Raw genomic sequence first — 49,115 nt, forward strand, 5'->3', positions numbered from 1 at the left:
TTTTCGATGAGTTTTCCGTCATCATAGAGCTTCTTAAAGAAGTCGCTGGCCAGCTTGTTGTGTGTTTTGCTGGTTGTACGGCTGTAGATATCGAAGCTGATACCAAACTCTTTGAACGAGTCTTTGATGAGTTGATGGTAGCGGTCGCACACGTCTTGCGGCGTGATACCCTCTTTCTTGGCCCGCAAGGTGATGGGAACACCGTGCTCATCGCTGCCGCCGATGAAGACAACCTCCTGTTTTTTGAGTCGCAGATAGCGCACGTAGATGTCGGCAGGCACGTAGACTCCCGCCAAATGACCAATGTGAACACCCCCGTTGGCATAGGGCAATGCCGCCGTAACTGTGGTGCGTTTGAACTTCTTTTCTTCCATTGATTCGTTATTTTCCTTTTCTTTGCATGCAAAATTACAATAAATCAGTCGGAATGCAAAGGAAAAGGGGAAATAATATGACAGTTTCGCGCCTATGTTAAAGGGGAGATGGAGAGGGAACCGGGCCTGCCCCTGCCTGTTATCTCGGTAACAATACTTCGCAGACAGGCCGTCTTATCGAATAAGGACGAGGCTTCGCATAGCCCAATCGGATGAGGATGGTGGGCGTTTCGCCATGGAGATGCAGGCTCTCGGCCATCTTTTCGGCGAGTCCGCCGACCTCGTTGGGCTGATTGAGGAACGCATTCCGAATTCCGAACGCAGTGGCATGAAGCAGCAAGCGTTCGAGGGTTCGGCCCAAATTCACCCACTCTTGAGGCGTATTGTGACGTGTGGTGAAGAGCAAAAAGTGGCTCGATGAGGCGATACATTGGCTGTCGTTCTTGTTCTGCGACTTAGCATTAATCGACTTAGAGATGATGGTTTTTGCGATGAAACGCGGGAGATTGGGCGCCCCGAACACGGCGTAACTGAGTCCGTCGCGGCTTCGCTGACTGTCTTTCTTGTTGTAACGCATCCATTGTTTCAGTTCGTTCATAAAGGCAGTGTCATTCATTTGCACGTCATTTCCCTTGTAAACATACTGCGCAATGGTGTCGAATTCGGCCGTTCCCCGCTGAAAGAAATGCACACCGACAGCCGGATCGCAGTCCGTAGACTGCAAGATGGCGATTGTTTCCGGCGCAATCAGCTGTCCGTTATAGCGCCCACGTGTGGTTTGTCTGACGGGTATTTGTGCCGCTAAGGGGTCGGAAACGAGGGCTGTTTGCTTCTCCAAGCGAATGGAAATCACACCTTCTGCCGTCACAGAGGCATGGGATTGATAGCCTTTCTCTGTTGCTGCGAGGCACAGATTCTCTGCAGCACAGCCCAGACTCACGAACATTTCGCGCTCATCGGGGTCGACCACCGGCAGTCGATAGCGGAGATTGGGCCTGATGATGACTTCGTTTTCTTTGATCTCAAACAGCCATGGCTGCGTGTTATGCCCCGATGGAGCTTTTGTTGCCTGCGCAATCATGTAGTGATAATCCGCATCTTGGGCTTGTACATTGCTGTAAACCATATTTTGTAAGATTGACAATAAACGATTTTCTTATCCATGTCTTCATGTTTCAAGACCGTCTTAGTCTTGTAGGTCGGCCTCGACATGTGTCGTACATATACCTTATGATATAAGAGGATAGGCTATATTGTTATTTGACCAACCTGAATTTTCCCTTTGAAAAAACGTAGTTCTTGCTGTCCACCGGTATATCCTTGTTGGGCATGGCAATCATTTTCTTGAGGAGAATCCCCTGATGACCAATGGTATAATGCAGATAACAGTTCGCGGTTCGGCCTTTCCAATAGACGTTCTTGGCAGTGTATACGAGCAACCTATCTGTCAGTTTGTGCGTTTTGTCTAAGGAACAAAGGAAGAAACGGCCCTCGCCGACCCGGTCTGTGCCGCAAATCAAAAGCAATTCATAGCCATCAAGCGACGGAAGTCGGGCGATATGGCAGTTCGATAAATCCGTTTCTGTGTCTACGAATGTCTTAAGAAGCGGTACGAGCGCCTTACTTGGCGCGACTGTTCCGGGCAAGTCGATGATGAAATCATAGGAATATTCAAATGGAAAATGAATGAGAGGAAGCCGCTCGTCAAGCGTTTCAAGGCCTTCAGGCTTGGCCGTCGGTGCCTTTTCCAAGCAAACTGCTACGTAGTCCTTATATTTTTCCTTGTCATAGTTGAGGATAACGGGTGCATCAGGGTCATAGGTTATGTCTTTGAGTAAGCGTTTTTCGGTGTCAAGAACAATCCAACCTTGCGTGCTTGTGCTGTTTTCTCCATCTGAATATGCAAACAATCGAATGACGTAAACCCCGTTCTCGCGTTCCTCTTCAACCTCTGCGTGTATGCTTTTCCTATCAAAAGGCGTCTTGAAATTCGTGCACGACAGCACGAGCTGCCTTAGTTTTTCTTCGCAAGACACGCTGGGTCGCCTGCTTTTCTGGGGCGAAATGACAGCAGACATGGCCGCCTTTCTTGCACTACTTGCGCAAGGTGGCAACATGAAAAGCAGTGAAAAGAGGAATATCCGTACCATGATTCGCTCACTTATACCCCGCCTTCAATTGTCTGACAGGCGGGTGTTGAACGTTACAAATATACGTATCCTATTTCAATTCCGCAAGTTTTTCAACGGTTTTCCTGCGTTAAAATCAGAATGTCCCCACGTATCACGGCCGCTAAATAGTTGCCCCGATATCAGCATTACTGCCGATATCGGGGCCTATTACAAGTCTTGAAGGTCGCTTTCCCTCCCTTTGGGAGGGCCGGGGCGGGTATTTACTTTTTTATTTTCCCCAGCGTTACCTCCTTGCCTACTTTTCCTTCGAGGATCTTTCGGCTCAAATCATTGAGCACATAGTCTTGAATTGCGCGCTTCACAGGGCGTGCTCCGAACTCAGGATTATAGCCCAAGTCAGCCAAATCGTCGATGGTTTGCTGCGTCCAATGGAGCATGAAGCCTTGTTGTTCGAGCATCTTTTGCACGCGTTTCAGCTGCAGTTCGACCACCTTTCCTATCTCTTCCTTCGTCAACGGGTGGAAGGTTATAATGTCATCGATGCGATTCAGGAACTCAGGACGCATCAAATGGGTGAGCTGTTCGCGTGTGGCATTGCTCGTCATAATGATGATTGTGTTCTTAAAATTCACCAAACGGCCTTTGTTATCGGTCAATCTTCCATCGTCAAGTACCTGCAATAGCGTGTTAAAAACATCGGGATGGGCCTTCTCAATCTCGTCGAACAGCACCACACTATAGGGCTTTCTGCGCACCGCTTCGGTCAATTGTCCGCCCTCATCGTAGCCAACATACCCCGGAGGAGCACCAATTAAGCGCGTCACACTGAACTTTTCCTGATACTCACTCATGTCGATACGCGTCATCATGTTCTCGTCGTTGAAGAGGTATTCGGCCAATGCTTTCGCCAATTCCGTCTTTCCCACGCCCGTTGTTCCAAGAAAAATGAACGACGCTATCGGTCGTTTCGGGTCTTGAAGTCCGGCCCGACTGCGGCGAACGGCATTGCAAACGGCATCTATGGCCTCGTTTTGTCCGATGACACGCTTATGGAGTTCCTCCTCCAAATGGAGCAGTTTGTCGCGCTCGCTCTGCAACATTCGACTCACAGGAATGCCGGTCCAGCGGCTAACGACCTCGGCGATGTCGTCTGCAGTGACCTCTTCTCGGATCAAGGACTCACCTTCTTGCTTGCTGATTTCATTGCGATGGCGCTCTATTTCGTCGTCGATTTGCTTCATTTCACCGTAGCGAATCTCGGCCACACGCTGGTAATTGCCCTCGCGTTCGGCCTGTTCGGCCTCGCGTTTCAGGTTTTCCTTTTGTTCTTTCAGTTGCGAAATCTTGTCCACTTCGCCCTTCTGTGCTTCCCAACGTGCCCGGAACGTCTTCACTTTATCCTTGAGCTCGGCGATTTCCTTCTCCAAGAAAGCAATCTTCTCCGTGTCGTTTTCGCGCAGAATAGCCTGTCGTTCGATTTCTTTCTGCTTCAACGTTCGCTCCAGTTCATCAAGCTCTTCGGGTACAGAATCGCGTTCCATGCGCAGCTTTGCAGCCGCTTCATCCATCAAATCAATGGCCTTGTCGGGCAGGAAACGGTCGGAAATGTAACGCTCGGAGAGCTTTACGGCCGCTATACAAGCATCATCTTGTATCCTTACCTTATGGTGGTTCTCATACCGTTCCTTCAATCCTCGCAGGATACTGATGGCATCTAACTCGTCAGGTTCATTGACCATGACCATCTGAAAGCGGCGTTCAAGCGCCTTATCTTTCTCGAAGTATTTTTGATATTCCGTCAAGGTTGTGGCCCCGATTGCCCGAAGTTCGCCACGAGCCAAGGCCGGTTTGAGAATGTTGGCAGCGTCCATTGCACCCTCACCTCCGCCAGCTCCGACGAGCGTATGTATCTCATCGATGAACAAAATGACGTTTTGTGCATTGGTAACTTCCTTGATGACGCCTTTCAAACGCTCTTCGAACTCACCTTTATACTTGGCTCCTGCCACGAGTTGTCCCATGTCAAGCGAGTAAAGTTGCTTGTTTTTGAGGTTCTCCGGCACGTCTCCTTTCATGATTCGCTCGGCTAAACCCTCCACAATTGCAGTCTTTCCGGTTCCCGGTTCACCTATTAATATAGGGTTGTTCTTGGTTCTTCGGCTCAGAATTTGGAGCACCCGGCGTATCTCTTCGTCCCTTCCAATGACAGGATCCAGCTTACCTTGGCGCGCACGTTCAACCAAATTGATGGCATATTTGCCCAAGGCTTGATAGTTTTCATCGCCACTTTGCGACTGCACTTTCTGCCCTTGTCGCAACTCTTCTATGGCTTTTTGCATCGCATCTTCAGTGCAACCGGCATCCTTTAAGATGCGTCCTGCGGTGTTGTTTCCCTTCATCAAGGCCAACAATAGCGGCTCGATGGAAACGAATTCATCGCCCCATTGCCCCGAAATCTTCTCGGCCTCACTGAACACTCCGGCTGTTTCATTACTGAAATAAGGCTGACCGCCGTCCACTTTCGGCAGGTGTTGCAACTCCTGTTGCAGTGCCATGGCAATGCTTTGTGCGTTGACACCGAGCTTTTGGAACACGAAATTAACGATGTCCTTGCCCTTGTCAACGATGCCGACCAGCAGATGCACGGGCTCAACACTCTGTTGACGGCCCTGCTGTGCGGCTTGCACTGCGGCCTGAACGGCCTCTTGTGCTTTGATAGTGTACTTGTCAAATGTCATTTATTTTCCTCCGATTATGTTTTTGTTCAGCCTTGCACAAAACGCGTGCCCCATACTTTTGCATGACAACATGGCGCAAGTTAGCGTCAAAATGACGTTGTTTCTAATTGAAGAAAAGGGCTTTACCGGTTCAATTTCCATGTGACACCGTCCTTGGTGTCTTTCACTTCGAAGCCGGCCGCAGCCAAAGCGTTACGTATTTTGTCGCCGGTGGCCCAGTCCTTCTCGGCTTTTGCCTTGGCACGCAGGTCAAGTACCATGTCAACCACCTTTCCGTAGGCCTCTTCGCGGGCTGCATTGTTGGCCGCCTTCTCGCTTTTCAGACCGAGAAGGTCGAAAGCAAAGAGCCGCATCACGTCACTTAACTCCTTTAAGCAGGCGGAACAGATTTCAGCCTTATGGTCGAGGAGCGCATGAACGAGGTGGCAAGCCTCGAAAAGATAGCTGATGACGAGCGGTGTTTGCAGGTCGTCGTTCATGGCATCATAGCAACGGCGACGCAATGACTGCACGAATTTGTCGGTTTCTGCGTCACATTGCTTGCTCACGGGCACGCGGTCGAGGTCGGAAATGGCGTCCATCAGCCGTTCATATCCTTTTCCGGCCGCCTGTAATGCCTCGTTGGAGAAGTCGACCGTGCCGCGGTAATGCGCCGAAAGAATGAAGAAGCGGATTGTCATCGGCGAATAGGCCTGTGAAAGACTCTCGTGTGTGCCGTTGAAGAACTGCTCCAAGGTGATGAAGTTGCCGAGGCTCTTCCCCATTTTCTGCCCATTGATGGTGATCATGTTGTTATGCATCCAGTAGCGCACCATCTGATCGCCTTGGCTGGCCACGGCTTGTGCAATCTCACATTCATGGTGTGGGAAGACAAGGTCCATGCCGCCGCCGTGAATGTCGAAGTGGTTGCCGAGGTATTTCCGTCCCATAGCCGTGCATTCGCAGTGCCAACCGGGAAAACCAACGCTCCATGGGCTCGGCCAACGCATGATATGCTCGGGCTGGGCCTTCTTCCAAAGGGCGAAATCTGCCTGATTCTTCTTCTCGCCCACGCCGTTCAGCGCGCGACTGTTGTTGACGATGTCCGTCAGGTTGCGCCCCGAAAGGATGCCATATTTGTGTTCTTGGTCGTATTTCTCCACGTCGAAGTAGACGCTTCCGTTGCTTTCGTAGGCATAACCATTGTGGAGAATCTCCTTAACCAGCTCTTCCTGCTCGATGATATGGCCCGTGGCATGAGGCTCAATCGATGGAGGAAGCACGTTGAGTGCCTCCATTGCCGCATGATAACGGTTGGTATAGTGCTGCGCAATCTCCATCGGCTCCAACTGTTCCAGCCGTGCTTTCTTCTCAATCTTGTCATCTCCCTCGTCGGCGTCGTGTTCCAAGTGGCCCACGTCGGTGATGTTGCGCACGTAGCGCACCTTGTAGCCCAAGTGTTTCAGGTAGCGGAACACCACATCGAAGGTGATTGCGGGCCGCGCATGCCCCAGATGTGGGTCGCCATAGACGGTAGGTCCGCAGACATACATGCCCACATTGGGCGCATGCAGCGGCTTGAACAACTCCTTACGGCGTGTGAGTGTATTGTAAATCAAGAAATCCTGTTCCATGTTTTGCGTCTTTTTGAATATGAATGCAAAGTTAATGGAAAAAAGACGAAACGCAAAATAATCTTTTTTATTTATTGGAATGGCCTGCTTTCTCGGCCTTGTTGCTGCGCCAAATGACCGACGTTTGAATGTAGGGACCTTGACTTTGCCCTTTGAACATTGACCTTTGACCTTTAGAATTGGCAGACTTTGAAGTTTGAAGTTTGAACATTGAACCTTAGGATTAGCAAAATGATAAGATGAATTGTTGACAAGAGGCATGTAGGGACGCACGGTTCGTGCGTCCGTCCCGGGGGAATGCCCGGCAAATGCACATGTTTGGTTAAGCGGACGCACGAACCGTTCGGCCCTACACTCGCTCAAACGGTTTTGCGTGTCGACCATGTTGATAATCAACGACTTGCGCCTTGTATTTCAATCCCAGCCATATTGCGCGCTAATTTCAGCCATATTAGCGTGCAATCTCAGCCATTTTGCCGCGCAATATGACTCATATGGCACGGTAATTGCAGGGAGATGATAACTGAACATTGCATGACCGTTCTGCAGCATCACCCATTCATAAAATCATCACCTATGAGAACAACCTTTCTTGCATGCCTTTTTTTAGCGTTGTCAACATTTACCTATGCCGCATCAGAGGTGAATCCCGAACTGCAACAGAAGCGATGGCGCGCCTATTGGATTGCCGCTCCCAGCGCATCGCCCCAAAGATACGGTGTTTATCACTTCCGTAAGCAACTCCATTTGGCCGAGAAGCCCGGACATTATCGCGTACATGTCTCGGCAGACAACCGCTATCAGCTGTTTGTCAACGGCACGATGGTGTCCTTGGGACCGGCACAGAGCGACCTGCTTCACTGGAACTATGAGACCGTAGACATTGCCCCTTGGCTGCAAAATGGCGATAATACGATAGCTGCCACGGTGTGGAACTACGGTACAGACGGTCCGTTGGCCCAGATTTCACTGCGCACGGCATTCATTCTTCAGGGCGACACCCAAGAAGAGGCTGCCGTGAACACCAATCCTTCGTGGCTTGTGACTGAAGATAAAGGCTGCCAAGCACTGAAACCCACCGTGCTGGGCTACTTCGTTGCGCCTTATGGCGAGGTCATCGACATGACCAAGGCCGAGAAAGGTTGGCAGTTGAATGGCTATGATGCCACGGGTTGGAAGCCGGCGGAACCCCTCATGGCCGGCTCTCCCAAGGGTTTCATGGCTACCGATGGCACAGGTTGGATGCTTGTTTCCTCGCCGTTGCCACAGATGGAACGCTCGTTGCAACGCTTGTCGGCCGTGAGGAAAGCCGAAGGTGTGAGAGTGACGAAGGCATTCCTCTTGGGAAAGGCGCCCATTACCATTCCGCCGCACACACGTGCCGTCATTCTTTTCGACAACGGACAGAATACCAACGCCTATGTTCATTTGGATTTCAGCAAAGGAAAGCTGGCCACGATGGCACTTACCTATGCCGAGTCGCTCTATGATAGGAAGACAATGGAGAAAGGCGACCGCAATGCCGTTGAAGGGAAAGTCATTTTCGGCGTGAAAGACAGCATCATTGCGGCCGGAGATGAGCAGGCTTCGTATGCATCGCTCAATTGGAAGACCTTCCGCTACCTGCAATTGAGCATCGAGACCCAAGAAGAGCCTCTCGTTCTCAACGACCTTTACGGCATATATACGGGCTTTCCGTTTCAAAGGAGGGCCACCTTCGCTTCTTCCGACCCTGCATTGGCGAAGATGTTTGATATCGGTTGGCACACAGCAAGGCTCTGTGCGATGGAGACCTACATGGATTGTCCCTATTATGAACGGCTGCAATACCTCGGAGACACGCGCTTGCAGATGCTCGTTTCTTATTATAATACGGGCAATGACACGCTTGCCCGCAAGGCTATCTGCGACATCGACAACTCCCGTCTTGCTGAAGGTGTAACCGAAGGACGCTACCCTGCGCGAGGAACGAACGTCATTTCGCCCTTCTCGCTCATGTGGATTGGTATGCTGCATGACTATTATATGTATCGTCCCGACAGTGATTTTGTCCGCCAACATTTGCCGGGAATGCGCCAAGTACTCTCGTTCTTCATGCAATACACTGGGGAAGACGGCTCTCTGAAAGACCTTCCATATTGGAATTTCATGGATTGGGTGGAGCGTCAACGCCAATGGAAGATGGGTGTTCCGCCTAAAGGGAAAGACGGTTGCTCGGCCATTCTCGACCTGCTTCTGCTACGTGCCTATCAATGGGCAACCGATTTAGAGGCTCATCTCGGCAATCAGGGTATGGCTGATGGCTACCGACAGCGTGCCGATATGCTGGCAAATACGATTCAACGCAAGTATTGGGATACCGACAAACAGTGTTATGCGGACGTTAGCAACAAGAAATACTTCTCGCAACACGCGCAGGCACTCGCCATTCTCTGCGGTTTGGTGAAAGGAAAGCAGGCAGAACAATTGGCCGAATGTATGCTGCGCGACTCCACCATGGCCGAAGCAAGCATCTATTTCAAGTATTATGTCAACCGCGCCCTCGTCAAAGCAGGACTTGGCGGTGCCTATCTTGACGGGCTTGGTATATGGAACGACTACATGAAACTCGGCATGACAACATGGGGAGAAGACTCAAAATTGATGAATACCCGCAGCGATTGTCATGCATGGAGTGCCAGTCCGAACATCGAACTGCTGCGCACGGTGCTCGGTATTGATACCGATGCGCCCGGTTTCGCCAAGGTTCGCATCGAGCCCCACCTCGGTCGTCTCACGCAAGCCTCGGGGTCGGTTCCCCATCCCTTGGGCATGATATGCGTTGCCTATCAGAAGAAGGGGAAAGAGTGGAGTATACGCATCACATTGCCTAAAGGCCTCCATGGCAAGTTCATCTGGAAAGGACGCGAAAATGAACTGACGCCCGGTGAAAACGAATTGAAATGAAAAGATGAGAAAAGTAATCTTCTTATGTTTTTTCCTGCAGTGGTGTTCTTCAGTAATTGGAAATAGCAGCTGTTTGGTATCATTCTGATGATGAAAAAATAATAAATAACGACCACATATGTATAACAGACTTTTTTTAACTTTAATGGTTTTAGTACAAGCATTAGGCATAAGCGCTCAAAACAACGTTAAAGTTAAGGTGGAAGAGGGCATCTTAGTTGGTACAGATGCTTCGGGTATCAAGATTTTCAAAGGTATTCCTTTCGCTGCTCCTCCCATAGGAGACCTACGTTGGCGTGAGCCGCAGCCTGTCACAGCTTGGAAGGGAGAAAGACAGGCTATAGACTTTGGACCTAATCCCATGCAGGAGGCGATTTTTGGTGATATGAATTTTGGAACGAAATCCATGAGCGAAGACTGCCTCTACTTGAATGTGTGGACACCTGCTAAGACTATGAAAGAGCGACTGCCCGTATTGATTTACTTCAATGGAGGCGGATTGATGGCTGGTAGTGGTAGCGAGCCCCGGTATGCAGGTGAGAAGATGGCACGCATGGGCATTGTCTCTGTGACAGCCAATTATCGGGAAGGCATCTTTGGCTTCTTTTCATTACCAGAATTATCGAAAGAAAATCAATGGCATGGCAGTGGCAACTATGGGCTCATGGATCAAGCTGCCGCCATACGATGGGTTAAGCGCAATATTGCAGCTTTCGGTGGCGACCCAAATCGAATTACCATTGCAGGCGAGTCTGCCGGTTCTATCTCTGTAAGCGCATTGATGGCATCGCCCATGAGTAAAAAGCTTTTTGCGCAGGCCATAGGATCCAGTGGCTCAATCTTAGGCTTCCGACCACTGCCCACTTTACAAGAAGCTGAGGAGGATGGGACTAAACTGATGAAGAAAATAGGCTGCCGTTTGCTTAGCGAATTACGTGCAATGCCCGCAGAAGAGCTGATGAAAAAAGCCCATATTCGGAAAATGCCCACACCTTGTATTGATGGAATGTTCTTTACCGAGCAGCCCGAGAAGACCTTTGCCAAGGGAAGTCAGGCACAAGTGCCCTTACTTTTAGGTGGAAACAATCAGGAAATGACACTTTTTATCAGCAACATAGAGCAGGCCAAAGAATTTGCACGACGTACCTTCGGTGACGCAACAGATGAAATTTTCCCACGCTATGGTATTAAGACAGAGGCCGACCTGAAAGGTCGTCAGGGTACAGACTTAGCTTCCGATCTCTTTCTCGACTTTTCAACTTGGCGCTGGGGGCACATGCATGCCAAAACGGGTGGCCGGCCTGTTTACCGGTACCGTTACTGTCATCCGCGTCCAGCCATGAAAGATAAAGGAAAAGTGGCAGGTCTGGCTGGTGGGGTGCAGAATGTAGCCGAAGGACAGGCAGAAAGTCAACGTGATAAGGGAGCGGTACATTCAGCCGACATTGAATATGCTATGGGAACCCTACCCACCAATCTCGTCTACAATTGGCAACCAGAAGATTATATAATGTCTGATATCTTCAATGGCTACTACGTCAATTATATTAAGACAGGGAATCCCAATGGTCTTGGTCTTCCTGAGTGGCCTTTGGTCGACGGAAAGGTGCCAGAACCAATCCTTCAGCTTGATATCAATGTCTCTGTGGAGCAGGATATGCAACGTGAGAATCGCTATAAAACAATACTGCAACACGTGTGTAAAGAAGAGATTCCAAAGTAACAGCTATGCGAAAAATAATAATATCCTTATTGTTGTCCATCTGCCTGTATGCCGTAGGACAATCGAAATTGTCAAATTATAACGGGCAAGCAGAAGCTTTGTGCCGACAGTTGACGTTGTCTGAGAAAGTCTCTCTCTTATTAGACGATTCGCCCGCTATTCCCCGGCTGAATATCCCAGCCTTTCAATGGTGGAACGAAGCTTTGCACGGCGTAGCTCGCAATGGAGTGGCAACCGTTTTCCCACAGACCATCGGTATGGCGGCAGCCTTCGATGACGAACTGCTGCAGCAAGTATTCACGGCCGTGAGCGATGAGGCTCGGGCAAAAGCTGAACGGGCCAAGGCCTTAGGACATGTACGTCGATACCAAGGATTGTCATTTTGGACTCCCAATATCAACATTTTCCGTGATCCGCGTTGGGGAAGAGGGCAGGAAACCTATGGCGAAGACCCTTACCTTACAGGACGTATGGGGTTGGCTGTTGTCAGAGGATTGCAAGGACCAGATACTGCCTGCTACTATAAGACTTTAGCATGTGCAAAACACTTTGCCGTTCATAGCGGACCTGAAAGCTTACGACATGAAATGGATATCGAAAACCTAAGTCCGAGAGACCTTTGGGAGACCTATCTCCCTGCTTTCAAGTCGTTGGTTACCAAGGGACAAGTGGCAGAAGTGATGTGCGCTTATCAGCGTTTTGATGGGCAGCCTTGCTGTGGTAATAGCCGTTTGCTCCAGCATATTTTGCGTGATGAGTGGAATTTCAAGGGGCTGGTGGTGAGTGACTGCGGTGCCATCAGTGATTTCTGGATACCTGGCCGGCATGGTGTGGCAAAAGATGCTGTAGAGGCATCTGCCCAAGCACAGAGAGCTGGTACCGATGTTGAATGTGGCAGCAATTATCACAGTCTGGGAGAGGCCGTAAAAGCAGGAGTTCTCAAAGAGAGTGATATTGATCGCAGTGTGATCAGGGTCTTAGAGGCACGTCTTGCGCTGGGCGATATCTCTCCCTCGGCTGTTGTGCCGTGGAAAACCATTCCTTATGCTGTGGTCGACTGTCCTGCCCACCGCCAACTTGCATTGCGTATGGCCCGCGAGTCGATGGTGCTATTGCAGAACAAGCACCATACATTACCCTTGTCTACGCATGACAAAATCCTTGTCGTAGGTGAAAATGCTGTGGATTCCATGATGCTGTGGGCAAACTACAACGGAATTCCAAGCCATACAGTGACTATACTTGATGGTATTCGGCAGTTGGCAGAGCATGTAGAGTTTATGCCTGGTTGTGGACTGTTAACCAATGAAGTTTCTGAAAGCCGTATGAATCAGTTCTGTCACGGGGAAGGAGAGCAAGGTATGCAGGCTTCTTATTGGAATAACGAAGACCAAGAGGGCGAGGCTGTGGCACAAGCTGTTTTTATGCATTCTATCAATCAAGACAATGGAGGTGCAACAACCTTTGCCCCGGGGGTTAACCTTACGCATTTCAGTGCGCGCTATGCAGGTATATTAAAGGTGCATCAGACCGAAGAGCTTCTGATTAAGGTAAGCGGAGATGATATGTTCCGAGTTTCTGTCAATGGAAAGAAGGTCATCAACAAATGGCGCAGTCGTGATAGCAATCAGATGGCCGAATATACGTTGCATGCAGAGGCCGGGAAGAACTATGATGTCGTTGTGGAATATGTCCAATACAAAGGCAATGCAACATTTCATTTCGATGTAGTACATAAACAACCATTCGACTTACATCAGCTGATAGAGAAAGCACGACAGGCAGACGCTGTTGTCTTTGTCGGTGGACTGTCACCTCGACTGGAAGGTGAGGAGATGAAAGTCGATTTCCCTGGGTTCTCGGGTGGTGACAGGACATCGATAGAACTGCCTGTTGCCCAGAGAGAAGCTATCCAAGCATTGAGTGTCGCAAAAAAGCCTATCGTTATGGTCAACTGCTCGGGCAGTGCGATAGCCTTAGAGCCTGAGACTAAAAATTGTGATGCCATCTTGCAGGCTTGGTATCCCGGCGAAGAGGGAGGCAGGGCTGTTGCTGACGTGCTTTTTGGTAAGGTAAATCCTTCAGGAAAACTACCTGTAACGTTTTATCGTCATGATGATCAGCTACCACCATTTAATGACTATAATATGCGTGGTCGCACCTATCGTTATTTCACCGGCAAGCCCCTTTTTCCCCTTTGGATACGGACTAAGTTATACTACATTCCGCATTGGGCAACCTGTGTGTAAGGGGCGCACCCTCAAGGTTAAGGTTAGTAACACCGGGCTGCGTGGAGGTGCGGAGACAGTGCAAGTCTATATCAAACGCAATGCGGATAGCGATGGGCCGGTCAAGAGTCTTTGTGACTTTCAGAAAGTCAGTTTGAAGGCCGGCGAGAGCAAGGAGGTGACTTTTACGCTTCAAGACAATGCCTTTGAATGTTGGGACCCTCTGACGAACACCATGCGTGTCATGAGTGGCAGATACACCCTCTATGTCGGGAATTCAAGTGCGGCAAAAGCTTCATGCCAGATGCTATGGAGAGAAGGCCTGTGACTTCGCTAAAGACTTATATACAGGCTACATTTCCTTGTGGGTTTCATGAGATTTGTCTTTGCTTGATTTTCTGCGGTATTAACAGTGCCGGAGGCATCATTTTAATGGCTTAAAAGAGAGCAGCCGACTGCTTCACGAAAGAGTTTCCCGGGAAAAGAGGTATTTGAGAAGCGGAGTTCGTCGGCAATTTCCCTCACCGTGTGTTTGCTCGTACGCAGCATGGCCTTTGCATCAAGGAAGATATAATCACGATTGAAATCAGCCTGTCGCCCACGGTATTTTTTTATCATTTCATTGACGGTCTCAAAAAGAAATCGTATCTTTGCCGATGTCGTCCCGATTGCCTTTTCGGCAGGGGCAAACAGAATGAATTGTAAGTTAAAACCAAGAAGATGATTGAAGTAGGACAAAGACTTCCTGACGTGTTAGGAACCGATCAGGACGGTAAAGTGTGGAAGACGAGCGATTTCAAAGGTCGGAAACTCGTGCTGTATTGCTATCCAAAGGATGCCACACCGGGCTGTACAAGCGAGGCATGTAACCTGAGAGACAACCATGAACGGTTCATTTCGCAGGGCTATGCCGTGTTGGGTTGCAGCACGCAAGATGCCAAATCCCACCGCAAATTCATTGAGAAAAATGCGCTTCCTTTCCCGCTTCTCTGCGACACCGAGCTGAAACTCGTGCAGCAACTGGGCGTTTATGGCGAGAAAAAGATGGCCGGCCGCACCTATATGGGCGTGTTCCGCACCACTTTTATCACCGATGAAGCAGGCGTCGTCACGCGAATCATCGGCCCGAAAGAGATTAAGGTGAAAGACCACGCTGCGCAGATTCTGTAGTGAGGGTGGCTGTTTTTGACTGCCGTTTTTCTCATCTCATTTTGCACTCCGCCAAATCGGCGTGCAATCTCAGTCATTTCATGCGCTAATCTCAGTCATTTTAGTCTCCAATTTCAGTCTTTTTGCATGGCACTATCAGTCATTTCGCAATGTCGTTTCAGTCATATTGAATCGCTTGCGCCGTCTTGTTTCCCCCGACCGACGTTGCATGCGATTTCATGAAAAATGTTTTCCGGTCCCCTCTGTATGCAAAGATACAAAATTTTGCAAGCGATTGCAAGACTTTCTCGGATTTTTTTATGACCAATACGGCCGATAATGTTTTTCAAGCACAAAAGTGGAAACGGCGACGACGGCGAAAACAAGTATTCGTCACGAGCAGAAAAGATGGCGACGACGACGGAAATTAAAAACCATCTTGAGAAAAAAGCAGCGACGATGGCGGAAATAAAAAACCATCTTGAGAAAAAATGACGACGACGGCGGCGACGTTTTCAATTTCTTTCTATCGTCGTCTTTCTTTTCTCTTGTTCTTGTTCTTTGTTCTTAGGGAAGACTAACCGTCTGATTATCAAGCCTCTCATTTGTTAATTTATTTAAACTTCTGCTTGACTTTTCATTTTTCGCGGAGCGTTTAAAAGATTTTAACAGGTTGAAAAGGTAGAAAATCAAGACTCTATTTACAAGTTTTCCGGTTTAAGTATCTACTTTAAGCTCCATTATACGGGGCATAGTCTTTGAGACTTGAAGGGACTATTCTTTTTTCTCCCTCGGTTAATTCTTTTCCTTTCGACAACAAAGGTAGTAAAAACCAACTTCTTCCCTAGATACTGCAAAGTTAAAGTGGAGAGGGGGACCGGGCTTGTGAGTAATAAAGGGTAAAAGAGCAAAGAGGTTAAAAGGCGGGCCTTGAACAAAGTATTCAAGCTGACAGCCTTTTAACCTTTGGAACTCACACCACCAAGAGACCCATACTCCCACTTGTTTCCACACGAGAATAGTTGAGGACTTTTTAGGGATACATGATTTTGTTCCGACAATTCTCACAGAGTGTACGTTGTTCAAAAAAGGAGAACTCCGTGTAGAAGTTCCCCATTTGAAAATGTTATCCAAAAGTAAAGTTATGGATTTACTCATTGATGCGGAAATGCCATTTAGTGAGTTTGAAGCCTACTACGAGCATTTGCAATCGATGAAAGGGTTTGACGAATTGGTAAAAATCTCAGGACATACATTGAAGAAGTAATTTACTTTTTCTTTTTACCGCTTGATGCAAGAAGGTTATCCCCACCACCGCAGCACATATCCAACCTACTGGGCCGAAAAACAAAAGGACGATAAACAATATCGCAATGAGACAACCTTTCATAGTTTAACGGTATGATAGTTAATTATAGCGGTAGAGTAATATGGGGTTTCTCTTATGTCCATAATCTGACAGCCAAATGTTCTTAGCTTTAGATTGACTTGATATATTTCCCCAAATTGGTCTTTCTTAGGGGCGTACATCCCACGGCGTTGAGCCTCTTTTTCTGTCTTTGGGTAGCCGTTTAATCGAGTAAAACCTATCCAATAAGCGAGGTAGTACCTCGTGCCGAATTTCACGGAGATAAGTTTACCGTCGGATTCACGGTAGAAACACCTTATTGCCGTTATCTCGTTGTCATAGGTGTTTTCCACTTCATACACGATAAAGCCTTCTTCTTCGCCAACGGGACTACCAACGGATTGTTCAAATTGTTCTTGGTTTACTTTCCCGATAAACTTTATCATGTTATCAGGTGTAAGGTCAAACTTGTTTTGCCCTAATGCCATCAATGAGATGAATAGGAAAATCGTTCCTAAGATAAGTTTTCTTGTTTCCATTCTACATTTTATTTTAGTTAGACAATAATCTGTAAAACGGCAACGGTATGAACGAGAACGGGTAAACGAAAACGAAGAACCACTGCCCAACGTCGTCATGGCCTACCACAGCCAACTTACCCATAGGAGCGGTTCTACGTCTATGACGCAGGACACACTTCACCCATTGGGTAAGTTGATTATCAGCCTTTATGGTCTTGTTGTGGTAGTTCGACGACGATTAGGCTGTATGTCCGAATAGAGTGCAAGCACTCAAATTCGGTTGCAAAAGTAGTTATTTTAATTCAAATAACCAATCAAACATCTTGTAATTATGAGACAATCAATAAAAAACAGAATCCGTTATTTTATTACTTTTAATAGAGTAACTAATTTTGTAACAAAATTATTTGGTATGATAAGTGACTTCAAAAACGGAGAATATGTGTGTCAGAAACACGATAAGACTAAGAAATTCTATGTCGTGTCAAACATAATAGTTGAAGGTAAAATCCAGTTAGGGTATTTTAGTGACAACACCCATCGCATTGAAGAAGATACTTATATTGAACCTTCAAAATTAGAGTACTCCGTTGAAGAAGTGTATCGGCGACACGATGAACTTAAAGGTGTCTTTTAGTACAATTTGGATACTTCAAATGAAAATCTTACATTTGGTGTAAATAGTATATAATTACGTAATCTGAAATGGTTCTTATTCATGAACTACTATGCCACTGGTTGGCATTACCAAATCATGTCTTTCCCCTTTTGCAGGTGGACTTTGCCGTCAATATATTCAAAATGGTCGTTGAAGATGGCGCGGGTACGCTTCCAACGGTTGTGGCTCCAGAGGTAGATTTCGGGCTGGCGGCGAATGGATTGCTCCATTTCACGGAAGTATTCTTCGGTGATTTCAAAGGGTTTGGCGTGCTTCGTGTTCTCTCTGATCACTTTGAATTCACAGTTGTAGTGGCCTCGTTTGATACGTTTCACGTCGCCGTAAACAAACACTTGATTCGTATGTCTGATGATACGCTCTGCTCCTGTGAGCACAGGTGTGTCGTGATGCAGGAACTCCAACCAATGATGAATGTTCCACCAAAAGGGCGTTTGGTCTGAGATATAACCCACGATGACGGGCTTTCCGGCCTTTCCAAGCGCAATGATTTTGCGTAACGACTCCTGCATGGGAATGCAATAAGCCCCTTGTCGCTCGCGGACGTATTTGAAAAGGCGGTCGAAATATTCGTTTTCCAAGGGGTGATAGAGTTGGCAGCAAAGCCCGTTTGTGAGCCAATAAGGCAGCGACGTAATCCATTCCCAATTGCCCAAGTGGCCTAAATACACGCCTATGGAGCGTCCTTCGGCCAGTAATTGTTCTATCTTTTCAGTGCCCGTGAAAGTCATTCGCTTCATGATTTGTTGCTTGCTGATGGTCATCAGTTTTACGGTTTCAACGATATAGTCGCAGAACCAATGATAAAACTTGCGTTCAATCTCGCGCAGTTCGGCCTCCGTTTTCTCGGGGAAAGAGGTCGTCAGGTTGTGCCATATCACGCGATGACGATAGCGAATGACGCGCGACATGAGCAGATAGAGCACATCGGAGAGGGCATAAAGCACGCTGAAAGGCAGCAAAGAGACGAACCACCAGAAGCCATAGGCCACGGTGTAAGCCATATATAAGAGGGCTTTCTTCATCTTTCGAGTCGGGCTTTGAGTTTATCTTTTACCATGCGGTACATATATTGATAGATGATGGCCTTGAGTTCGGTCTCCATCTGTTGTTGTTCTTTCACTTGGCCCACGAGGTTATGCTGCATGAGCAGGTCGTCAAGCCTGTAAATGGCTTTTGTTTGTCGACCGTCCCACTGTAAGACGTAACCGTATTTCACGTACTGGTAGATGCCATTAAGATAGTTCACGGCCCACGTTTTCTCTAAAGGTGTGTGGAAAAGGTCGGCACCGAAGGCCAGATAAGGAGTGGGATAGCCGATATAGTTGAGCAAGGTCGGCATGATGTCTGTCTGCTGTGCGATGGCATCTATGCGCGAGGCTTTGATTTCGCCTGACGGATCGTAGATGATGATAGGAGAGCAAAAGCCACCTATATCGGTCATGTATTGGGCGTGATCGCTTTGGTTCGTGTGGTCACTTGTGATGACAAAGATGGTGTTTTTGAACCACTTCTGCTTGCTTGCCGAGGCGAAGAACTTGCCAATGGCCATGTCGGTGTAGCGTATGCACTTCTGAATGGGAAGGTGTTCTTCCTTGTAAACGTTCTTATATTTATCGGGAACAACAAACGGGTCGTGGCTCGAAACAGTGAAGAGTGCGGTCATGAAAGGTTGTTTCATCTCGCTCATCTTCGCACAATAGTATTGCAGGAAAGGCTCATCCCATATTCCCCAGTTGCCATCGAAGTCTGCATCGCCACCGAAACGCGGGTCTTCATCGTAGTCTTGTCGGCCATAATAGTTTTGAAATCCAATCTTTTTGGAGAAGGCGAGGAAGCCCATCGAACCCCGGTTTGCCCCATGGAAGAAGGCCGTCTGATAGCCCCAGCGACTCAAGAGCCCCGGAATTCCGGTGTAATCATTCATCGAAGCGGGTGTCAAGATGAAGGGTTCGCCGAAGCGAGGAATGCCGCAAAGAATGGAAGGCATGCCGTCGATGCTCTTTCGTCCGTTGCAGAACGAATAGCGAAACACCATACTCTTCTCAATCAGGCGGTCCACATTGGGCGTGTATCCTTTGTATTTTCCACCGAAAAAGTCCTTGTTGAAGCCGCCGATATATTCTCTTCCGAAGCTCTCAACGATAAGGATGACGATGTTCTTCTTGTTGGATTTCCCCTTCGGAACAATCATATGGACGGGCGAATAGACCTTTGCGGCCTCATTCAAAGAGGCGAAGTAAGGAGGTATTTCGAAGTTGGATTTACCGATGGTGCGTATCAATGCGAACGGCGTATTGAGCACAACGGCACAGTCGGTGGGTCGTTCTACGAACTGATTTGCATTGCTTATCGTGATAGGACGAACGCCCGACTGCAGTCCGCCACGGCATCCTGCCACAGTAGCCACGCCTGCAATGGCAAGACAAACAAGATGTTTGACGGTATATCCCAATCGTTTCTTGCCCGTAAAGAAGTCGCGATAGTCGGTGCGGGGCATGACATAGAGCTTCGATAAGCCCCATATCAGCACGGCAAAGACAAGGAACAGGTACCAATGCGTCAGCGTGTTGTGTAGGATAATAGCGGCAATATTGTTTTCATTGCTGAACTCTTGGAACACGGTTGTCGTTGTTCGGCGGAGCGTAAAGGGGAAGTAAACCGCGTCGGCAAGGTTAATGGCCAGTGCAACGGCATTGACAATGACAAACAACCACTTGCACAAGTGGTGATAAAAGCGCGTCTCTTTCAACCACAAGGGAAGGAGCATCAAAACGATATAGGGGATATGCGTGTAGCAAATGGCCGTGGTGTCGAACATCAGGCTGCCTTTTATCCACTGACCGATATCAGCTTTTTCGAGCCCCTCGGCAAAGTAACTGTAGTTTACCAGCACGTAGGTGAGCCGTGCAAGTGCGTAAATGATGTAAGCCAACAGCAAGTTGATGAGCAATGCTATCGGCGAACCGAATGTTGATTTTAACAAGTGTTTCATAGCTATTTGTTGTTACTTCTGACGAGAGGGGTAAAGTCCGACTAACTTTCAACCTTGAAACCACGAATGTCACGGACTGATTTTCTGAACCATTCCAGTTTGGAAAGTTCCATAATTACCTTGTAGAGAGCCGTCAGGTCGTCGGTCTTTGTCAAGTAAGTACTACCTTGAACCCAGTCAAAACCATTGGCCATCAATAGCTCTTTTATCTCATAATAAGCATCGTTGTAGGGCTCTCCGTAGTATTTTTTAAGGTCTGAGACGACCATGTCAAAGCTTAGCGCGTACATGTTCCTGCTGTAATTTGAACAAATCCTGATACCCAAAGAAGATACCATCCTTTTCCGTCTTGGCGGAAATGACGGTCCCGGCATAGGGGTTGTTTTCAACCTCAATCACTGTTGCGGCCACCCAATCAGCTTTATGCGTCAGATCGGGAGAGATAAGCACATGGTCACCTACTTTCATAACTCTTTCTTTTTTGTTTGCAAAGCGTATATGCGCTATAACGCTTCAATCATAAGCACTTATAAAATCGGAAAAGGGAAAGGCATTACGACTTGGTTGCAACTCAAATTCCCCTAACTCTCTTGACTTGCTATTGTTTCAAACAGTGCTTGTCATTGATGCAAAGATAGAAAAAATGTGCTGTTCGGCCAAAGAAAACACTTGCTTTTTCTTGTCTGACAGGCTTTTTGTCATACCAATCATTGGCTAATATCCGGCTACTTGAGAGCGTTCTCTGTCATATTTTTCTATGCCTGGCTGTATGCCGAATATTCCCAAGCTTGTCTTTGAGAAGTATAGCGTTTCATTTCTTTCCCGACATTGATACACAAAGGCATGAGCTTTCTCCTGCAAAGAATAGCTGTAAACCTCTCTCTTGTCGTATTTCGACCGGCCGTGTTGCGCCAACAGTTTCTTTCTTTCATGATTGAACATGTGGGCAAACATCAACATTTCGTTATAGACGGTATGATTGCCACTTATAAAATCAAGCTCCCCAATCAGTTTTATATTCACGCACCGTTTCGGTGTCTTTATATAAAATTGCTTATACTTGGTATTGCCGAGATAGTTGCACTGATATTCAAGTATCGTGTCGTTGCCACAAATTCTGTCATAAGTGCGAGCCGGTTCTTCGAGACTGCTCTTAGTAAAGGGCTGTCTCTTTTTCCAAAGTTCCAATTCTATATAATTACGCCACCTATTGCCCTGTCTATGATATACTTTCACATGAGTCGTATCATTTGATGGGATTACAATCATCGTATCTTTCGTTGTCTTTACGTAAACGAAGGGCGAATATATTGGTTTACCCACCCCTTCCATCTTAAATTCATCGAATGTTTGATAGCGCCGGAATGTTTTAAGGGCATACTTTTTCAATGACTGTCGATTCTCATTCGTTGAATCCGACCTGCGAGGTGTGCTATCATATGTGCGTGCTTTCCCCTGATGGGCTTTTGCTCCAACCTGTTGTTTGTTTGAACATCCTTGACAAATGGACAGCAATAACAACGCCTGTATTATAAATGATTTTCCCATGTATCCCTTGATAAAAGACGTTTTGTTCATCAATGCTTCCTTATTATTCGTAAGGATATGCTGAATATGTGCTGCAATTCTTCGGTTATGGTTTGTCTTAAATACCGGTCTCAAGAAAATTCCAAGCTTTGGAACGCCGTACTATTCATACGCATAACGGTCGATGTAGTTGTCGAAATCGGTCTCTTCGGTGTAGCCATACGCGCGGAAGATGTCGAGAACACCGGCTTGTTGCTCGGGCGTGAGGGTGAGTTGGCCGTTCATGTAGCGATAGTAGGCAGAACGACTGCCGAGGTATTGCTGGAGTTCTCTGCGTATCGGGGTGTCGTCCCGATGCTTTATGTTGAGGAACAGCTTGCGGAACCCCCACGCTGCGCGTATCACTCGCTTTTCGACGTAGAACTTGCACTTGCCATTTTGCAGCGCATTGGGGTAGATGGCAAAGCCCTCTGTGTTGTCTTCCGGCAGATGTCGGCCGGCAAAATAGTGCATGCAAGTCTCCTTGCGCGGGCATTGTTCGTTGAAACAGAAGTCCCATGTGGGCGGAACGGAAGCGAAATCAAAAGTTAGTTCTGCCATGTCGTTTACTTATTATAAGGTTAAACGTTATTTATTTGTGGTTTTTATCAATGAAAGTATGCGCCGTTTGTTCTGTCTTTCATTCTTCCACGGCACGCAAGTTGTTAGGCGTGCACCATCGAATAATAAAAGATAAATAAGAAATGAACAGAGCAAACGACTTTTATACCTGCTGCATGTCATGCAGTCGCTTGTAGTATCCGTCCTTGGCGATGAGTTCGTCGTGCGTGCCGCGCTCGATAATTCGGCCTTCGTGGAGCACGCAGATTTCGTCGGCATTGCGAATGGTCGAGAGGCGATGGGCCACGGCAACGGTCGTGCGGGTCTTCATCAATCGGGTCAAAGCATCTTGAACCAAACGTTCGCTTTCGGTGTCGAGGGCCGATGTTGCTTCGTCGAGAATGAGGATAGGCGGGTTCTTCAAGATGGCACGGGCAATGCTGATGCGCTGCCGTTGTCCGCCGGAAAGGCGCCCACCACGGTCGCCGATGTTCGTGTCGAAACCGTTCTCGCTCTGCATGATGAAGTCGTATGCGTTGGCTATTCGGGCCGCATTGGCCACTTGTTCATCGGTAGCTTCGTCGTTGCCAAACCTGATGTTGTTTTTGAACGTGTCGTTGAAGAGAATGGCTTCTTGGTTGACATTGCCGATGAGACGGCGCAGGTCGTGAATCTTCAGGTCTTTTACGTTGATACCGTCGATGAGCACTTCTCCCTCTTGCACGTCGTAATAGCGCGGTATCAGGTCTACGAGCGTAGACTTGCCCGAACCGCTCTGTCCCACCAAGGCAATCATCTTGCCCTTGGGAATGGTGAGGTTGATATCGCGGAGCACCCATTGTTGGTCGTATTTGAACGACACGTGACGGAACTCTATTTCGTGTTCAAAGGCAACGAGAGGGTGCGTGTCGGGTTTCTCTTTGATGGTGATTTCCGCCTGAAGTATCTTGTCTACGCGCTCCATGCTGGCCAAACCTTTCGGTATGTTGTAGCCGGCTTTGGAGAATTCTTTCAGCGGATTGATGATGGAATAGAGCATCACGAGGTAGTAAATGAACTTCGGACCGGTCAGCGTGTGGTTGTTCAGCACGAGCATTCCGCCTACCCAAAGCACGATGATAATCATTACCGTACCCAGAAACTCGCTCATCGGGTGGGCCAACTGCTGGCGAATGTTCACGCGCATCACGTTTTTGCGGTAGCTGCTGTTGGTCTTGTCGAAGCGTTTGTTCATCAGTTCCTCGGCACAGAAGGCCTTGATGATGCGGAGTCCGCCGAGCGTTTCCTCCACTTGGCTCATCGTGTCGCTCCACAGGCTCTGGGCTTCGATGCTCTGTGCCTTGAGCTTTCGGCCCACAAGTCCCATGAACCAACCGAAGAGGGGCACGAAGATAATCGTGAAAAGCGTGAGTTGCCACGAGGTAATCACCAGTGCCGCGAAGTAGCTGATGATGAGTATCGGGTTCTTGAAGAGCATGTCCAAGCTGGCCATGATGGAGCCTTCGATTTCCTGAACATCGCCACTCATGCGGGCAATGATGTCACCTTTGCGCTCTTCGCTGAAGAAACCGAGCGACAAGGCATTGATTTTCTGATAAAGCTGATTGCGGATATCGCGCACGACTCCCGTGCGGATAGGAATGATGCAGGCCGAGGAAAGGAAGTAAGCTCCTGTCTTCAGCATCGTCATAAAGGCCAAGAGCAGTCCGATAACGAGCAATGTGTTTGCCGGACCTGTTGTGGCAATGAAGTGTTGAATATAGTAATTGGCGTTGTTGGTCAGCATTCCAACGAGGTCTTCAAGCCCGTGAACATTGTCCCAAACGACAAGTTTCGTGACCGGTTTCACATCACTTGTCTTGAACAAAATCTGCAAAATGGGAATCAATGTCATAAACGAGAAGATGTTCAGCACCGCAGAAAGGATGTTGAACACGACGCTCCAAACTAAATACTTCTTATAAGGTGGAACGAAACGGCGCAATACTTGCAGGAACTCTTTCATAGGTAATTATCTGCTTATCCAGTTTTCTGTTTTTACTTTCGGTATCCTATCTAAATGCTTTATGTTATCAGTGACAAGAATACAATCATGTGCTACAGCTGTTGACCCAATCAACAGATCAAAATTATCTATCATCAAGCCTTGTTGACGTAAAATAGTTTTATTTTTGCCGAATAGTGATAATACATCAGATATAGGAATGACTTCAAACAAATCCGTCAGAATTTGAATTTCTTTTAAGTGTTTCTGCTGTTTACTGTTATAAGCCCCGTAATAAAGCTCGGCAATAGTGATTTCAGAAAGCTTACAAGACGCTATCCCCACCTCTTTTATTTTATCAGAGACAGGGTAGCGACCATGTAATAATTCTATGCAGATATTGGTATCAAGCAAGTATTTACTCTTCATCGAATGACACGATTTTATGAATGTCATCAGTTTGTCGACCTTCTTGTATACTTTGTTTCACCACATCAATATCAACATCTGCCCATGAGCCTGCCAAACCATCAAGCAAGCTGAGCTTTTTCTGACTTTTCAGCTTCGCTTCTTCCTCTTTTGCTTCATGGATGAGCTGCTCACCAAGCCAACGTTTGTTACTTGGAGAGAGAGACATAGAGTTGACAAAGTCCAAAAAACTTCCTATATTGATTATTGCGTCCATATATATGATTATGATTTATATTTCATTTACCCCATGTTCAAACAAATATTCAGGCGAGATAGTAGTACTATTCGACCAAAAGATGGTGCCATCAAGTCCAAACTGAACGAATTTACGCTTGTCTCCCAGTTCTTCGAAAGCCGGATAACTTAACAAGGGCGTCAGCTTCACTTTCTTCTTTTTACCATTGTTGAACAAACATAGCAGGCTGTAATCTCCTAAATATTCAACATTTGTTATATTCAGTATCATCTTCTAAGTCTTTATCGGCTTATCTTGTTGATTTTCTCACTTCTTTGTGCCTTGTCCCACAGCTGCATCAATTCATCTTCATGCTCGTCCATAAAGGTGTTAATGATTTCGATGGCGCGCGAACTGGTCTTTCCTTCTATCAATCTGTCTTTGATGGTAATCGTAAACTCTCCATCACCACTCTTTACATGGATATGTGGAGGAGGTATGATCAAAACCATAAATATAGATGGCTATGCCTTATAAGACAAAGACAGCTCCCATGATAATATCTCTTTTGCAAATATAAACATTAAAAGTAGAACGGCAAAGCGTTTCCGTAGTTTTATCTTCTTCGAGTCATTTACATTTCTTCGCCAAAGAGTGTGGCGCTTGTCGAACCGGTGATGCGCACCTTGATGAACTCTCCGATGTGGTGATGGCCTTTTTCGATGATGACAGCCTTGTTTTGTTCGGTTCTTCCCATGAGATGATTGCGGTCTTTCTTACTGAACCGCTCTGTCAGAATGACGAAATCCTTGCCTTCGTCCTTCTTATTTTGCTCGGCACTGATGGTCGTCTGCAATTGAATAAGCTCGTTCAGTCGGGCAATTTTCACCGCTTCAGGCACGTTGTCGGCCAAGTGTTTGGCGGCATACGTACCCGGGCGCTCGCTGTATTTGAACATGAACGCACTGTCGAAGCCCACTTCTTTCACCAAGGAGAGCGTCAATTGCTGGTCTTCTTCGGTTTCATTATGATAGCCCACGAAGATGTCGGTGGTCAATCCGCAGTCGGGAATGATGCGCTTGATGGCCGCAACCTTATTGAGATAGTCCTCGCGGGTGTACTTTCTGTTCATCAAATGTAGTATTTTATTACTTCCGCTTTGTGCCGGAAAGTGGATATGGTTGCAGAGGTTTGGCTCGTCGGCAATGGCATACAGAATGTCCTCGCTCATGTCTTCGGGGTTCGATGTGGTGAAACGCACGCGCATATCAGGCACACTCTGGGCCACTTTCCGCAGCAGTTCGGCAAACGAAGTACCGTTTTCCGGCCGCTTGCCATTGGGCAACAGTCCATAGGAATTCACATTCTGACCGAGTAAAGTAACCTCTTTAAACCCCTTGTCGTGCAGGTCTTTTACCTCGGCCAAGATGCTTTCGACATCACGACTGCGCTCTCTTCCGCGCGTAAAAGGCACGATGCAGTAGTGACAGAAGTTGTTGCAACCGCGCATAATGCTTACAAATCCGCTCACCCGACCGCCAATACGTTGCGGAAGCACGTCGCGATAGGTCTCGGTTGTAGAGAGTTCGGTGTCCACAGATGCGTGTCCGAGCTCGCATTCCGCAATCATCGAGGGTAGGTTGAGATAGGAGTCGGGACCGCAAACAAGGCTTGCATGATGGTTTTTCACCAAGTCATCTTTCACACGTTCGGCCATACAGCCGAGCACACCAAGGATAAGTCGGCGTCCTTTCTTCTGTTCGGCGTGCAGCGTTTCGAGCCGGTTATAAATCTTATTCTCTGCATTTTCGCGCACACTACAGGTGTTCAGGAAGATGGCATCGGCCTCTTCTTCGTGCTCACACACGTCATATCCGGCCATTTTCATCACTGAAGCGACGACCTCACTGTCTGCAACATTCATCTGACAGCCGTAAGTTTCTATGTATAGTTTCTTGTTCATAGGTGGAAGGAGCCCTAAACCCACCCCCAACCCCTCCCCAAGGGAGGGGAGAAAAGGCTTGAGAGGCTTGTTATGGCCTATGTATTGTTTGCTTTATTGTCTTTATTTCTATATCAATTATATGTTTCGTTATTGAAAAGTCAACCGTAATCTTCCGCTTTTTGCAACTTTTTTTCCTTGGAAAATCAATGATTTTTGTTTCTAAATGCGTTAAACAGGAGATGCAAGAAAGTTCGAGCAATTGTCATCTCCCCTCCCTTCGGGAGGGGGCGGGGGTAGGTTTTGAGCTGTTGATGAGGCTCCCTACTCCATAAAACACAACGCCCGTGACCACTCCCGCAATGGCATCAATGACGTAATGCGCCTGAATATACACCGTAGCCATGCAGAGGAACACGTAGAAAGGCAATAGGGAGAACAGCAGTTTACGGCTGCCGCTACGCCAAGCCAACAGCATGCAGATGGTGCCGACGCCCACATGACTGCTCGGAAAGGCTGCCGTGGGGCGTTCACCTGCGGCCTTTGCGTCTTCAACAAGGCCGTAGAAGAAGCCTTGTGTATAGCCGGGAGCCGGCAAGCAGTCCTGATGATGGTTAAAATAATCGCCCACATTGGGGAATATTCCCTGTGCGACATGCTGCAAACCGATGGCCTTATAATAAAAGGTAGGGCCCACAACGGGCAGCAAATCATAGATTGTATAGTAGGCAAAAAACGAACCTAAGATGATAAAAGCAGCCTTTTGAAGGTCTCCATAACGCTGAAAGAAGTAGTAAAGCAGCACGACGGCAATCATCGGATAATATGCCGCATAACCGCAATCCATCAGTTCACTCACGATAGGCGAGGGGAAAGTGCGGGCGAATTCCAATGCGGGCTGGAAGCCGAAAAGCTGCTGTTCCCACGTTGCAAACACGTGGTCGAGGTTCGGAAACATGCGGTTGATCTCATAGGTATCGGGATACCACCACGCCAGCATAGCCATTTGGGCGCCCACACGGACAAACATGGTCAGCTTACAAGGCAGCATTCGGTAGGCCGCCCACAGGAGTATCGTCATCGCACCCACGCGTATCCGCCCCCAAATCATGGCTTCGGGGTTGACGAGCTTGGTCGAAGTGAACAGCACGATGAGCAGTGTAAAGGCGATATAGCCCAATACTACCCACTCAAAAGGCAGCAATCCTTTATGTTCGGCCGTCCAACCCTTACCCTGCCAAGGCCATGTTGTGTTCTTTTTCCTTCTGTTTCCCATTTACAACCAATTGTTCTCCTTATACCAACTGATGGTCAGTTGCGTGCCACGCTTAAGGTCGTATTGCGGATGGAAGCCCAGTTCGTCTACTGTCGGCTCTATGTTGCAACGCCAGTTTCGCTGTTTCAAGATGTTGTATTTGTCGTTGTTGAGCGCCGAAATCCTGCCCGTCATGTGTCCGATGTGCTCACCAAAGAACGTCACAAGGCGCAGAACCCACACCGGAACCCTGAGTCTTATCCACCAAGGCCGGCCCAAACAGTCGTGAATCAAGTTGCTGAAGTCGGCCGATTGATATACATTACCGTCGCTAAGGAAGTATTTCCGGCCGTCACGACCACGGTCGAGGGCGAGGAATACAGCTTGAACTACGTCGAGAACATAGACAAACGTGATATCCTGACGCCTGAAACCCACCGAGAAGTCCACGTGTCCTTTGATGCTTTTTGCCATAAGGAAATAGTCACGTTCACGCGGACCGTACACCCCCGTAGGCCGTAATATAATGTAAGGAAAGTCGTTTCCCACACTATCGAGAAACTTCTCGGCCTCCAATTTGCTCTTTCCGTACGCGGTATTCGGGCGAGGAATGTCGTCTTCGCCTATCTCTTGATAAGGTTGTTGCTCCTTGATTGCCCCGTAAACACTAAGACTACTCAAGTAAATAAAGCGGCGGATAGGCATCTCGAGTGCCAAAAGAGCACGTACAAGATGGCGCGTTCCGTCGGTGTTGATCCTGAAGAACTCCTCTTTGTTGAGGCACTTTGTGACGCCTGCGGCATGCACAACGTAGTCGAAAGTGTGCCCGGTTAACTGCTTCTTCAGTTCATCTTCATCGGAGAAATCAAGTTCAATGAAGTTGATGCGCGCGTCAGTGAGATACTTTCTTGAGCTGCTTTTCCTCACAGCGGCCCACACTTCCATCCCTCTGTTGAGTGCTTCCTCCACGATAAAGCTGCCAATGAAGCCACTGGCACCCGTTACTAATATTTTCATCAAATAGCTATTTCTGGGGCAAAATTAATGGAAATTCCATGAACCGCAAAGGATTTTAGCGATTATTTAGGCTTAGGACGGATATAGCTGCTTTGTCGTACTGCTTGTAGTCAGGCGGTCAAAAACGCAATAGCTTTAGCATTGATAGGCTAAAAACTGCTGTTCGCTATTTCAATCTCAGCTTATTATCGTGCAAAATGGCTGTGAAAAGAATGTAGGGACGCACGACTCGTGTGTCCACTTAAGTTAAATCAGAAGCCAACTACACGGTTATATAGGGCGGACGCATGAGCCGTGCGTCTTCATACCTCTTTCATTGATAACCAACAACTTACATCTCGCGTTCCAATATCAGCCATTTCGCCGTGCAATCTCACCCATTTTATCGCGTAATATGGCCCATATTGTGCGGCAATGTGGCTGAGATTGAAAAACGATTAAACGAATGTTGGGATGCACGCCCTGCGTGGTCATCGGGTGGCGAGCAGGAAAGCAAGGCTTCGCTTCACGGGATACCACACCGAAAGCCAGCCCACGGCAATCACCGTGAGGAAGATCAGGACCACATCATCGTAGTGCACGCTGACAGGGTAGGCGTTGACGACGAAGCTACCACTGCTGCTGCCGAGCGAAACGAAGCCATATTGCTGTTGAAGCCAGCAGAGCAAAAGACCCAATCCGATGCCGATAACGGCACCGAAAGCCGAAATCATGCGACCTTCAAACATGAAGATTCGGGTGATTTGTCGGTCGTTTGCCCCCATGTTTTGCAGGGTCGTGATGTCGTTTTTCTTGTCGATGATGAGCATGGAGAGCGAACCTATGATGTTGAAACAGGCCACAATGAGAATGAAAGTGAGGAAGATATAAGCGATATACTTCTCGATTTGCATGATCTTAAACGTGTCTTCCTGTTGCTCAAAGCGGTCTTTTACCTTGTATTTCTCGCCCACAATAGCTTGCATTTCACGCTTCACTGCATCGAGATCGCTGCCATCTTTGAGTCTGATTTCAAGCGAAGAGAGTCGCCCCTGCTGCCCAAAAAGGTTTCGGGCAAAGGCTATCGGGGCGATGATATAGTTCTTGTCGTATTTGCTTTGGTTCACCGAGAACACCACACCGGGCGACAATAGCGAATCAACCACGAAGGCTCCGGCCGGATTTGTAGCGTCGAACTGTCCCTCTTTCTGCGGGGCATAGATGCGAAGATAGTCGCCGAAGCGTGCACCGGTGCCCAAGGTGGAGGCCAATCTGATGCCCATCACGCCGTATTGCAGGTTGCCTGCGTGCAGACTATAGGTGCCGTCGCCATAGAGAATGTCCTTGATATGCGTCAATTGGTCGAAGTTATCGTCGACACCTTTCACGATAACCATGGCTTGATGCCCGTTGTAGAAGGCCAAGGCTTGGTCTTCCACGCTCTCTGTTGCCACGTCTACGTCGGGCAAGGCCTTTACTTTTGCGAGCAAAGGGTCGTCACTTGGGGCCGTTTTCCCTTGGGTCGGAACGAGTTCAATCTGCGGGTCGAAGTTCGTAAAGAACGTGGCTACCAAGTCATGGAAGCCGTTGAAGACACTCAAAACGATGACCAATGCCATCGTAGCCACGGCAACTCCGATCACCGAAATAATGGATATGACGTTGATAACGTTCGTACTCTTCTTCGAAAAGAGGTAACGACGGGCAATATAAAATGGGAAATTCATAAAAAGCCTCATTCAACCATTTCCCCGGATACCCACCCCAACCCTCCCAAAGGGAGGGAGTCCTTGCTTGAAGCCTGTTTGTAGAGGGGAAATCTCACTGACAGAACTCCCTCCCTTTGGGAGGGTTGGGGTGGGTGTTAGGGTTGTTTGTTTTTTAATAGCTCATCTATCCGCTCGATATAGTCCAAACTATCGTCGATAAAGAAGCGGAATTCGGGAATAATGCGCAGCTGATTGTGCATGCGACGGCCCACTTCGTAGCGCACGGTCTTCTCGTTCTTCGTGATGTTTCCGACGATTTCCTCACCTTTCTCACTGGGGAAGATGCTCAGATAGGCCGTACAAACACTCAAATCCGGGCTGATTCGTACGCGTGTCACGCTGACCATCACGCCGTGCATGGCGCGTGTCTGCTCCTGAAAGATTGTTGCCAGCTCCTTTTGCAACAGTCTTGATATGCGATTTTGTCTTGTTTCCTGCATCGTTTTTCTATATTTACAGTAAAGATATGGCTAACAAGGACAATGAAAGCTTGCTTCCAAATTGTCGGGTGCAACGATATCTTCTGCAAAGATAATGATTTTTCCCGTCAATCTGTGCGGTTGTGGTTGCTTTTTATGATGCTTTCAATCATCAACGGTGCGTTTTTTATCGCCTGACTTTACTCGGTCATCATCGAAAGGCGGCTTTTCCGATGCGCAAATCCGGTTGATTATTTTGATATTCACCACTTTTCAGTTACCTTTGTACCATAAATCAAGATTATGGAACAGGAGAATAAGGACTTAAAGGCAGTGGAACTGCCCGAGAATGCCTTTCGTGAACTGAAGGAAGGCGAGCAGTATGAACCGGTGATGCGGGGCGAAGTATGTCCCGAAGTGAATGGCTGGTCGGTGATATGGGGTATATTAATGGCCGTTTTGTTCTCTGCTGCGGCCGCTTATCTGGGCCTGAAAGTGGGCCAAGTATTCGAAGCTGCCATCCCGATAGCCATCATTGCGGTGGGGGCTTCGACTGCCGCAAGGCGCAAGAATGCCTTGGGCGAGAACGTCATCATACAGAGCATAGGAGCTTGTTCGGGTGCAGTCGTGGCCGGAGCTATCTTCACTTTGCCCGCTATTTACATTCTTCAGGCCAAGTATCCCGAGATGACAACCTCCTTTTTCAATATCTTTATGGCCTCAGCCTTGGGCGGAATCCTCGGTATTCTGTTCCTTATTCCGTTCAGAAAATACTTTGTCAGCGACATGCATGGCAAGTATCCGTTCCCTGAAGCGACTGCAACAACGCAGGTATTGATAAGCGGTGCCAAGGGAGGAGCGCAGGCCAAGCCCCTCTTGATAGCCGGACTTGTGGGCGGACTTTACGACTTTATCGTCGCAACCTTGGGTTGGTGGAATGAGAATTTCACGAGTCGTGTGGTCGGAATTGGGGCCGAATTGGCCGATAAAGTCAAGGTAGTTTTCAAGGTAAACACTGGAGCTGCCGTGCTTGGTTTAGGCTATATCGTTGGCTTGAAGTATGCCCTTTACATCTGTTTTGGCAGCTTGGCCGTGTGGTGGTTGATTGTTCCCGGCCTCTCTCTCTGCTTTCATGATCAAGTGTTAAACGCATGGGACCCCGCGATCACGCAGACTGTGGGAAGCATGAGCCCTGAGATGATATTCCGATCCTACGCCCGAAGCATCGGTATCGGGGGCATTGCGATGGCCGGTATCATTGGGATTATCCGTAGTTGGGGCATCATTCGCGATGCCGTGGGGCTTGCTTCGCGCGAGCTGAAAGGCAAAGGAACGAGCTTGAATGGCGTGAAACGCACGCAAAGAGACCTCAGTTTCAAAATCATTGCCATAGGGAGTTTGGTTGTGTTGGCACTCACTTTCTTCTTTCTCACAGGCGTTATGCACGGGAATTTGTTCTTTGCTGTCGTCGGAATACTGCTGGTGACGGTCATAGCCTTCCTTTTTACCACCGTAGCCGCCAATGCAATAGCCATCGTTGGCACCAATCCTGTGTCGGGAATGACGCTGATGACGCTCATCATTGCAAGCATCGTGCTGGCCGGAGTGGGCCTGAGAGGACCCTTGGGAATGCTGGCTGCGCTCATCATGGGCGGCGTTGTTTGCACGGCATTGAGTATGTCTGGCAGCTTTATCACAGACCTTAAGATTGGCTATTGGCTGGGGTCTACGCCGCAAAAGCAGGAGAGTTGGAAGTTCTTGGGCACCATAGTGAGTGCCGCAACGGTTGGAGGAGTGATGATGTTGCTCAACGAAACCTATGGATTTTCAACGGGACAGCTTGCCGCTCCACAGGCCAATGCGATGGCAGCCGTGATAGATCCGCTTATGAACGGGGTGGGGGCGCCGTGGATTCTCTATGGTATTGGTGCGCTGTTGGCTGTCGTTCTGACGCTTTGCAAGGTACCTGCGCTCGCTTTTGCACTGGGAATGTTCATTCCTTTGGAGCTGAATGTGCCGTTGGTTGTAGGCGGTGCCATCAATTGGTGGGTCACTTCGCGCAGCAAGGACGCCGAGGTGAACAAGCAACGTGGCGAACGTGGCACGCTCATTGCCAGCGGATTCATTGCCGGCGGAGCCTTGATGGGCGTGGTGAGTGCGCTGTTGAAGTTCGGCGGATTTGATGTTTGGCTGGCAGACATGGGCCTTTCAGTGCCCGAGACATGGTGGGCAAACCCATTAAGTGAGGTATGTTCGCTCGCAGCCTACGTCTGTCTGGTTCTCTTCTTCGTCCGGATTACCCGCAAATGACATATATATAATAAGGTGTAAGCAACGAGAGTATGACATTAAATAAAGACAGCAAGATTTATATTGCAGGCCATCACGGGCTCGTGGGCTCTGCCATTTGGAAGAATTTAGAGCAACGTGGCTACACAAATCTGGTGGGACAGAGTCACAAAATGCTTGACTTAACGGACCAAAATGCCGTGAAACAGTTCTTCAATGTCACCCGACCTGATGCCGTAGTTTTGGCCGCTGCGTTCGTCGGAGGCATCATGGCTAACTCGCTTTATCGCGCAGATTTCATCATGCAGAACATGAAAATGCAATGCAATGTGATTGAAAACGCTTACAAATATGGCGTGAAAAAGCTGCTATTCCTTGGCTCCACGTGCATCTATCCCAAGAATGCACCGCAGCCGATGCGCGAAGATTGCCTGCTCACTTCACCTTTGGAATACACCAATGAGGAGTATGCTATCGCCAAGATTGCAGGACTTAAGATGTGTGAAAGCTACAACTTGCAGTACGGAACCAACTATATTGCCGTCATGCCTACCAATCTTTACGGACCCAATGACAACTTCCATTTGGAGAATAGTCACGTGATGCCGGCCATGATGCGCAAGGTTTACTTGGCCAAACTCATTCATATTGGCGACTGGGATGCCCTGCGTAGCGATATGAATAAGCGTCCCATTAATCCCCCAAACAGCCTCCGTGAGGTCATAGGGGCAGGCAATGTAGATGGCAATAGCACGAAAGAACGCATGCTGAAAGCCCTGGCTTTCTATGGCATCGAGGACAATCGGGTGACGCTATGGGGCGACGGTAGCCCGCTAAGGGAGTTCCTTTGGAGCGAAGATATGGCCGATGCCAGCGTGCATGTGCTGCTGAATGTCGACTTCAAAGACATCATCGGCATCGACAAATACTCCTCCGTTTGCTACGGAGCAAAGGCAAATGGAGTCGTTGACCGCAACAATTCGGAAGGCCGGGGCGGTGCTATTCCGTCGTTAGGTGAGATAAGAAACTGTCACATTAACGTAGGAACAGGCAAGGAACTCTCCATTCGTGAGCTGGCAAACTTGGTTGTTCAGGCGGTCGATTTCAAGGGAGAAATCGTCTGGGATGCCTCAAAACCCAACGGAACCCCACGTAAACTCATCGACGTGGAGAAGCTGCATCGCCTCGGTTGGACACACAAAGTGGAAATCGAAGAAGGCGTGAAAATGCTCTATGAGTGGTATCGTGGGCATCTGAAATAACCAATGCATAATGATATGGAACATTTTTATCCACTGCTTTTCGAGCCCAATCTCCACGAAACCGTGTGGGGCGGAGACCGCTTAACCACTTGGAAAACCCTTCCGGCCCACGCATCTCCCGTGGGAGAATCATGGGAAGTGAGTGCCGTTCCGTCGAGCATCGGCATCGTAGCCAACGGCCCTTACAAGGGCACAGACCTCGTTTCGCTCATCAACCACAGCCCCGAAGCCATCTTGGGTGGCCAAGTTTCGCGGCAATACAAGGGGAAAATGCCGCTCTTGGTGAAGCTGATTGATGCGCAACGTGACCTGAGTATTCAGGTCCATCCCAATGACGAAATGGCGCAAAGGGTGCATGGTAAGTTCGGAAAAAGCGAGATGTGGTATATCATTTCAGCTGATCCCGGCGCTTATCTTTACGTGGGGTTCAACCGCAAAATCGATGAAACCGAATACAAACAACGCATTGCCGACGGCACCATCACCGACGTATTGGCCCGCCACGAGGTGCATCCGGGCGACGTGTTCTACATTCCTGCCGGTCGTGTTCACGCCATCGGGGCCGGCATTCTGCTGGCCGAAGTGCAGCAAAGCAGCGACCTTACCTATCGCATCTACGACTATAACCGACCCGGAATGGACGGAAAACCGCGCGAACTGCACACGGATTTGGCCGCAGAAGCCCTCGATTATCATGTCGAAAGCAACTATCGGGCGCACTATTCCCCCACAGATGAGGGAGCCGTCTCCATGCTTTCAACCCCTTATTTCACGATAGATTTGGTCGAAACATCAGTGCCTTTCCACCGCAATCTCACCCAACATGACAGCTTTGTCGTCGCCATGTGCCTCGCCGGCGACTGCAAAATACGCGTCAGAACAACGGGCGATGAAGTCCTGTTGCACGAGGGGTTCAGTTGCATGATCCCTGCCGTTGCGGCCGATTACGACCTCATTCCCGTGACCGGACACACTAAAGTGCTCGACGCCTACATTGCCAACAAGCCGTAAGGCACATGTTTCAGTTAACAAGTTGGCGATAAACAAGTGAACAAGTTGCGTGCGACAATCAACTTGTTCACCCATCTACGCGTTAACTATCAACTGCAATGTGAGCGGACGCACGGCCCGTCCGTCCCTACATATATTCAATCGGAAAGAGGCATCGGCCACATTGATAACCAACGACTTACACCTTGCGCCTTCATCTCACCCATTTTACCGCACAATATGGGCCATATTACCGTGCAATATGGCTGGAAATACCGCGCAATAAGACTGATATTGCAACGCCATCTTATGGCTGTAAAAAACGGGTGGTATGGAATTATCCGTTGTGCATGATAATTTCTGAATTAAAAACATTACCTTTGTAGACATTATTTCATGATGCGCACGGGCGAAACACAAAAACAAAGGAATAAAAATAAAACAAAACAGGCAAATGGATTACAACTTCAGTGAAATAGAAAAGCGATGGCAGCAGGCTTGGGCAGCCAACCGGACCTACAAGGTGACGGAAGACAAGTCGAAAAAGAAGTTCTATGTGCTCAACATGTTCCCTTATCCGTCGGGGGCGGGACTGCATGTGGGCCACCCCTTGGGCTACATTGCGAGCGACATCTACGCACGCTTCAAACGATTGCAGGGTTATAACGTGCTCAACCCCATGGGATACGATGCCTATGGTCTGCCTGCCGAGCAGTATGCCATTCAAACGGGCCAGCATCCTGCCCTCACCACCGAGACAAACATCAATCGCTACCGAGAGCAGTTGGACAAGATTGGCTTCTCGTTCGACTGGGACCGCGAAGTACGCACCTGCGAGCCGGGCTATTATCACTGGACACAGTGGGCATTTGAGAAGATGTTCGACAGCTTCTTCTGCAATGAATGCGGGCAGGCGCGCCCCATTGCCGACCTCGTCAGGCACTTTGAGGCCGTAGGAACCGAGGGTGTGGACGCCGCCGAGACCGAATCGCTTCACTTTACGGCCGAGGAATGGAAGGCCATGAGCGAACATGAGCAGCAGAAAGTGCTGATGAACTATCGCATTGCCTATCTGGGAGAGACGATGGTCAACTGGTGTCCGGCCTTGGGAACGGTGCTTGCGAACGACGAAGTGGTGAACGGTGTGAGCGAACGTGGGGGCTATCCCGTCGTTCAGAAGAAGATGCAGCAGTGGTGTCTGCGTACTTCGGCCTACGCACAACGCCTGCTCGACGGACTGGAAACCATCAACTGGACCGACTCTATCAAGGAAACACAACGCAATTGGATAGGACGTTCGGAAGGAACGGAGATGGAATTCAGATATTTCACTCCCAATTCCGCCCCGAAGAGGGAGGGGAGTAATGAGCCTAATATGCCAGGCACAGAAGACCATTTCACGATTTTTACGACGCGGGCCGACACGATTTTCGGCGTCACGTTCATGGTATTGGCCCCCGAGAGCGAGCTGGTTGAGAAGCTGACAACGCCGGAACAGAAGGCCGAAGTGGCCGAATACCTTGCCTATGTGAAGAAGCGCACCGAGCTCGACCGCATGAGCGACCGCAAAGTGACGGGGGTTTTCAGCGGAAGTTACGCACTTAACCCTTTTACGGGAGACAAATTGCCCATTTGGATTTCTGAATACGTGCTCGCAGGCTATGGAACCGGGGCCATTATGGCTGTTCCTGCACACGACAGCCGCGACTATGCCTTCGCCAAACACTTCAATCTGCCGATTATTCCGCTGATAGAGGGGGCCGACGTGAGCGAAGAGAGCTTCGATGCCAAGGAAGGCATCGTGATGAACTCGCCACGTGAGGGCGTAAAGACGCCCGATGGGTTCAGTCTCAACGGCAAGACGGTGAAAGAAGCCATTGCCGCCACGAAGGAATTTGTGACGAAACACGGGCTTGGACGTGTGAAAGTGAACTACCGCCTGCGTGATGCCATCTTCTCGCGCCAGCGTTATTGGGGCGAACCGTTCCCGGTTTACTATAAGGATGGGTTGCCTTACATGGTTCCGGAGGCGTGTTTGCCGCTCGAACTGCCCGAAATCGACAAATACGAGCCCACGGAAACGGGCGAACCTCCGTTGGGACGCGCCAAGAAGTGGGCGTGGGACGAAGCCAAGAAACAGGTGGTAGACAAGGCACTCATTGATAATAAGACCGTATTCCCGCTCGAATTGAACACCATGCCGGGCTTCGCTGGCAGCTCGGCTTACTACCTGCGCTACATGGACCCACACAATGCGCATGCCCTTGTGGGCAAGGCAGCCGACGAATATTGGCAGAACGTAGACCTCTACGTGGGCGGAACGGAGCATGCAACGGGCCATCTTATCTACAGTCGCTTTTGGAATAAGTTCCTTTTCGACTGTGGCGTGAGTTGCAAGGACGAGCCTTTTGAGAAGCTCATCAACCAAGGTATGATTCAAGGACGGTCCAACTTTGTCTATCGTGTCAATAGCGACGACCACTCAAAGGCCCCGGTTTTCGTTTCAAAAGGGCTCAAAGACCAATACGACACGACCCCTATCCACGTGTGGGTAAACCTTGTGAAGAACGATATCCTTGATACCGAGGCCTTCAAACAGTGGCGTCCCGAATACAACAACGCCGAGTTTGTCTTGGAAGACGGCAAGTATGTCTGTGGTTGGGCCATTGAAAAGATGTCGAAGAGCATGTACAACGTGGTCAACCCCGACGATATTATCAAGGAATATGGTGCAGACACGCTGCGATTATACGAGATGTTCCTTGGTCCGGTAGAGGCCGCCAAACCTTGGGACACCAATGGTATCGACGGATGTCACCGTTTTCTCAAGAAGTTTTGGAACCTTTTCTGGGAGCGTGGCAATGAAAACAAGTTGATAATCGACGATGTTGAGCCCTCGAATGAAAGCCTCAAGAGCGTACATCGGCTCATCAAGAAAGTGAGCGAGGACATTGAGCGGTTCAGTTACAACACTTCGGTTTCTGCTTTTATGATTGCCGTCAACGAACTCGGCCAACAAAAGTGCCACAACCGCCGGTTGTTGCAGACCATGGTTGTTTTGTTGGCTCCGTTTGCGCCCCATATAGCCGAAGAACTGTGGCATGTTTTGGGCAACAAAGGAACCGTTTGCGATGCCGAATGGCCGAGTTTTGACGCGGAATATCTCGTGGAAAACGACGTGCAACTCACCATTAGCTTCAACGGAAAGGCCCGTTATCAGAAGACATTTGCGGCAGATACCGACAATGCCACCATCGAAAAAGAAGTGAAAGCCGACGAGCGTAGCCTGAAATATCTTGAAGGTAAGCAGATTGTAAAGGTGATTATCGTTCCGAAGAAAATCGTTAATATAGTTGTTAAATAAATGTTTGAGAAGATCAAATACTGGGACGAGGTAAAGGACTACCTCTTCATTACGCTCGGTATCATGATGTATACCGTGTCGTTCACCGTGTTTCTCATGCCTTATCAGATTGTGGCGGGCGGCGTAACGGGCTTTGCGGCCATCATCGACTATGCAACGGGCTTCCATATCCAGAACACTTATATCATCATCAACATGGCGTTGCTCGTGGTGGCACTGAAAGTGTTGGGCTTCAAGTTCATGTTCAAAACCATCTACGCCATCTTCCTGCTTTATTTCATGCTGATTGTGGCCCAAGACATCATTCCCAAGCAGCCAAACGGCTACCCTATCAAGCTGTTGGGCGAAGGTCAGGACTTCATGTCAATGGTCATCGGTTGCATCATCACGGGATTGGCGCTGTCTACCGTGTTCTTGCACAATGGTTCCACGGGCGGGACGGACATTATCGCTGCAGCTGTCAACAAGTACCATAATGTCTCGCTCGGGACCGTGTTGATTGCGATTGATTTCTGCATCATTGGCAGCTGTATGTTCTTTCCGCAGTTCGGAACCTACTTGGAACGGGCCCACAAAGTGATGTTCGGTCTGTGCGTGATGACGCTCGAGAACTTCTCACTCGACTATGTTATGAACGCAAGACGGGAGAGTGTGCAGTTCATGATCTTCTCAAACAAGTATCAAGAGATAGCCAATGCCATCGGAATGGAGACCGGACGCGGCGTAACCATACTCGATGGGCACGGCTGGTACACGGGAAAGGAGATGAAAGTGCTGTGTATTCTGGCCAAGAAGCGTGAAAGTACCGACATCTTCCGGCTCATTAAGTTTATCGACCCCAATGCTTTCGTCAGTCAAAGTAGCGTCGTCGGTGTCTATGGAGAGGGCTTCGACGAGATGAAAGTCAGGATAAACAAGAAGCTCGAGGCCACAAAACACAAACATAAACACTTGGAAACATGAAGATTGTATTTGCAACCAACAACCTACATAAGCTCGATGAAATCCGAAAGATACTCGGGAAGTCATTCGAAATCGTCTCTCTGAAAGACATCGGTTGCGATGTTGACATTCCCGAAACGGGGACTACGCTCGACGAGAATGCCCACTTGAAAGCCAAATATGTCTACGACCACTACAGGCTCGACTGCTTTGCCGATGACACGGGGCTGGAAGTGGAGGCCTTGGGTGGCGCACCGGGCGTGTATAGTGCCCGTTATGCCGAGCAAGATGACCACAACAGCGAGGCAAACATGGCCAAATTGCTGCACAATATGGCCGATATTACCTGCCGAAATGCCCGCTTTCGCACGGTAATATCACTCATTCAACACGATGCCGACAATCCCCTTCGCTATCGTGAGTCGCTCTTTGAAGGCATTGTTGAGGGGCAGATTGCCACCGAAAAGCGTGGCACGGCCGGCTTCGGCTACGACCCTGTATTCATTCCCAACTGCTATGCCAAGAGTTTTGCTGAACTTGGAGAGGCAATCAAGAACAAAATCAGCCACAGAGCAAGGGCCGTGGAGAAGTTGAAAAGTTACCTCTCCTCGTTTCTTAAGGTGAAGTGAAATGAATAAGTTAATACCTATATACATTCTTGTAATTGGGACAATCCTCCTTTGTGGTTGCACATGTCACTTTCCTGAAAAGGTAGAACGGTATATTTCACGACATGACATACTGGATGACAAGGGGAATGGTGAGTTGGATTTACGAAAAGCATTGGATATAGACTATGACACGATGTATGTTTTTTGTTCATTTACTCCGTTAAACGGCGTTCAAAACATCATTGGAATAAAAGACTATGGGGACTCAGAAGACCCTTATACGGCACTTATTGCGTCGGATTCTGGAATGTGTAGAATTATTTTCATAAAGAACAATAGCGTTGTATATGAGGATGATTATTACTATTACAAATATAGGTTAAGTCTGCAATTCGAAACCTTTCGCAAAATAAAAGGAAATGGTATCTTTGATGGCCAATCGATTTCCGTATATGGCTACATATCTACAAAACACCATTTCACGGTAAGCAGAGGTTCGGATGATGAATACATCATGAAATAAACAGTACTTACATAAATGAAAAAGGGGTTGGTTCTAAATACGGCATATAACGACTTTATTCTTGATGCTGATATTTCAAATTATTTGTATAAGAACCATACAAAAGAGGTTTACAAAGAATCTACATTCACAAATTGTTCTTATCATTTTTATGATGATGAAATAGATGTCTGGTGCGATAGTGACGGACGAATCAATACGATTCGGTGTGCTTTTTCTTGTTTTTATCAAGGAATAGAATTAATCGGCCTTCCATTTCAAGCCTTTTTATCTGCAATTCGTGTCCTTCCCGATAATTATGAGCAAATATATTTATTAGTTAATGGGCGTGGACAAAATCAACATGTTTATGATTTTTCAACCATAGGATTGCAAGTTTGGGTATGGAGACAAAAAATCAAGAGTGTGTTGATTTATAAAGTGATTGAGGAGAACGATGAATGAGAAGGAAAATGAAAAGAAGTAGTCTTTTATTTGTATTTTTATGGCTCACTTATATTTGCGTCGCTCAAACGAATAATACAGTATCCGGCCTTCTGAAAGGTTCAATTACCCTATAAAAAGAATAAAATTGAGTTATAATGACGTGAGTTCGCCATAATGGTTTCACTATTCTTGATAGTCAAAAGTTATAACTTTTGCTGAATTAAAATCAGAGAAGTCTTCAACGAAATTAGGATAATATATCAAAGTGAGTATGTTGTCTTTTATTTTCATTTCTACAGAATACATCATAGGATTGTCAAAAGCGAAAATAGCCTTCTTTTCTTTTGTGAAAATATTGTATGCAAACAAAGTGTCTGCACTCATGTACAAACAAAACGAACCACTATCGTCAAAACAGACGGCCTCTGAGTTTTTTAGATTTCTCTCTATACAATCTGATTGTAACTCGGTTGTATTAAAATATTGAATTTCTCCTACAGTAGAAAAATCATCTGCATTTTGATATTTAGTAATGGGAATGATAATCCCTGTAGTCTTCTTTGAATTATACTGAATTTTTCCAACAGATAAAATACTGTCTATTTGATAGACAATATTCTTATCTTTGTCTATTTTGAGTCGAAAGTAATTGGCTTCTCCCTTATTCAATGACACAAGTGGCTGTAAGATGCAACTTGTTCTTTTATTGATATGGATTATCTTGTATCCTTTTAAATCAATATATGAGATTCCAAAGGATTTAAGTAGCGTATCCCTTTCCATCGACTGCCGAATCTTAACAGAAGGAACTTTGTGGAACGAGCTACAACCTATGCAACATGCCATTGTAATAATAAGCCATAAATATTTCACCATAGATAAATTAAACTGCTGTTTTTGTCAGACTTCCTTTGCTCATGTTTTCAGTCCTTTTCTGTAATAGCCTGTCTTTTGAGTATATTATCAGATCACTTTGGAGCATAAAGAAGATGTTTATTCTTATAGATATCATTAATTCATTTAGTCAACAGAATGCTACATCATAAGCACCAATCTCAACGATTTTGAATTCATTGCCTTGCTTGTGTATTTTTATCCCACAACCATGTTCTTCTTCATGTTTAATCCAGTACCCTAAGCCATATAGTTCTGGCTCATTCTGTTCAAACAAGACGTATATTGCTATTAGTTCGATATCCAAATCTTCGATGTCCAAAGCGTCATTCCTTTTGGAGACATACTCTTTTGCAGCTCCAAACGCAATGCCATTCCAACGATACCATTCATTAAGAAATCTGGCAATTCTATCTTTGTAATTATTAGTAAGTTCTTCTTCTGATGCATTTAAATCATCAGATAAGACTAACTGTACACTCTTTAACCCTTCGATAAAGACCATCATGGTCAAATTATCTTCAAAATTAATATCTTCTCCTTTGATCATCGAAACATTCATTATGTTAAGTCCGGCAAATTTAGAATAATGCGAACTATATGCCTATTGTTCTTTGCACCTTGATGCATGGCTTCTTTGAAAACAAGTAATATACAGCAATGGTTCATCGCTGTGCGTGTTGCTGTCATTGTCGTTTACATATTCATTTGTTTTTAGTGCTATTTTCTTTCATCCCAATAATTAGGGGAGCTGTTAATCTTTTCCGAAGTAGCCTTTCATCACAACAAAGATGGTAAATATTTGTCTATTACGCAAATAAACATACGTTTATTTTCTTGTGAATTGTATTTTAATCCCAATAAGTACAAGGAGGTTTACAATGAATCTACATATAGTGAGTCCGACGGACGCACATTAAATATCGTGTGATGGCACAATTAACAGGCTCATATATTAGGAAATTCTAAAAGAAAACTATAATTTTGTAGCATCAAGTTGAGCGTTCTTCGTTCAACTCCGCACTTAATTGAATATCAATCAAAGTATAACCTGCCTGAATATGGGGAATACAGTAATAGGAAAAGAACGCTATCGTTCCTTAAACCATTAGTCATGACAAAGACCATTAAACGCTATTTTCATCAAACCTTTCGCGATTTCCACAGCATATCCCTCTCCTTCCGCTTCGGAATGGCGTTGGGGGTGGGGCTTTTCCTGCTCCTTTCCTCCTTCACTTGGCGTTCCTACCTCTCTTACTCCACGCCACAGCAAATCGTTCAAGCCGACGGAGGGCTCATTTACGTGTTGGCCAGCAACGGACTCTATGCTTATAACACCAAAGATCAAAGCGTACGCACGTTCGACAAGGTGAACGGGCTCTCCGATTGCAACATTTCGCACATCGCTTACAACAAGGTCTCGCACCGATTACTGATTGTTTATGCCAATCAGAACATTGATTTGATGGACCGTTCAGGCGAAGTGACTAACCTCAGTGCCTATCATAACACGACGATGACGGCCGACAAGACCGTCAATAGCATTTATCTCTCGGGCCGTTACGCCTATCTGGCAACGGGTTTCGGCATCGTTAAGCTCAACACGGCGGCCGTTGAAGTCAGTGATACCTACAATCTTGGCTTCTCGGTCGACTATGTTTATATCCGCAACAACGCGTTCTTTGCGGCCTCAGCCAAGCAAGGTGTCTACTCGGCCCAGCTGACTTCGAACCTTGCCGACAGGAACAACTGGCACCGCGTGGGCAATTATGTGGCCCCGACTCCTGAAGATCAATCCGCACTATGGGCGAAAGTGGCCAACGCCAATCCCGGAGGTCCGCGCTATAACCACTTCGGTTTCATGCGTTTCCACAAGGGAAAGCTCTACACTTGCGGTGGTTATGGTGCACCTTTCAGGCCGGGAACGATACAAGTGTTGGGCGGAAACACGTGGCAAATCTATGAAGACGCGGCGCAAATCCAACCGAAAACCGGGCTAAGCTATCAAGACATCTATTGCATCGACATCGACCCGAAGGACGAAAACCACCTTTTTGCCGGTGCACGTAACGGACTTTATGAATTTCAAGACGGGCATTTCAAAGCCTTTTACAATCATAAAAATGCTCCGATCGGCTTTTCCACCAACGACAAAAGCAAGGAATACGAGTTGGTGACCGGCCTGAAATTCGATGCCAATGCCAGTCTTTGGCTCTTCAACAGCCAGTCGCAAACCGCCTCATTGCTGCAATATTCCGATCAGAAATGGACCACTCACACCGCCCCTGCACTGATGAGTTTCAACGGAAGAAGCCTTGCCAACGCCGAAAAACTCATGTTCGACAGTCGCGGTCGCCTGTGGTTTGTCAACAACAACTGGACACTTGCCTCGCTCTACTCCTATCAACCGGAAAGCAAAACGCTGCATGCTTTCACCTCATTCACAAATGAAGACGGGACTACATTGAAGGAATTGTGGAACGTGCGCTGTGTCGTTGAAGACAAAGAAGGCAACATCTGGATCGGAACCAACGTGGGGCCACTGATGCTTCCCCCCAATCAATTCGACAGCAACAGCCCGGTTTTCCAGCAAATAAAGGTGCCCCGCAACGACGGAACAGGCTATGCCGACTATCTTCTCAGCGGCGTTGACATCACAGCCATGGCCATCGATGGGGCCAACCGCAAGTGGTTTGCTACCAATGGCAACGGGGTTTACCTCGTCAGCAGCAACAACATCGAAGAGCTGCGCCACTTTACGGCAGAGAATAGTCCGCTACTTTCCAACGCCATTGAGAGCATTTCCATCAACGATGTCACGGGCGAAGTGTTCTTCGGCACTGATCAAGGACTGTGTTCCTGCAGGGCCGACGCTACAGAAGCACAGGAAGAAATGACCGAAGCGAGCGTTTATGCCTATCCAAATCCTGTCCGACCGGACTATACGGGGCCGATTTATGTAACCGGACTCACCTATAATGCCGACGTGAAAATTACGACTTCCAACGGAACCCTCGTGAAAGAGGGGCGCAGCAACGGCGGACTTTTCACATGGGACGGCTGCGACAAGCAGGGGAAGCGAGTGGCTTCGGGCATCTATATGGTCGAAACGGCCACGCAAGACGGTAAGAAAGGTGTCGTATGCAAGATTGCAATCCTCAACTAAATCTATCCGATAGGCTGTCACGACAATGGGCAGTGTGGCTCATTGTCCTTACAATTCCCGTCGTATGCTATGGGATTACTCTCCTCATGCCCACCTTCGACGACTTCACTTACTTTACGGCTCCCTACCCAAAGAGCCTTTCTGAGCGACTCATTCCCTTCGGTTCGTATTGGCGTCCCTTTGATGCATTCTTCGGATATTTCATCGAACGCCACGTCGGACTGTTCCCCTTGGCCAACCATCTCTGCGTCTTCGCGGGCCATATAGGCAACACCTTTTTGCTATATCGGCTTTTGGAGCGACTGAAGGTCGGCCCTTTGGCCCGCAATTTCGGGCTGCTTTACTTCTACATGGCACCTGGAGTGCTGGGGACGGTCTTGGATATCGACTCCCTCAACCAGACCTATTCCCTGCTGTTCGACCTCATGGGATTGCTTTGTTTTGTTACTTTAGAAGGGCGATGGCGGCTTGTCGGGTGGATAGCCTGCACGTATGTGGCGACCCTTTTCAAGGAAAACGGCATCATGTGGTTTGTCATCACGCCGCTGTTGGCAAGCATGTTCCTTCACTGTTCAAAGAAAACCATCTTCCGTTTTGTGGCCGTCGGCATGTGCTGTGCCCTGCTTTATGTCGCTGTCCGGTTGAGTTTCCCGGTCAACCACATCCCTTTCAACCATGAATATACAGAAACGACGTTCGTTGCAAAACTCAAAGACCTCTTCGCTTTCATTGGTCTGACCTTCCTACCTTTGGACTATGTGGCCCTTGTTCACGACAGAAACTATCTTTGGGCCGCTTGTTCAGCGGTGCTCACGCTGTCTTTTTTCGGCTATGTTTCGGTCAAAAACCACCGGACCCTACTCGGGAAAATAGGGCTCCTCCTGCTGCTTTGTGTGCTCATTGCGGCCGCTCCCCATCTCGCAACCGTTTTTACGGCGATGCATGCTTACGGCCTGATGCCCCTGATGGCCCTGCTGTGGGCACTCATCATCAACCGCCTTCCGCGCAAACCGCTCCTGCTTTCGCTGATGACACTAAGCCTTTTCACGATAATCCTCATCGATTTGCACCACTGGAATGAGACCCGTTTGTCGGGACAACGCCAAGAACGGCTTTCCAAACAAGCGCTCCGTGTGTTGGGAGCGCCTGTGGATAGCGTTTTTAGTATCAACGTTGTCGATGACTATCGCAAGTATTCCACCTTCTGTGTGCGCCCAACCGACGCCTTTGCATGGGGGAACGGCGTGCAGTTGATGACTGCCTATCGCTGGCCAAAAACATGGGAAGATGTCTCCATTCCCGAGGAACAACGTCGCCGGGTGCCCGAAATTGCCGACAGTGCCTACCGCGTGGGCTTCCGAAAAGTGCTGCTCATCAGCCATGAAACGGTGACACTCGTTGCCAAAAGAAACGCTCAAGACAAGCAAGAACCATGAAACCGACCGATAACAACAGCTATCGACATATTCTGAAATACACGGGTATCTTCGGAGGTGTGCAGGGATTGAACATTCTCATGGGCGTGGTGCGCAATAAGATCGTGGCCGTGTTGCTGGGAACCGACGGCATGGGGCTCATTTCGCTGTTCAACAGCACGGTAAGGCTCGTGTCCGACGCCACCAATCTCGGCCTTTCCATGAGTGCCGTCCGTGAACTTTCGGCGGCTTATGAGCAGGGAGACAAGCTGATTTTGCAGCAGAAAATACGGATTATCCGTACATGGAGCCTGCTCACTGCCCTTGCCGGAATGCTTGTTTGCATGGTTCTCGCACCGTTGTTCAACCGTTTCACTTTCGCTTGGGGCGACCATACCCTGCATTTCGTCGCACTTTCACCGACGATAGCCTTTCTTTCGCTCGCAGCGGGCGAGACTTCGATTCTCAAAGCTACCCGACAACTGCGTCGACTTGCCCTGCTTTCCGTCTATGGTGTGCTGGGTGCGCTCCTCACCTCCGTTCCCTTGTTCTACATCTGGCGGCAGGCAGCCATCGTTCCCGCCATTGTCATCGCCGCAGCTATTCAACTTTTGCTGGTCATCACGTTCTCCCTGCGTCTTTATCCCCTTGACATCAGGTTCAACCGCCGCACCCTTCGCGAGGGATATGGCATGGTGAGCCTCGGTGTGGCATTCGTTATGGCGGGGATTTTGGGCAGTGCGGCCGACTTCATCATTCGAAGTTACCTCTCACATGCAGGGGAACTCCACACCGTGGGCCTTTATAATGCGGGCTTTATGGTCACGATGACCTATGCCGGCATGGTTTTTCATGGCATGGAGACCGACTATTTCCCGCGACTTTCAGGGGTTAAGCACACCGGAACCACGCTCAACATACTCGTCAACCGCCAGATTGAGGTCAGCATACTGCTCATTTCGCCGCTTCTGGTGGCCATGACGGTGGCCCTTCCGCTCCTTGTTCCCCTGCTTTTCAGCCAAGAATTCGGGCCCGTCATCGGCATGATGCGTGGCAGCATCCTTGCCATGTACCTGCGTGCGCTGTCGCTTCCCATTGAATATATCGCCCTTTCGCGTGGCAATTCCCGTGCCTATCTCGTGCAAGAAGGCTTTGCCGCCGTCCTACTTGTCGTGTCTGTCGTTACGGGTTTCCACTTCGGAGGCCTCACGGCCACAGGCTATTCCATCACGTTTGCCACGCTCTTGGAACTCATTTTCGTGCTCTTTCTCACCTATTATAAGTATGGTTACCGCCTGTCCCGGCGTGCTTTTCGGCTCATGCTGCTGCAAACGGGGCTCGGTCTCGCCACGCTTCTTGCCGTTCTCGGCCTCAATGGCCCCGCTTATTGGCTCGTCGGGGCCGCGCTTGTCGGCGTGAGTGGGACCCTGAGTTGGCGACTATGCCGCCCAACATAGGGCCTCCCGCCCCCTTTGTCTGCCTAATCGGTTTCCCATCTCAGCCATTTTGCACGACAAAAGAGCCGACTCTTTATAACTCTTTGATTATAAGCACTTATAAAATTGGAAAAAGGAAAAGGGTTACGATTTGGTTACTACTCAAATTCCCCGGACTTCCTTGATTTGCTGTCGTTTCAAACAACTCTTGTTATT

Annotated in this window: 42 protein-coding genes and 1 pseudogene (1 of these 43 only partly in view); 18 read left to right on the forward strand and 25 right to left on the reverse strand. The window is 48.2% G+C overall.

Annotated elements, in window-relative coordinates; genetic code table 11:
- The 5 genes from metG to cysS form a co-directional block, all read right to left on the reverse strand.
- A protein-coding gene (metG, locus tag H164_RS0109305) for a methionine--tRNA ligase (protein WP_019968365.1) crosses the window boundary here: on the reverse strand, positions 1–374 show its start. 1,690 nt of this gene lie to the left of the window's left edge; 374 of the gene's 2,064 nt are visible here — the first part of the coding sequence; it begins with the start codon at positions 372–374; its stop codon lies beyond the left edge, outside the window.
- A 139-nt stretch (positions 375–513) separates the two neighbouring features.
- Positions 514–1,500, reverse strand: a complete 987-nt coding sequence (locus tag H164_RS0109310) for an Acg family FMN-binding oxidoreductase (RefSeq protein ID WP_019968366.1) — start codon at positions 1,498–1,500, stop codon at positions 514–516.
- A 130-nt stretch (positions 1,501–1,630) separates the two neighbouring features.
- Positions 1,631–2,524 carry a hypothetical protein gene (locus H164_RS0109315; protein ID WP_238315147.1) on the reverse strand — a complete coding sequence of 298 codons (894 nt, stop codon included), beginning with the start codon at positions 2,522–2,524 and terminating at the stop codon, positions 1,631–1,633.
- A 242-nt stretch (positions 2,525–2,766) separates the two neighbouring features.
- The gene (locus H164_RS0109325; protein WP_019968369.1) at positions 2,767–5,244 is read right to left on the reverse strand and encodes an ATP-dependent Clp protease ATP-binding subunit; all 2,478 of its coding nucleotides are present in this window, start codon (positions 5,242–5,244) and stop codon (positions 2,767–2,769) included.
- A 122-nt stretch (positions 5,245–5,366) separates the two neighbouring features.
- Positions 5,367–6,857 (reverse strand): cysteine--tRNA ligase, encoded by a 1,491-nt coding sequence (gene cysS / locus H164_RS0109330; RefSeq protein WP_019968370.1) that lies wholly within the window; start codon positions 6,855–6,857, stop codon positions 5,367–5,369.
- 576 nt (positions 6,858–7,433) lie between these two features.
- Here cysS and H164_RS0109340 point away from each other — a divergent pair.
- From H164_RS0109340 to H164_RS14495, 3 genes and pseudogenes are all read left to right on the forward strand, one after another.
- Complete coding sequence (locus H164_RS0109340; RefSeq protein WP_026356324.1) at positions 7,434–9,803, forward strand: family 78 glycoside hydrolase catalytic domain; 2,370 nt, start codon at positions 7,434–7,436, stop codon at positions 9,801–9,803.
- 118 nt (positions 9,804–9,921) lie between these two features.
- Positions 9,922–11,526, forward strand: coding sequence for a carboxylesterase/lipase family protein (locus H164_RS0109345; protein WP_025829887.1), 1,605 nt, complete (start codon positions 9,922–9,924; stop codon positions 11,524–11,526).
- Positions 11,527–11,531: 5 nt separating this feature from the next.
- Positions 11,532–14,082: pseudogene (locus H164_RS14495) on the forward strand (glycoside hydrolase family 3 C-terminal domain-containing protein).
- Between the two features lie 101 nt (positions 14,083–14,183).
- Here the strand turns inward: H164_RS14495 and H164_RS15560 are convergent.
- A complete protein-coding gene (locus tag H164_RS15560) occupies positions 14,184–14,372 on the reverse strand; it encodes a helix-turn-helix transcriptional regulator (RefSeq protein WP_154652139.1) in 189 nt (62 codons plus the stop codon).
- A gap of 102 nt (positions 14,373–14,474) precedes the next feature.
- On the opposite strand from H164_RS15560, the gene H164_RS0109360 reads away from it, so the two are divergent.
- The 3 genes from H164_RS0109360 (at position 14,475) to H164_RS16080 (ending at position 16,170) form a co-directional block, all read left to right on the forward strand.
- Positions 14,475–14,924: a peroxiredoxin gene (locus H164_RS0109360; RefSeq protein ID WP_008565688.1), complete on the forward strand. Its 450-nt coding sequence runs from the start codon at positions 14,475–14,477 to the stop codon at positions 14,922–14,924.
- A gap of 318 nt (positions 14,925–15,242) precedes the next feature.
- Complete coding sequence (locus H164_RS15790) at positions 15,243–15,398, forward strand: hypothetical protein (protein ID WP_019968377.1); 156 nt, start codon at positions 15,243–15,245, stop codon at positions 15,396–15,398.
- A gap of 649 nt (positions 15,399–16,047) precedes the next feature.
- Complete coding sequence (locus H164_RS16080) at positions 16,048–16,170, forward strand: hypothetical protein (RefSeq protein ID WP_262502937.1); 123 nt, start codon at positions 16,048–16,050, stop codon at positions 16,168–16,170.
- A gap of 119 nt (positions 16,171–16,289) precedes the next feature.
- Here H164_RS16080 and H164_RS0109375 read toward each other — a convergent pair whose 3' ends face one another.
- Positions 16,290–16,790 (reverse strand): hypothetical protein, encoded by a 501-nt coding sequence (locus H164_RS0109375; RefSeq protein ID WP_019968379.1) that lies wholly within the window; start codon positions 16,788–16,790, stop codon positions 16,290–16,292.
- Between the two features lie 313 nt (positions 16,791–17,103).
- Between H164_RS0109375 and H164_RS14500 the strand changes: the two genes are divergently transcribed.
- Positions 17,104–17,409: a hypothetical protein gene (locus H164_RS14500; protein WP_036872729.1), complete on the forward strand. Its 306-nt coding sequence runs from the start codon at positions 17,104–17,106 to the stop codon at positions 17,407–17,409.
- Between the two features lie 107 nt (positions 17,410–17,516).
- Here the strand turns inward: H164_RS14500 and H164_RS0109385 are convergent, their stop codons facing one another.
- The 16 genes from H164_RS0109385 to rbfA form a co-directional block, all read right to left on the reverse strand.
- Complete coding sequence (locus tag H164_RS0109385) at positions 17,517–18,473, reverse strand: lysophospholipid acyltransferase family protein (protein ID WP_019968381.1); 957 nt, start codon at positions 18,471–18,473, stop codon at positions 17,517–17,519.
- Positions 18,470–20,443 carry an LTA synthase family protein gene (locus H164_RS0109390; protein ID WP_019968382.1) on the reverse strand — a complete coding sequence of 658 codons (1,974 nt, stop codon included), beginning with the start codon at positions 20,441–20,443 and terminating at the stop codon, positions 18,470–18,472. Before H164_RS0109390 ends, H164_RS0109385 begins: the two co-directional genes overlap by 4 nt.
- A gap of 41 nt (positions 20,444–20,484) precedes the next feature.
- Positions 20,485–20,733, reverse strand: a complete 249-nt coding sequence (locus tag H164_RS0109395) for an endoribonuclease VapD (protein ID WP_026356325.1) — start codon at positions 20,731–20,733, stop codon at positions 20,485–20,487.
- The gene (locus H164_RS0109400) at positions 20,714–20,911 is read right to left on the reverse strand and encodes a hypothetical protein (protein ID WP_019968384.1); all 198 of its coding nucleotides are present in this window, start codon (positions 20,909–20,911) and stop codon (positions 20,714–20,716) included. Before H164_RS0109400 ends, H164_RS0109395 begins: the two co-directional genes overlap by 20 nt.
- Before the next feature lie 246 nt (positions 20,912–21,157).
- On the reverse strand, positions 21,158–21,631 hold the full coding sequence (locus H164_RS15930) for a hypothetical protein (RefSeq protein ID WP_248616195.1): 474 nt from the start codon (positions 21,629–21,631) through the stop codon (positions 21,158–21,160).
- Positions 21,632–22,132: 501 nt separating this feature from the next.
- Positions 22,133–22,570 (reverse strand): DUF6078 family protein, encoded by a 438-nt coding sequence (locus H164_RS0109415; protein ID WP_019968386.1) that lies wholly within the window; start codon positions 22,568–22,570, stop codon positions 22,133–22,135.
- A gap of 163 nt (positions 22,571–22,733) precedes the next feature.
- Entirely contained in the window at positions 22,734–24,575 is a 1,842-nt protein-coding gene (locus tag H164_RS0109420; protein ID WP_019968387.1) for an ABC transporter ATP-binding protein, read from the reverse strand.
- Positions 24,576–24,581: 6 nt separating this feature from the next.
- Positions 24,582–24,983, reverse strand: a complete 402-nt coding sequence (locus H164_RS0109425) for a type II toxin-antitoxin system VapC family toxin (RefSeq protein ID WP_019968388.1) — start codon at positions 24,981–24,983, stop codon at positions 24,582–24,584.
- The gene (locus H164_RS14505; RefSeq protein WP_025829890.1) at positions 24,973–25,239 is read right to left on the reverse strand and encodes a hypothetical protein; all 267 of its coding nucleotides are present in this window, start codon (positions 25,237–25,239) and stop codon (positions 24,973–24,975) included. Before H164_RS14505 ends, H164_RS0109425 begins: the two co-directional genes overlap by 11 nt.
- 15 nt (positions 25,240–25,254) lie before the next feature.
- Positions 25,255–25,491 (reverse strand): DUF2442 domain-containing protein, encoded by a 237-nt coding sequence (locus H164_RS0109435; protein WP_019968390.1) that lies wholly within the window; start codon positions 25,489–25,491, stop codon positions 25,255–25,257.
- An 11-nt stretch (positions 25,492–25,502) separates the two neighbouring features.
- A complete protein-coding gene (locus H164_RS14510) occupies positions 25,503–25,712 on the reverse strand; it encodes a DUF4160 domain-containing protein (protein WP_019968391.1) in 210 nt (69 codons plus the stop codon).
- A 122-nt stretch (positions 25,713–25,834) separates the two neighbouring features.
- Complete coding sequence (gene miaB, locus H164_RS0109445; RefSeq protein WP_019968392.1) at positions 25,835–27,163, reverse strand: tRNA (N6-isopentenyl adenosine(37)-C2)-methylthiotransferase MiaB; 1,329 nt, start codon at positions 27,161–27,163, stop codon at positions 25,835–25,837.
- Between the two features lie 244 nt (positions 27,164–27,407).
- Positions 27,408–28,418, reverse strand: coding sequence for a phosphatase PAP2 family protein (locus tag H164_RS0109450; RefSeq protein ID WP_019968393.1), 1,011 nt, complete (start codon positions 28,416–28,418; stop codon positions 27,408–27,410).
- Entirely contained in the window at positions 28,419–29,414 is a 996-nt protein-coding gene (locus H164_RS0109455; RefSeq protein ID WP_019968394.1) for an NAD-dependent epimerase/dehydratase family protein, read from the reverse strand.
- A 470-nt stretch (positions 29,415–29,884) separates the two neighbouring features.
- Positions 29,885–31,120 carry an FtsX-like permease family protein gene (locus tag H164_RS0109460; RefSeq protein WP_019968395.1) on the reverse strand — a complete coding sequence of 412 codons (1,236 nt, stop codon included), beginning with the start codon at positions 31,118–31,120 and terminating at the stop codon, positions 29,885–29,887.
- Between the two features lie 137 nt (positions 31,121–31,257).
- A complete protein-coding gene (rbfA, locus tag H164_RS0109465) occupies positions 31,258–31,602 on the reverse strand; it encodes a 30S ribosome-binding factor RbfA (protein WP_008565668.1) in 345 nt (114 codons plus the stop codon).
- A 282-nt stretch (positions 31,603–31,884) separates the two neighbouring features.
- Here rbfA and H164_RS0109475 point away from each other — a divergent pair, with 282 nt between their 5' ends.
- The 8 genes from H164_RS0109475 (at position 31,885) to H164_RS0109510 (ending at position 42,006) form a co-directional block, all read left to right on the forward strand.
- Positions 31,885–33,891: an OPT family oligopeptide transporter gene (locus tag H164_RS0109475; protein ID WP_019968397.1), complete on the forward strand. Its 2,007-nt coding sequence runs from the start codon at positions 31,885–31,887 to the stop codon at positions 33,889–33,891.
- A gap of 32 nt (positions 33,892–33,923) precedes the next feature.
- A complete protein-coding gene (locus H164_RS0109480; protein ID WP_019968398.1) occupies positions 33,924–35,132 on the forward strand; it encodes a GDP-L-fucose synthase family protein in 1,209 nt (402 codons plus the stop codon).
- Positions 35,133–35,147: 15 nt separating this feature from the next.
- Positions 35,148–36,143 carry a type I phosphomannose isomerase catalytic subunit gene (locus tag H164_RS0109485; protein WP_025829894.1) on the forward strand — a complete coding sequence of 332 codons (996 nt, stop codon included), beginning with the start codon at positions 35,148–35,150 and terminating at the stop codon, positions 36,141–36,143.
- Between the two features lie 433 nt (positions 36,144–36,576).
- Positions 36,577–39,486: a leucine--tRNA ligase gene (gene leuS, locus H164_RS0109490; protein ID WP_019968400.1), complete on the forward strand. Its 2,910-nt coding sequence runs from the start codon at positions 36,577–36,579 to the stop codon at positions 39,484–39,486.
- The gene (locus H164_RS0109495) at positions 39,487–40,449 is read left to right on the forward strand and encodes a YitT family protein (protein ID WP_008565662.1); all 963 of its coding nucleotides are present in this window, start codon (positions 39,487–39,489) and stop codon (positions 40,447–40,449) included.
- Positions 40,446–41,057 carry a non-canonical purine NTP diphosphatase gene (locus tag H164_RS0109500; RefSeq protein ID WP_019968401.1) on the forward strand — a complete coding sequence of 204 codons (612 nt, stop codon included), beginning with the start codon at positions 40,446–40,448 and terminating at the stop codon, positions 41,055–41,057. Before H164_RS0109495 ends, H164_RS0109500 begins: the two co-directional genes overlap by 4 nt.
- 1 nt (position 41,058) lies before the next feature.
- The gene (locus H164_RS0109505) at positions 41,059–41,562 is read left to right on the forward strand and encodes a hypothetical protein (protein WP_008565660.1); all 504 of its coding nucleotides are present in this window, start codon (positions 41,059–41,061) and stop codon (positions 41,560–41,562) included.
- A gap of 15 nt (positions 41,563–41,577) precedes the next feature.
- Complete coding sequence (locus H164_RS0109510; RefSeq protein WP_019968402.1) at positions 41,578–42,006, forward strand: hypothetical protein; 429 nt, start codon at positions 41,578–41,580, stop codon at positions 42,004–42,006.
- Positions 42,007–42,171: 165 nt separating this feature from the next.
- Here H164_RS0109510 and H164_RS0109515 read toward each other — a convergent pair whose 3' ends face one another.
- Both H164_RS0109515 and H164_RS0109520 read right to left on the reverse strand, forming a co-directional pair.
- Positions 42,172–42,864, reverse strand: a complete 693-nt coding sequence (locus H164_RS0109515; protein ID WP_248616196.1) for a hypothetical protein — start codon at positions 42,862–42,864, stop codon at positions 42,172–42,174.
- A 148-nt stretch (positions 42,865–43,012) separates the two neighbouring features.
- On the reverse strand, positions 43,013–43,432 hold the full coding sequence (locus H164_RS0109520) for a hypothetical protein (RefSeq protein ID WP_019968404.1): 420 nt from the start codon (positions 43,430–43,432) through the stop codon (positions 43,013–43,015).
- 564 nt (positions 43,433–43,996) lie between these two features.
- On the opposite strand from H164_RS0109520, the gene porZ reads away from it, so the two are divergent.
- The 3 genes from porZ to H164_RS0109540 are packed head-to-tail and all read left to right on the forward strand — an operon-like array spanning position 43,997 to position 48,920.
- Positions 43,997–46,048, forward strand: a complete 2,052-nt coding sequence (gene porZ, locus H164_RS0109530) for a type IX secretion system anionic LPS delivery protein PorZ (RefSeq protein ID WP_019968406.1) — start codon at positions 43,997–43,999, stop codon at positions 46,046–46,048.
- Entirely contained in the window at positions 46,024–47,484 is a 1,461-nt protein-coding gene (locus H164_RS0109535) for a hypothetical protein (protein ID WP_026356328.1), read from the forward strand. The genes porZ and H164_RS0109535 overlap by 25 nt, the downstream gene beginning before the upstream one ends.
- The gene (locus H164_RS0109540) at positions 47,481–48,920 is read left to right on the forward strand and encodes an oligosaccharide flippase family protein (protein WP_019968408.1); all 1,440 of its coding nucleotides are present in this window, start codon (positions 47,481–47,483) and stop codon (positions 48,918–48,920) included. The genes H164_RS0109535 and H164_RS0109540 overlap by 4 nt, the downstream gene beginning before the upstream one ends.
- Positions 48,921–49,115 lie beyond the last annotated feature (195 nt).

Origin of the sequence: Segatella maculosa DSM 19339 = JCM 15638 (genome assembly GCF_000382385.1) — a bacterium.
GTDB classification, from domain to species: domain Bacteria; phylum Bacteroidota; class Bacteroidia; order Bacteroidales; family Bacteroidaceae; genus Prevotella; species Prevotella maculosa.

What these genes read in the sequence shown, in the direction of transcription:
- H164_RS0109495 (WP_008565662.1), top strand. Translation starts at nt 39,487, where the DNA reads ATGTTTGAGAAGATCAAATACTGGGACGAGGTAAAGGACTACCTCTTC.
- H164_RS0109325 (WP_019968369.1), bottom strand. Translation starts at nt 5,244, where the DNA reads ATGACATTTGACAAGTACACTATCAAAGCACAAGAGGCCGTTCAGGCC.
- H164_RS0109505 (WP_008565660.1), top strand. Translation starts at nt 41,059, where the DNA reads ATGAATAAGTTAATACCTATATACATTCTTGTAATTGGGACAATCCTC.
- H164_RS0109310 (WP_019968366.1), bottom strand. Translation starts at nt 1,500, where the DNA reads ATGGTTTACAGCAATGTACAAGCCCAAGATGCGGATTATCACTACATG.
- H164_RS0109360 (WP_008565688.1), top strand. Translation starts at nt 14,475, where the DNA reads ATGATTGAAGTAGGACAAAGACTTCCTGACGTGTTAGGAACCGATCAG.
- H164_RS0109475 (WP_019968397.1), top strand. Translation starts at nt 31,885, where the DNA reads ATGGAACAGGAGAATAAGGACTTAAAGGCAGTGGAACTGCCCGAGAAT.
- H164_RS14500 (WP_036872729.1), top strand. Translation starts at nt 17,104, where the DNA reads ATGAGACAATCAATAAAAAACAGAATCCGTTATTTTATTACTTTTAAT.
- miaB (WP_019968392.1), bottom strand. Translation starts at nt 27,163, where the DNA reads ATGAACAAGAAACTATACATAGAAACTTACGGCTGTCAGATGAATGTT.
- H164_RS0109455 (WP_019968394.1), bottom strand. Translation starts at nt 29,414, where the DNA reads ATGAAAATATTAGTAACGGGTGCCAGTGGCTTCATTGGCAGCTTTATC.
- H164_RS0109425 (WP_019968388.1), bottom strand. Translation starts at nt 24,983, where the DNA reads ATGAAGAGTAAATACTTGCTTGATACCAATATCTGCATAGAATTATTA.
- H164_RS0109400 (WP_019968384.1), bottom strand. Translation starts at nt 20,911, where the DNA reads ATGAAAGTAGGTGACCATGTGCTTATCTCTCCCGATCTGACGCATAAA.
- H164_RS0109420 (WP_019968387.1), bottom strand. Translation starts at nt 24,575, where the DNA reads ATGAAAGAGTTCCTGCAAGTATTGCGCCGTTTCGTTCCACCTTATAAG.
- leuS (WP_019968400.1), top strand. Translation starts at nt 36,577, where the DNA reads ATGGATTACAACTTCAGTGAAATAGAAAAGCGATGGCAGCAGGCTTGG.
- H164_RS0109480 (WP_019968398.1), top strand. Translation starts at nt 33,924, where the DNA reads ATGACATTAAATAAAGACAGCAAGATTTATATTGCAGGCCATCACGGG.
- H164_RS0109415 (WP_019968386.1), bottom strand. Translation starts at nt 22,570, where the DNA reads ATGGCAGAACTAACTTTTGATTTCGCTTCCGTTCCGCCCACATGGGAC.
- H164_RS0109315 (WP_238315147.1), bottom strand. Translation starts at nt 2,524, where the DNA reads ATGGTACGGATATTCCTCTTTTCACTGCTTTTCATGTTGCCACCTTGC.
- H164_RS0109485 (WP_025829894.1), top strand. Translation starts at nt 35,148, where the DNA reads ATGGAACATTTTTATCCACTGCTTTTCGAGCCCAATCTCCACGAAACC.
- H164_RS0109500 (WP_019968401.1), top strand. Translation starts at nt 40,446, where the DNA reads ATGAAGATTGTATTTGCAACCAACAACCTACATAAGCTCGATGAAATC.
- rbfA (WP_008565668.1), bottom strand. Translation starts at nt 31,602, where the DNA reads ATGCAGGAAACAAGACAAAATCGCATATCAAGACTGTTGCAAAAGGAG.
- H164_RS0109540 (WP_019968408.1), top strand. Translation starts at nt 47,481, where the DNA reads ATGAAACCGACCGATAACAACAGCTATCGACATATTCTGAAATACACG.
- H164_RS0109385 (WP_019968381.1), bottom strand. Translation starts at nt 18,473, where the DNA reads ATGAAGAAAGCCCTCTTATATATGGCTTACACCGTGGCCTATGGCTTC.
- H164_RS0109535 (WP_026356328.1), top strand. Translation starts at nt 46,024, where the DNA reads ATGCAAGATTGCAATCCTCAACTAAATCTATCCGATAGGCTGTCACGA.
- H164_RS15560 (WP_154652139.1), bottom strand. Translation starts at nt 14,372, where the DNA reads ATGATAAAAAAATACCGTGGGCGACAGGCTGATTTCAATCGTGATTAT.
- H164_RS0109390 (WP_019968382.1), bottom strand. Translation starts at nt 20,443, where the DNA reads ATGAAACACTTGTTAAAATCAACATTCGGTTCGCCGATAGCATTGCTC.
- H164_RS0109520 (WP_019968404.1), bottom strand. Translation starts at nt 43,432, where the DNA reads ATGATCAAAGGAGAAGATATTAATTTTGAAGATAATTTGACCATGATG.
- H164_RS0109395 (WP_026356325.1), bottom strand. Translation starts at nt 20,733, where the DNA reads ATGTACGCGCTAAGCTTTGACATGGTCGTCTCAGACCTTAAAAAATAC.
- H164_RS0109340 (WP_026356324.1), top strand. Translation starts at nt 7,434, where the DNA reads ATGAGAACAACCTTTCTTGCATGCCTTTTTTTAGCGTTGTCAACATTT.
- H164_RS0109345 (WP_025829887.1), top strand. Translation starts at nt 9,922, where the DNA reads ATGTATAACAGACTTTTTTTAACTTTAATGGTTTTAGTACAAGCATTA.
- H164_RS15790 (WP_019968377.1), top strand. Translation starts at nt 15,243, where the DNA reads ATGTTTTTCAAGCACAAAAGTGGAAACGGCGACGACGGCGAAAACAAG.
- H164_RS14505 (WP_025829890.1), bottom strand. Translation starts at nt 25,239, where the DNA reads ATGGACGCAATAATCAATATAGGAAGTTTTTTGGACTTTGTCAACTCT.
- H164_RS0109510 (WP_019968402.1), top strand. Translation starts at nt 41,578, where the DNA reads ATGAAAAAGGGGTTGGTTCTAAATACGGCATATAACGACTTTATTCTT.
- H164_RS0109460 (WP_019968395.1), bottom strand. Translation starts at nt 31,120, where the DNA reads ATGAATTTCCCATTTTATATTGCCCGTCGTTACCTCTTTTCGAAGAAG.
- H164_RS0109450 (WP_019968393.1), bottom strand. Translation starts at nt 28,418, where the DNA reads ATGGGAAACAGAAGGAAAAAGAACACAACATGGCCTTGGCAGGGTAAG.
- H164_RS0109435 (WP_019968390.1), bottom strand. Translation starts at nt 25,491, where the DNA reads ATGATACTGAATATAACAAATGTTGAATATTTAGGAGATTACAGCCTG.
- H164_RS0109515 (WP_248616196.1), bottom strand. Translation starts at nt 42,864, where the DNA reads ATGGTGAAATATTTATGGCTTATTATTACAATGGCATGTTGCATAGGT.
- H164_RS16080 (WP_262502937.1), top strand. Translation starts at nt 16,048, where the DNA reads ATGGATTTACTCATTGATGCGGAAATGCCATTTAGTGAGTTTGAAGCC.
- H164_RS0109375 (WP_019968379.1), bottom strand. Translation starts at nt 16,790, where the DNA reads ATGGAAACAAGAAAACTTATCTTAGGAACGATTTTCCTATTCATCTCA.
- porZ (WP_019968406.1), top strand. Translation starts at nt 43,997, where the DNA reads ATGACAAAGACCATTAAACGCTATTTTCATCAAACCTTTCGCGATTTC.
- cysS (WP_019968370.1), bottom strand. Translation starts at nt 6,857, where the DNA reads ATGGAACAGGATTTCTTGATTTACAATACACTCACACGCCGTAAGGAG.
- H164_RS14510 (WP_019968391.1), bottom strand. Translation starts at nt 25,712, where the DNA reads ATGGTTTTGATCATACCTCCTCCACATATCCATGTAAAGAGTGGTGAT.